This window comes from Acidovorax sp. SUPP1855 (assembly GCF_030158955.1).
Classification (GTDB): Bacteria; Pseudomonadota; Gammaproteobacteria; order Burkholderiales; family Burkholderiaceae_C; genus Paracidovorax.
Window position 1 is genome coordinate 1 of the sequence record NZ_BQXI01000027.1, and the last position, 54,703, is coordinate 54,703.

A 54,703-nucleotide genomic window follows, 5' to 3' on the forward strand; every position below is an offset into this window, starting at 1 on the left:
ACCTGATCCACCACCGCCAGCTTAAAGGCCAGTGTGTAGTCCTTCTGCGTTCTCTTAACCCATTGATCCACTTGACTTTCCTTTCTGATGAACAGAAAGGTGTCAACCTCATTCAGGACGGGTCATGGAGATCGAAAAAGCCCTGCGGGATTTCGCTGAAGAAAAACGGCGAGCTGAGCGATTTCTGCCCAATGCCGCTTCAGGCCTGGCCGCCCTGATCGCCGGCATCAAGAAAGAGCGGCCATGACGCTGCCAGGAGGGGTCACGCCCCGTACCTACGCGCCGCAGGACACGCTCTGCGTCTGGACCCTGGTCAACCCGGCCGCCCCCGTGCTGACGGGCTCCGTGGCCCTGTCGCCGCTGGTGCCCAACTGTGCCACCTTCACCTACGCCGCGGACTGGTGGGAATTCGCGCTGAGCGAAGACCTGCCGCTCATCGCGGGCCAGACCTTCAGCGCAGGGCACAAGGACACCGCCCCCGGCGCCATCGACGATGCGCGGCCCGACCGGTGGGGCGAGCGCATCATCCGCCACATCGACCGGCCCGCGCGCCTGTCGATTTTGGAGATGCTGCTGTTCGCCGGGGACGACCGTTTCGGTGCCTTGGGCATCTCCACCTCCGCCGAGCGCTACGTGCCCCGGCGCATCGGGCCCTATCCGCAGCTGCGCGATCTGGCCTCGCTGGCGCAGGCCGTGGAAGACGTGCAGACGCAAGCACCCATCACGCCGGACATCCAGCGCCTGGTGCAGCCCGGCGTCACGCTGGGCGGCGCACGGCCCAAGGCACTGCTACAGACCGACAAAGGCTCCTGCGTGGTCAAGTTCAGCGAATGGGACGACGCCGTGGACACGCCGCTGATCGAACACGCCACCATGACGCTGGCGGCACGCGCACGGCAAGCGGCGCCATGCGCTGACCATCGAGCGCTTCGACCGGCTCGACATCGGCGGGCAGACCCTGCGGCTGCATTGCCTCTCGGCCCGGACGGCGCTGGCGGCGGCGGGCCTTGCGGAAAGCTACGGGGCGCTGGCCACCGTGCTGCGGCGCCAGGCCCATCCGGACCGGCAGAAAGCCCAGCGCGAAGAGCTGTTCCAGCGCATGGTGTTCAACATCCTCATGGACAACACGGACGACCACGAGCGCAACCACTGCCTGCGGCTGGGCTGGGACGGGTACTACGAGCTGTCGCCCGCGTTCGACGTGGTGCCCACGCTGCAGAACATGGGCTACCAGGCCATGGTGGTCGGCCGGCACGGCGCCGAATCCACGTTGGACAACGCGCTGACGGACCTGAGCGAGTTCGGCATCCCGCGCGCCCGGGCCATCGAACTCATCCAGGCCGTGGCACGCACCGTGGACCGGTGGCCGCAGCACTTTGCCGGCCACGGCGTGGACGCGAACGACATGGCACTGCTGCACGCCAGCATCGACCGCGATGCGCTCAAGGCGCAGCGCCAGGCGTTCTGCTGAGTCGGCGCCGGCGCCTGCGATTCAAGCGGCCGGCACCGGCATGAAAAATGCCACCAGCGCAAATTCCACTAGGGCATATAGCTATCAAAAATATAGCAAATCAATCCACGCTGGCACCGGACTCCTTCACGACCTTGCCCCACTTGGCACTTTCGGCCTGGATGAAGGCGGCGAACTGCTCGGGCGTCTCGCTCACCGGCTCGGCGCCCTGGTCGGCCAGCTTCTTCTTCGTCTCAGGCTGCGACAGCACCTTGACCAGCGCCTTGTTCAATTGCGCCACGATAGGCGCGGGCGTGCCGGCGGGCGCGAACATGCCGAACCACGACGTGGCCTCGTAGCCCGACACGCCGGCTTCGGCGATGGTGGGCACGTCGGGCAGCTCGGGCGAGCGCTTGGCCGTGGTCACGGCGATGGGGCGCAGCTTGCCCGAGCGCACGTGCTGGATGGCCGAGGGCATGTTGTCGAACATGATGCCGATCTGGTTGCCCAGCAGGTCGGTCACGGCCGGTGCGCTGCCCTTGTACGGCACGTGCTGCATGTCCACCTTGGCCATGCTCTTGAACAGCTCGCCCGACAGGTGGATGGAGCTGCCGCTGCCGGACGAGCCGAAGTTCACCTTGCCGGGGTTGGCCTTGGCATAGGCGATCAGTTCCTGCACCGTCTTGTAGGGCTGGTTGGGGTTGGCCACCAGCAGGTTGGGCACGTTGGCCACGCGCGTGAGCGGCGCGAAGTCCTTCACCGGATCGAACGGCATCTTCTTGTAGAGCGCGGCGTTGATGGCGTGCGTGCCCACCGTGCCCATGAAGAGCGTGTAGCCGTCGGCCGGCGCACGCGCGGCCATCTGGCCGCCGATGTTGCCGCCGGCGCCGGCGCGGTTGTCCACCACCACCGACTGGCCCAGCTCCGCGGACAGGCCCTGGCCGATCACGCGCGCCAGGATGTCGGTGGTGCCGCCGGCTGCGAAGGGCACGATGATGGTGATGGGCTTGTTGGGGAACGCCTGCGCGAACGCGGTGGGCACCGCAGCGGTGGCGGCCACGGTCAGGGCGGCGGCCAGCAGGGTGCGGCGATGGGCGGCGAAGCGAAGGCTTGGGCGGACGGAAGTCATGTTGTTTCCTCGGATCTCTTTATGGGGATGAAAAGCGGGGCGCGTGGCGGGTGCGGCGCCCGCCAGCGGGGCGCAGCGGCCAACGCCGTTATTCCTGCACGATGGACGACGGGTGATTGGCCAGCGGCGTCACCTTGATCTGCATGTAGGGGAACAGCGGCATGCCGCTCAGGATCGTGTGCAGCTCGTCATTGTTGGCGACGTCGAAGATGCTCACGTTGGCGTATTCGCCGACGACGCGCCACAGGTGGCGCCACTTCCCGCCCTGCTGCAGCTGCTGCGAATATTCCTTCTCCTTGCGCTTGATCTCGTCGGCCACTTCGGGGGCCAGCGTGGACGGGATGTTCACCGTCATTTCAGCCATGAACAGCATCGGTTGCTCCTTGAAAACGAAAAGGGATGGAAAGGGAAGAAAAGAGAGGCGCCTGCGGTCACAGGTGCGGCCAGACCAGCATGGTCACGGCATAGATCGCGCCGACCAGCAGCATGGAGACCACCGTGTAGCCCATGATGTCTTTCAGCTTGAGCTTGGACAGCGCCAGCGCCGGCAGGATCCAGAACGGCTGCACCAGATCGTTCCAGCCGTTGCCCAGCATCACCGACATGGCGGTCTGCGCCTGCGAGGCGCCCAGCGTGGTGGCCGCGTTGATCATGAACGGGCCCTGCAGCACCCAGTGCCCGCCGCCCGAAGGCGCGAAGAAGTTGATGACGAACGAACTCACCAGGCCCCACAGCGGCAGCGTGTCGGCGGTGGAGACGCTCACGAACACGTGCGCGATGGACTCCACCAGGCCCGAGCCGTGCATGATGGCCATGATGCCGGCGTAGAACGGGAACTGCAGGATGATCCCGCCGATGGTCTTCACGCCTTCGTTGACCTTCTCCACATACTTCATCGGCGTGCCCAGCAGCAGCACCCCGAGGAACAGGATGAAGAAGTTGATCATGTTCAGGTCGAGGTTGCCGCCCTGGATGAAGTGCATGGCCACGTACGCCATGCCGCACAGGCCGATCAGCAGGCTCAGCACGCGGCTGTTGTTCAGGCGCCAGGCCAGCGTCTTCTCGTCGCCCAGCAGGTGTTCGGCACTGGCGGGCTTGGTGTCGGCCACGGTGGCCGGGTCCAGTTCCACGACCGGCTCGCCCTTCTTGGGGTGCATGGTGGCGTTGAGCAGCGGCAGCGCGATCAGCACGGCCAGGCTGGTCAGCAGGATGGGCGCGGAGAAGATCGTCTGCGTGAGCGGGATCAGCCCCATGGTGCTTTCGAACGCGTGGCCCTTGGTGGAGATGAGCACAGGGATGGTGGCCGAGAAACCCAGGCTGTACATGGTGAAGCCCGTGTATGCCGCCGCGATGATGAGCGGGTAGTGCACGCCCTTGACCTTGAGTGCCAGCTTGCGCGCCATGATGCCGCCGATCACCAGGCCGAAGCCCCAGTTGAGGTAGCTGCCCACGCAGCCCACGATGGTGGCGACGATGATGGCCTGGCGCGGCGTGTGCACGTGCGAGGCGATGCGGTCGAGAAAGCGGTCCACGATGGGCGCGGCCGCCAGCACGTAGCCCATCACCAGGATCACCGCCATCTGCGTGGTGAAGGCCAGCAGGCTCCAGAAGCCCTTGCCCCAGTCCTGCACCACGGCGTTGATGGGGCGGTTTTCCACCCCGAAGGCAAGCGCCATGGTCAGCAGCGTGAGCATGATCGCGAAGACGAACGGATCGGGCAGGTAGCGCCGCATCAGTTCGGTGAAGAAGGCGGTGATTTTCGACATGGAAATTGTCTCTTTGGTGTTGTGAGGTTTTGAGAAAACGCGGGAGGCAAGCGCTAGACCCCGGCCACGCCCACGGTCATGCCACCGCAGACGTACAAGACCTGGCCGGTGACGAAGCCGCTGCGCGCGTCGAGCAGATACGACACGGCATGCGCCACGTCGTCCGGCGTGCCCACGCGCTTGACGGGCACCGAGTCGATGATGGCTTTGGTGCGCGGCGCATCGGGCGGGTTGGCGCGGTCGAACAGCTCGGTGCGGATGGGGCCCGGGCCGATGGCGTTGGCCGTCACGCCGTGGCGGCCCAGCTCCAGCGCCCACACGCGCGTCATGCCGATCAGGCCGGCCTTGGTGGCCGAATACGCGGTGCGCAGTTCCTTGCCCAATGCGGCGCGCGAGGACATGTTCACGATGCGCCCGAAGCCCGCCGCCTGCATGCCCGGCAGCAGCGCCTGCATGCACTGCAGCGCGCAGCGCAGGTTCAGCGCCACGGCGAGGTCGAATTGCTCCAGCGTCTGATCCGCGGCTTCGGCAGGCACCACGATGCCCACGTTGTTGACCAGGCGCGTGATGGGCCCGCCCGCCAGCGCTTGCTGCAGGGCCCGCGCGGTGTCGGCGGTGTCGGACAGGTCGGCCTGGATGCCGCCGGGCACGTGGGCGACTGAGCGGTCGATGATGACGGGCTCGTAGCCGTCGGCGCGGCAGCGCTCGGCCGTGGCCGCGCCGATGCCGGCGCCACCGCCGGTGATGAGAACGCGCTCGCGTGCGGGTGCAGTGGTCATGGAAGGTCTTTCTTCTTCAGGGAGTGCGGGGGCGCGTGGGGGCTACAGGTAGCTCTGGCCGTCGACGTAGGCCTTGCGCCAGCGCGTGAGCGTGACGCGCTCGAACAGGCCGGCGGCATGGAACGGGTCGGATTCGATGAAGCGCTGGGCCTCTTCGCGCGAGTCGATCGCCACCACGTAGAGGCCGCCTCCCAGATCCTTGCCGTCGTCGGCCAGCTTGGCGCCGCAGGCCAGCAGCAGGGCCTTGTGCTGGTCGAGGAACGCCAGGTGCGCGGCCCGCGTGGCCTGGCGCACGTGCTGGTGATCGGGCTTGTCGAAGGTCTCGATGATGAAAGGCACAACAGTCTCCGTGTGCACGGCGGTCCGGCACATTGCAAACGCCGGTCAACCGGCTTCAGGGGATGGATTTCCGCGCAGTGCGCACTGCGCGGAACGGGGTGACGGTCAGGGCTTCAGACGGTGGCGACCGGCGTCACGGGCGAGGCGATGGCCCCGGGCAAATTCAACGGCGGCGCCGTCAGCAGGAATCGCGAGCGGTGGCGCGCGCGCAGCCACGCGGTCAGCGGCGTCAGGTGCCACAGCTCGCCCAGGTGCACGCCCAGCTTGAACAGGCAGTGCTCGTGCAGCGGCAGCGCGGCGCAGCAGGCCGGGCCCGCCTTGGCGGGGAAGGCCTCCACGGCGTAGTTGTCGGCGGCGATGGCGGCGAGCTGGCTGTCGGTGATCCACTGCAGCAGCCTGTCGTCGCGCCCGTCCAGCACGGCGCAGCGGTCCGCCAGCACGGCCGGATCGGGGTGCCGGCGCATGCCCAGCACCACGTCGGCAAAGCCCGTGTGCAGGCACACGATGTCGCCCGGCTCCACCGCCACGCGGTCGGCCTCCAGCACGCGCATCAGTGTGTCGTAGCCGACCACGGTGCGGGCATCGCCCAGGTGCGCGCGCAGATCGATCATCACGCCGCGCCCCTGCACGCCCGTGCGGGCCATGCCCTCGATGCCCAGCGCATGCGCGGCCGAGGTGCTGGTGGCCGCGCCCGGCGCGGCGGGCACGCCGGCATCGCGCACGTCATCCGGCCCCACGATGTCGCGGCCGGCGGCGTAGCCGTTGTAGTACAGCGCTTCGGGCAGTCCGTCGCCATTGGCGTCGAACATCGAGCCCGCGTGCGCCAGGCCATCCCACTGCGTGGAGTACTGCAGGTGCAGGATGGCCAGGTCGTCCGACAGCACGTCGGTGCGGCCCGGCTCCAGCGCACCCAGCAGGCAGTTGAAGTTGACCAGCCCCTTGCGCAGCAACGGCCGCAGCACGGGCGGCTGGCGATTGGGATTGAGGGCGTTGCCGCCGGGATAGTCCAGCGGCAGGCTCAGCGCGAAGGCCAGGCCCTCTTGCACTTCGGCCACGCCCTGGCGCACCTTTTCGGGCGTGAGCAGGTTCAGGCGGCCCAGCTGGTCATGCGGGCCGAAGTCGCCCCAGGTGGAGCCGGCGGGCCGATGCTGCCAGCGGGGGTTGGTGGGCTGCGGGTCCATGCGGTCTCCTTGATTGCGCCCAGGACCTCAGCGCGCCAGGAACGCGGCCAGCGCGGCGTCGAACGCGGCCGGCGCTTCCAGGTTGGACAGGTGCGATGCCGGCACTTCGGCCAACTGCGCGCCCGCGATGACGGCCTGCATGGCCTGCGCATCGGCCACCGTGGTCACGGGGTCGGCGCTGCCGGCGATCAGCAGCGTGGACACGCTGATGGCACGGATGGCGCTGCGCAGGTCGGCCTGGGCCAGGGCCTCGCAGCAGGCGGCATAGCCCTCGGGGGCCATGCCGGCGATCCAGCCCTGGGCGCGCTGCACCAAGGCGGGCTGCGCAGCCACGAAGGCATCGGTGAACCAGCGGCTGGGCGACGATGCGGCCAGTTCGGCCATGGCCGCCGTGCCCTTCTCGCGGACCAGCGCGGCGCGCGATGTCCAGCCCTCGGCCGTGCCGATCTTCGCGGCGCTGTTGGCCACCACCAGGTGGTTCAGCCGCGCGGGGGCATTCACGCCCAGCCACAGGCCGGTGAGGCCGCCCATCGAGATGCCGCAGAAGCTGGCGCGCTCGATGGCCAGCGCATCGAGCAGCGCCAGCACGTCGCTGCCCAGCTGGTCGACCGTGTACGGGCCGGGTGAGGCCACGCTCGCGCCGTGGCCGCGCGTGTCGTAGCGCAGCACGCGGTGCGTGGTGGCGAAGCGCGCGGCTTGCGCGTCCCACATCTCCAGGGTGGTGCCCAGGGAGTTGGACAGCACCAGCACGGGTGCGCCTTCGGGACCGTCGAGGCGCACGCGGAAGGCGCCGGCGGGGGTATGGAGGGTGGCGGTGGACACGGGCTTGATTTACTGGGGTTTGGCAGCGGGCCGATCAGACGCGTTCAAGCACCACGGCGATGCCCTGCCCCACGCCGATGCACATGGTGGCCAGCGCGTAGCGCCCCCCCGTGGCATGCAGGCGGTTCACGGCCGTGGTGGCCAGGCGCGCGCCACTGGCGCCTAGCGGATGGCCCAGCGCGATGGCGCCGCCCCAGGCGTTCACGCGCGCGTCGTCGTCCTGCAGGCCCAGTTGGCGCAGCACGGCGATGCCTTGCGCGGCGAAGGCCTCGTTGAGTTCGATCACATCGAGCTGATCGAGCGTGAGGCCCGTCAGCTGCAACACCTTCTGCGTGGCCGGTGCGGGACCGATGCCCATCACGCGCGGGGCCACGCCGGCCGTGGCCATGCCGACCACGCGGGCCTTCGGCGTGAGGCCGTGCCGGGCGGCGCTCGCCTCATCGGCCAGCAGCAGCGCGCAGGCGCCGTCGTTCACGCCGCTGGCGTTGCCGGCCGTCACCGTGCCGCCTTCGCGCACCACGGGCTTGAGCTTGGCCAGCGCTTCCAGGCTGGTCTCGCGCGGGTGCTCGTCCTGGTCCACGGTGACGGGCTCGCCCTTCTTCTGCGGCACCTGCACGGGCGTGATCTCGCGTGCCAGATGGCCGGCCTGCTGGGCGGCCACGGCCTTGCGCTGGCTGGCGAGGGCCATGCGGTCCTGTGCTTCGCGCTCGATGCCGTAGTCGTCGGCCACGTTCTCGGCCGTCTCGGGCATCGAATCCACACCGTACTGCGCCTTCATGAGCTTGTTGACGAAGCGCCAGCCGATGGTGGTGTCATACACCGCATTGGCGCGGCTGAAAGCGGTTTCGGCCTTCGGCATCACGAAGGGGGCGCGGCTCATGCTCTCCACGCCGCCGGCGATCATGAGGCCCGCCTCGCCGGACTTGATGGCGCGCGCGGCCGTGCCCACGGCGTCCAGGCCCGAGCCGCACAGGCGGTTGATGGTGGCGCCGGGCACGTCGATCGGCAGGCCGGCCAGCAGCGCGGACATGCGGGCGACGTTGCGGTTGTCTTCGCCGGCCTGGTTGGCGCATCCGTAGAGCACGTCCACCACGGCGGCCCAGTCCACGGTCGGGTTGCGGGCCATCAGCGCCTTGAGCGGGATGGCGCCCAGGTCGTCGGTGCGCACGCTGGACAGGGCACCGCCGTAACGGCCGAAAGGCGTGCGGATGGCGTCGCAGATGAAGGCTTGCGTCATGGTCTTTGTCTCCAGGGTGTGTGTCGGTAAAGGCGCCGCGGCAGCCGGGGTCAGGCGTGCGATGGCCGGATGGGCAGGCCCACGAGGCGTTCGAGTTCGGCAGGGTCGAGGCCCGGCACGGCATCGATCAGCACCAGCCCCTCGGGCGTGCAGGCCAGCGTGGCCAGGTCGCTGTAGATGCGCTTGACGCAGCCGATGCCGGTCAGCGGGTAGGTGCATTGGGGCACGACCTTGGACTGGCCCTGCTTGGTGAGCAGGTCCATCATCACCCAGGTCTGCTTGGCACCGATGGCCAGGTCCATGGCGCCGCCCACGGCGGGGATGGCGCCGGGCTCGCCCGTGCTCCAGTTGGCCAGATCGCCCGTGGCGCTGACCTGGAAAGCGCCCAGCACGCAGATGTCCAGGTGGCCGCCGCGCATCATGGCGAAGCTGTCGGCATGGTGGAAGTACGCACCGCCCGCCAGCAGCGTGACGGGTTGCTTTCCGGCGTTGATGAGGTCGTAGTCCTCGTCGCCCGCGGCCGGCGCCGGGCCCATGCCCAGGATGCCGTTCTCGCTTTGCAGGATGACTTCGCGGCCCGGCGGAATGTGATTGGCCACCAGCGTGGGCTGGCCGATGCCCAGGTTGACGTAGGCACCGTCGTGGATGTCCTGCGCCACGCGGGCGGCCAGTTCGTCTTTGCTTCTTTTTTGATAGCTGCTCACGCTAGCTCCTGTTGCGCTGGGGGCCATTTTCATGCTGACTTCTTGAAGCCGCCGGCCTGGGTGGCCACGCGGTCGATCCGCACCACGTGGCTCACGTAGATGCCAGGCGTGACGACGGCCTCGGGGTCGAGCGCACCCAACTCCACCACCTCGTGCACCGTGGCCACGGTGCGCCGCGCGGCGGTGGCCATGACGGGGCCGAAGTTGCGGGCAGACATGCGGTAGGTGAGGTTGCCCCAGCGGTCGCCCCGCTCGGCCTTGATCAGCGCCACGTCGCCCTGGATGGGGTACTCCAGCACGTACTGCTTGCCGCCGATCTCGCGCGTCTCCTTGCCTTTGGCCAGCTCCGTGCCGTAGCCCGTGGGACAGAAGAAGGCGCCGATGCCGGCCCCGGCCGCCCGCAGGCGCTCGGCCAGATTGCCCTGGGGGACCAGTTCCAGCTCCAGCTGGCCGGAGCGGTACAGGCCGTCGAATACGTGGCTGTCTACCTGGCGGGGAAAGCTGCAGATGATCTTGCGCACCCGCCCGGCCTTGAGCAGCGCGGCCAGGCCCACGTCGGCATTGCCGGCGTTGTTGTTGACCACGGTGAGGTCGCGCGCGCCCTGCTCGATCAGCCCGTCGATCAATTCGCCGGGAATGCCGGCGGTGCCGAAGCCGCCGATCAGCACGGTGGTGCCATCCTGAATGCCCGACAGGGCCTGGGCCACGGAATCCGCAATCTTGTTGATCATGGGGAAAGGAGAAGCCTAAAGGTGAGAATTCGGGTCCCGCCAGAGCGGCCGGGTTTTTGTTCGCATATAGAACAAATGTTCGTATAATGAATTTTAGGACCAAATGCTTATGAGCGATACCCCCGCGGAGACTGGTGATAACCCTAGGCCGGGCGACAGCTATGTGCAGTCGTTCGCCCGTGGGCTGGAGGTGATCCGCTCGTTCAGCGCCACCGCGCCGCAGCAGACGCTGAGCGAAGTGGCCGCCCGCACGGGCCTCACGCGCGCCGGGGCGCGGCGCATCCTGCTCACCTTGCAGACGCTGGGGTATGTGGAAAGCGATGGGCGGCTGTTCCGGCTGACCCCGCGCATCCTGGACCTGGGCTTTGCCTACCTGTCGTCCATGCCGATCTGGGATCTGGCCGAGCCGACGATGGAAGCGCTGGTGGATCAGGTGCACGAATCCTGCTCGGCCGCCGTGCTGGACGGCAGCGACATCGTCTACGTGCTGCGCGTGCACACCCACAAGATCATGAGCACCAACCTGGGCGTGGGCTCGCGCCTGCCCGCCTTCTGGACGTCGATGGGCCGCGTGCTGCTGGCCGGCCAGCCCGACGCCGACGTGGCCGCCCTGCTGCCGAGGGTGCCGCGCCAGCGGCTCACGCCCCACACCCTGCTGGACGACGACGCCCTGCTCGCTGCCGTGCGACAGGCCCGTGCGCAGGGCTGGTGCCTGATCAACCAGGAGCTGGAAGAGGGCCTGATCTCGGTCGCCGCGCCGCTGCGCAACCGGGCCGGGGAGACGGTGGCGGCGCTCAACATCAGCGGGCAGGCCAACCGGACCAGCGCCGAGATGATGCAGGCCGAACTGCTGCCGGCCCTGCTCAAGGCGGCCGAAGCCATTTCGCGCACGCTGGGCACGCGCCGCTGACCGGCGGGCCGCTGTGGAATTTTTCCCACAGCCCGCCCGCGAAGCCCCCAAAAAAGAAACCGCGCCCCGGGCCACTCGCAATTAGTGGTTACGATTAATGACAAATAGGCAGACTGCTGTCGCCACTCCCCCCTCTGTCGTTTCCAGGAAGTCCCTTCCATGAAAAATCTCAAACTGGGCGTGCGCCTGGGCCTCGGCTTCGGCGTGGTGCTCCTGCTCATGGCCATCATCACCGGCATGAGCCTGTACCGGCTGGCTGACCAGGACGAAGCCTCGCAGCAACTCATCAACGACCTTTATCCGAAAGCGGCGGCCAGCCAGCAGCTTTCGTACCTCACGATGGATACGGCACGCCTGGTGCGCAACCTGATCATCCTGGCGGATGAAAAGGCCATGGCGCCCAACAAGGCGGCACTGGACAAGAACGTGGCCTCGATCGGCACGTTGATCGGCACGCTGGAGAAGCTGGCCGAAACCGCGGAAGAGCGGGCGCTCATCCAGGACATCAAGACCCAGAGCGCGACTTACATCGCTTTCAGTCAGGACGTGGCGGCGCTCGGCATCCAGAACAAGAACGAGGAGGGCCAGCAACTGCTGTTCGGCCCGCGCTATGCCATCCAGGGCACGTACCTGGCCACCTTGAAGAAGATGGTGGAACTGGAAGAAAAGAACATGCGGGACGGCGGCGCGGCAGCCCACGCAGCGTATCTCAGCGCCCGCATGATCGTCTGGGCCGTGGCACTCATCGCCGCGCTGATCGGCGCGGTCTTCGCCTTCTTCATCACCCGCTCCGTCACGGCCCCCTTGCAGGACGCCGTGGACGCCGCCGACCGCGTGGCCGACGGCAACCTGAGCGTCCCGATCGTGGCGCAATCCCGGGACGAAACCGGCGCCCTGCTGACCGCCTTGCAGCGCATGCAGAGCAACCTGGTGCAGACCGTGGGCACCGTGCGCGGCAATGCCGAGAGCGTGGCCACCGCCAGCGCGGAGATCGCCCAGGGCAACAACGACCTGAGCCAGCGCACCGAGCAGCAGGCCTCGGCCCTGGAAGAGACCGCCGCCTCGATGGAGCAGCTGGGCAGCACCGTGCGCCAGAACGCCGACAACGCCCGCCAGGCCAACCAGCTCGCGCAGGACGCGAGCGACGTCGCGGTGAAGGGCGGCGAGGTGGTCAACCAGGTGGTGGACACCATGAAGGGCATCAACGACAGCTCGCGCAAGATCTCGGACATCATCTCCGTGATCGACGGCATTGCCTTCCAGACCAACATCCTGGCGCTCAACGCCGCCGTGGAAGCCGCCCGCGCGGGCGAGCAGGGCCGCGGCTTTGCCGTGGTGGCCAGCGAGGTGCGCAGCCTGGCCGGACGCTCGGCCGATGCCGCCAAGGAAATCAAGAACCTCATCAGCGCCAGCGTGGAGCGCGTGGAACAGGGCACGGCCCTGGTGGACCAGGCCGGTGCCACCATGCAGGAGGTGGTGACCTCCATCCGCCGAGTGACCGCCATCGTGGGCGAGATCAGCGCGGCCAGCCGCGAGCAGAGCGATGGCGTCGCCCAGGTCGGCGAAGCCGTGGTGCAGATGGACCAGGCCACCCAGCAGAACGCCGCCCTGGTCGAGCAAAGCGCGGCCGCAGCCTCGGGCTTGCGCGTGCAGGCGGACCAACTGGTGCAGGCCGTGGCCGTATTCAAGCTGGCCCCCGGCAGCGGCATGGCAGCGCCGCGCCCTGCGGTAATGGCCCCGCCTGCCTCGGCGCCGGTTCGCCCGACGGCCGCCTTGCCCGCACAGGCGGCCACAGCAGCCCGGCCCACGCCCAAGACCGCGCCCTCCCGGCTGTCGGCTCCCGCCGCCAAAGCGCCGGCGGGCAAGGCCCCCGCGGCCCCCGCGGCCCCCACGGCCCCCGCCCCGAAGCCCCGCGCCATCGCCGCGCCCCCCGCCGCCGCCGCCGCAGCAACGCCCGCAGCAGGCGGCAAGCACAACTCCGACGACTGGGAGACCTTCTGACAGCTTGCGGCCGGCCGCGCCGGCGATGCGGGGCGCAGCGGCGCACCGCATGCCGGAATGCACGGTTTCCTCCCGTGCAACCCCTGCCTGAAACCCGCTTTGCCCGTGCTACGCTGGCTGCCATGTTCAATCCGTCCCAAGCCGATGTGCGGCGCTTTTTCTGCGCCGTGTACGCCAAATCCCAGGCCGGCCAGCCCATGGAAGCCATCGAGACCCTGGCCAGCCTGTGGATCGCAGAGCACCCCGAATACCACGCCGATCTGGCCGATGTCGATGCAGCCCTGGCCCGCAACTACGACGAGACGCCGGACCGCACCAACCCCTTCCTGCATCTGTCCATGCACCTGTCGATCAGCGAGCAGTGCAGCATCGACCAGCCCCGCGGCATCCGCCAGGCGGTCGAACTGCTGGCCGCCCGCAAGGACTCGCTGCTCGATGCGCACCATGCCGCCATGGAATGCCTGGGACAGATGCTGTGGGAAAGCCAGCGTTCCGGCCGCCCGCCCGATGGCGATGCATATGTCGCCTGCGTGCAGCGGCGCGCCACCCGGGACTGAGGGCTCACCGCCTGCCGCACGCCGCCATGTCCAGAACCGCCCTCCAGATCGCTGACCGGCTGGCAGCGTCGCCCGCCGCCGCGGCAGCTCCTCGGGCCAGGCCGCACCGTGCACGGTGCCCACGCACCCGCGGTGCCCTCGCACCCGACCAGGGGGCCTGACATGCGCCGGTGGCAGATTTCGCTGCGCACCGCAATTGCCGTCCCGTTCGCCGTGCTGTTCGCGGCTACCGTGGCATTGCATGCCTTCACGCAGCAGCGGCAGATCGGCCACCTGATCGACCAGGAAAGCGTGCGGCTGCTGGACGCCGTGACGCTCACCGCCCGGGACCGGCTGTCGCGCTTTCTCTCCCGGCCCTTCGAGATCCAGCGCGACATCGCCGATGCGATCGGCCGCCACGGCCTGTACCAGCCGGGCGACATGCGGCCCATCCACGAACACCTGCGCGCCGTGTTCGACGCCCTGTACCGCGACGAGCGGCAGATCAGCCTGCTGAGCTTCGGCAGCCGCGACGGCGAATACACCGGCATGCGCCGCGAAGCGGACGGCTTTCGGCTCATCCTCAAGGACCGCTCCACCGAGGGCCTGATGCACGTGTACCAGAGCGGCACGCCCGACGCGGTGTCTGCCTCGTTCCGCGGCTACGACCCGCGCATCCGGCCCTGGTATGTGCCCGTGGCCCGGTCCGGGCGCGCGGGCTGGTCGCCGATCTACACCACGGCAGGAGAGCGCGCCGATGTGACCATCTCGGCCGCCTCCGCCGTGATCGCCAGCGGCCAGATGGTGGGCGTGATGGAGGCCGATGTGCGCCTGGACACGCTCAACCAGTTCCTGCGGGACGACCCCTTGCGCGGGAACGGCCACATCTTCATCCTGGACACGGAGCAGCGGCTGGTGGCGCAGTCCGAGGGCGGCTCGGTGCTGTCGGAGCAGCCCGCCCCGCGCGGCGGAGAGCGGGAGCGGCTCACCGCCGGCCGGAGCGCCAGCGCGCCCATTCGCGCCGCCGCCGCCGCCCTGCCCCACGCCCGCTCCGATGCGGGCATCGACTTTCAGTTCGCGCACAACGGCGAACGCTACTTCGCCCGCGTGACCCCGTTCACGCAGCAGCCCGGCATCGACTGGCGCATCGTCGTGCTGCTCCCAGAATCCGACCTGCTGGGCGACACGCGCGTCATCAGCCGCCGCTCCATTCTGGCGGCGAGCGGCATCGCCCTGCTCGGGCTGCTGCTGGGGCTGTGGGCGGTGCAGCGCGTGGCGCGCCCCATCCTGCTCACGGCCGACGCCGCCAACCGCCTGTCGCGCGGCGACTGGGAACCGGGCCTGCTGCCGCACACCAGCGCACTGCGCGAGACCACGACGCTCATCCAGGCCTTCAACCAGATGGCCGACCGGCTGCGCCAGTCCTTCCAGCAGATGCGCGAGCAGTTGCTGAGCGACCCCCTCACCCGCCTGCTCACCCGGCGCGGCCTGCTGGAGAAAGCCGACTGGAAATCCCCGCGCTGGGCCGTGCTGAGCCTGGTGGGGCTGGATGCGTTTCGCGCCATCAACGACAGCGTGGGCTTCGGCACCGGCGACCGGCTGATGCAGGCCATCGCGGAGCGCATGCGCCAGCACCTGCCAGCCACCGTGCTGATGGCCCGGCTGGGCGGCGACGAATTCGCGCTGCTGCACCTGGACGGGCACGCGGTGGCGGAAGACACCATCGGCAAGGCCGTGCTGGGCCTGTTCTCCACCCCGTTTTCCGTGGGGGCGGACGAGGTCATGCTCAATGCCTCGGTGGGCGTGGTCGCGGGCTCGCTGGCGGGCGAGCATCTGGCGGAATGGCTGCGCAACGGCAGCATCGCGCTGGGCGAGGCCAAGCGGCGCGGCCGCAACCAGTGCGTGGTGTTCGAGCCCTGCATGGTCGAGCAGTCGATGGAGCGCACGCGGCTCGCCATCGAACTGCGCCAGGCGCTGGAAAAAGGCCAGTTCCTCGTGCACTACCAGCCCGTGATCGACCTGGCCAGCGGGCGCGTCACAGGGGCGGAAGCCCTGGTGCGATGGAACAGCCCCACGCGCGGGCTGGTGCCGCCCGGCACGTTCATTCCCATCGCCGAGGAATCCGACCTCATCCTGGCCCTGGGCGACTGGGTGCTGCGCGCGGCCACGCAGGCCATCGCGGACCAGTTGCCCCGTCTGCCGGAGGGATTCGACATCCATGTGAACGTGTCCGCGCGCCAGCTCATCCAGTCGGACTTTCCCGCCACGCTGCAGCAGGTGCTGCGCGACAGCAGACTTCCGCCGGACCACCTCACGCTGGAGCTGACCGAATCGGTGCTGATCGAAGACGACGGCGTGACGCAGGCGCGCCTGGCCGCCATCCGCGCGCTGGGCGTGAAGATCGCCATCGATGATTTCGGTACGGGGTATTCCTCGCTGGCGTATCTGAGCCGGCTGCCGTTCGACTGCCTGAAGATCGACCAGCGCTTCGTGCGCAACCTGCTGCACTCGCCCCAGGACGCGGCCATCGTGACCGCCGTGCTCCACATCGCCAAGGGGTTCGGCGTGGCCGTGGTGGCCGAGGGCGTGGAAACCGAGGGCGAGGCCCGCCAATTGCGCGCCATGGGCTGCGCCCAGGCCCAGGGCTACCACTTCGGCCGGCCGGCACCGCTGGAACTTCTGGACCTGTCCCCGCGCGAGTGAGGGGCCGCCAGGCGCCGGACGGGCCTGCAGCGCCGGCTATGCGGCGGCGCCCAGGCGCTTCAGAGAAACAAGGCCTGCGCTGGACACCTGCAGTTCAATCTGCGCGTTCTCGGACCCGGCCGGGACGGTCATCGTCGCCCCGTCCTGGCCCAGCCGCGCCGACCGCAGGTCATTCGCGGCCAGCACCGCCATCGCCTGCTGAAGGGCCGTGTCGACGATCCGCGCGGCCGCCGCGCCGGTCTCACCCCGGTACTTGGTGCCCTCGACAATGCACCGAACGCCCTCGGACGGCCGGGAAAAGCCGATGCGCCTGCCCATTGCCAGCCAGCTGTGCACCGCCATCCGCACCTCCGCCGGCGCCGTCGGCACCGCACTCAGCACCGGACCATCGAGCGCGCCGAGAAGTGCCGGCAGCAAGGCGTACAGCGCCGCTTGCGCCACCTCGCTGCGTTGTGCCGCGGACGCCTGCGCAAGTTCGGGCAGATGGGCCGCCAGGTGCAAATAGACGCGGTAGTAGTCGGCGAACTCGCGGGGCGTGCGCGCCTGATCCACGCCGAATGTCGCGGCCTCCGACTGCAGCGGCTGCGAGGGCGCGGGCCCGCCAAAGGATCCGCCCGGCAATTCGCACAGCGCCACCCAGTCCATGAAATCGATGCACTGGAACACCGGGGCCCCCGCCACGCCCAGCGAGGCCAGGAACGCCTGCGCATTGCGCAGGTCCGCGGCGGTGAGCAGCCGATGCTCTTGCAGGACGCGCTGGACCTGCGCGACCACTGCAGGGCTGGCATCGCCGGCTTCGGCAAGCGCCAGGGTGCGAAGGTCGCTCAATCCCAGCGTCATCAGCTTGACCGGGCTGACCGCCAGCCCCAAGCGGGGCAGCAGCGCCATGGGAGACCCGTGCAGGCCTTTCTGCGTGCCATCCAGCAGGGCGGTCTCATCGGGGAAGTGGTAATGGGCCCCGGGCGAAGCGATGGCCCAGTCCAGCCATTGCAGCCCGCCATCCACGAAAGCCAGGGCCAGCCGGCCCGACTCCGACAGGGCAGAGGAATTCTGTATTGGGCGATTGGCGACGGAAATGCTCATGCGTTGGCCTCATGGAGATGCGTTGATGGGATGGAACGAAAGACAGGGCACACCAAAATATAACGCCCCTCCACGCCGATCCGGACCTCCATCGGCCCTGCTGCGCACCCGCCCCGGGGCATGGCCTGAGCCATCTTCCAGCCAAAGAAAAACCCGCCAGAAGGCGGGTTGGGATGGACAGCCGCGGGGCGAGGCCCCGACGCGCGACGGTCAGCGAAAACGCGACTGCGGCACCACCTGCAGCTCGCCGTCGAGCGAACCGATGTAGCCCGCCAGCGCCTTCAGCTCGGCATTCGTGAACTGCTTGGCAATGCCCGCCATGATGGCGTTGGAGCGGCCCAGGTGCGCGTTGTTCGGGTCGGCCTTGTAGGCCTTGAGCGCCACGAACAGATAGTCCGCATGCTGGCCTGAAATCTTGGGATACGACGGATCGATGGGCTTGGCGAAGTTATCGCCGTGGCAGGACACGCACGCGCCCTTTTGCAGCAGCTGCGCCACCTGCACGCTCGGCTCGCGCGTGGGCTTGGCCGGCAGGTTGGCGCCCTCGCGCACCTGGGCCGCGTAGTACGCGGACACATCGGCGATGTCCTGGTCGGTGAGCGAGTCGGCAATGCCGCGCATCGTCGGGTGCTTGCGGTCGCCCTTCTTGTAGGCGTTCAGGGCCGCAGCGATGTAGCGCTCGCCCTGCCCCGAAATCATGGGCACCTTGTGCACTTCGGGAAAGCTGGCCTGGTAGCCCGGAATGCCGTGGCAACCGATGCACATGGCGACCTTGCCCTGGCCCGCCTTGGCATCGCCCTTGGTCTCCTGGGCCTGCGAAACCGCGGTCACGCAAGCGACAGCCAGGGCAAATATCGTGGTCAACTTCTTGTTCATTTTGCGCGCACAATCTCGTGGAAGTTTGTCGGTGCTCGGGCAGAAAACGATTATAGCCAGCGCCTTTCCAGGCCTTTTATCAACGATTACCCTATTTACGGCCCATGAAATTCCAAGGCTCACAGAGTTACGTTGCCACCCAGGACCTGATGCTCGCAGTGAATGCGGCCATCACCTTGCAGCGCCCGCTGCTCGTCAAGGGCGAGCCCGGCACCGGCAAGACCATGCTGGCCGAAGAGGTCTCGCGCGAGCTGGGCATGCCGCTCCTGCAGTGGCACATCAAGTCCACCACCAAGGCGCAGCAGGGGCTGTACGAATACGACGCCGTGAGCCGCCTGCGCGACAGCCAGTTGGGCGATGCCGACAGCAGCGAGCGCGTGAAGGACATCCGCAACTACATCGTGCAGGGCGTGCTGTGGCAGGCCTTCACCGCGGACCAGCCTGTGGCGCTGCTGATCGACGAGATCGACAAGGCCGACATCGAATTCCCGAACGACCTGCTGCGCGAGATCGATCGCATGGAGTTCTACTGCTACGAGACGCGCGAACTCATCCGCGCCAAGCACCGGCCGCTGGTCTTCATCACGTCCAACAACGAAAAAGAGCTGCCCGACGCGTTCCTGCGCCGCTGCTTCTTCCACTACATCAAGTTCCCCGAAGCCGAGACGATGCGCAAGATCGTCGACGTGCACTTTCCCACGCTCAAGGCCGAACTGCTCGCCGTGGCGATGAAGACGTTCTACGACGTGCGCGGCCTGCCGGGCCTCAAGAAGAAGCCGTCCACCAGCGAACTCATCGACTGGCTCAAGCTGCTCGTGGCCGAAGACATTCCGCTCGAAGCCCTGCAAAGCGCCGACCAAAAGGTCTCCGTGCCGCCGCTGGTGGGTGCCCTGCTCAAGAACGAACAGGACGTGGGCCTGTTCGAGAAGCTGGTCTTCATGAACCAGCGCAACCGATGAAGGGCCCGAGATGAGCAGCGCACGCCGCCTGCTGATGGAAGGCCTGTCCGACGCCGTGGGCTTCGTGGGCGGAGCGCTCGCGGGCTACTGGATCGGCCGCCTGCTGGGCTTCGACATCTTCACCTCGGGCTACGGCCCGTCCAGCCTCGCGGGCATCGCCCTCGTGGGCCTGGGCGGCGGCTTCGGCCTGCAGGCGGCACGGCGCTGGCGCGCCAGCCGCGCACCCAGCGACAAGGAGTGATTCTTTCCATGGCTTTCGTCGAACCCGTCACCCTGCGCGATCGCGGCATCCGCCTGGAGCCCCTCGCGCTGTCGCATGAAGAGGGCCTGCGCGCCGCGGCCACCGATGGCGCGCTTTGGACGCTGCGCATCACCTCCGTCCCCGAGCCGCAGGACGTGCGCGCCTACATCGAGGCCGCCCTGGCCGGCCGCGAGCAAGGCCACCGCTTCGCCTTCGCCGTGGTGCAGGAAGACACCGGCAAAGTGCTGGGCACCAGCAGCTACCACGACATCGTGCCGGCTGTGAAGCGCGTGGAGATCGGCTTCACCTGGTATGCCAAGAGTGTGCAGCGCACGCATGTCAACACCACGTGCAAGCTGCTGCTGCTGGGCCACGCCTTCGACACGCTGGGCTGCCACGTGGTGGGCTGGCGCACCGACAACTACAACTTCGCCTCGCAGCGCGCCATCGAGCGCCTGGGCGCAAAAAAAGACGGCGTGCTGCGCGGCCACGCGCTGCGCCGCGACGGCACCATCCGCGACACGGTGATGTACAGCATGCGCTCGGGCGAATGGCCGGAAGCCAAAGCCCAGTTGCTATACCTTTTGCAGCAGCACGCCCTAGTGGAATAAGCGCCAGAGGGCTAAAAGGCTTCAACCCATGCTGATCGACTTCTTCTACACCCTGCGCGCCGGCCAGTTGCCGGTGTCGGTGAAGGAATACCTCACCCTTCTGGAGGCCCTGCAGGCCGGCGTGGTGGGCCCGAACTCGGACGACGCCTGGAGCCTGGACGACTTCTACCACCTCGCGCGCACCGTGCTCGTGAAGGACGAGAAGCACTTCGACAAGTTCGACCGGGCTTTCGGCGCCTACTTCAAGGGCGTGGAGATGGTGGCCGACTTCCGCAAGGACATCCCTGCCGACTGGCTGCGCAAGATCCTGGAGCGCGAGCTCACGCCCGAGCAGAAGGCCGCCATCGAGAAGATGGGCTGGGACGAGCTGATGGAGATGCTCAAGAAGCGCCTGGAAGAGCAGAAGGAGCGCCACGAGGGCGGCAACAAGTGGATCGGCACGGGCGGCACCAGCCCGTTCGGCCACGGCGGCTACAACCCGCAGGGCGTGCGCATCGGCGGCGCCGGCAAGAACAAGAGCGCCGTGAAGGTGTGGGACCAGCGTGCCTACAAGGACTACGACGACACGCAGGAACTGGGCACGCGCAACATCAAGGTGGCGCTGCGGCGGCTGCGCAAGTTCGCTCGCGAAGGGCACGAGATGGAGCTGGATCTGCCGGACACCATCCGCAGCACGGCGGCGAATGCGGGCTACCTGGACATCAAGATGGTCCCCGAGCGCCACAACAACGTGAAGGTGCTGCTGCTCATGGACGTGGGCGGCACCATGGACGAGCACGTGCAGCGCGTGGAAGAGCTCTTTTCCGCGGTGAAGACGGAGTTCAAGCACCTGGAGTTCTATTACTTCCACAACTGCGTATACGACTTCATGTGGAAGAACAACCGCCGCCGCTTCGCCGAGAAGTTTCCGACCTGGGACATCATCCGCAAGTACAACAAGGACTACAAGCTCATCTTCGTGGGCGATGCCACCATGAGCCCCTATGAGATCCTGCAGCCCGGCGGCAGCGTGGAATACGACAACGAAGAGGCCGGCGCCGAGTGGCTGCAGCGCCTGATCCATGCCTTTCCTCGGTTCGCCTGGATCAACCCCGAGCCGCAGGGTGTGTGGCAGTACCGGCAAAGCATCGGCATCATCCAGCAGATCGTGGGCCAGCGCATGTACCCGCTGTCGCTCAAGGGCCTGGAAGAAACCATGCGGCTGCTGTCCAAGTGACCGCCTGACCGCCGGGACCACCCAGCGCGCGCCGCTGTCTGACAGCGGCGGTGCGTTTTTCAGGCCATAGTGCCCCCAATTGCCGTTGCGCACCCCGGATGCGACGGCCTGGCAGCACTCCCTTCCAGCCCCACAAAGCCCTCTTCTACGTGTCCCTCCCCGCAACGCATTCTTCGAGACGATTTCCGACGCCGGCCTTGTGGCCGGCGTTGCTGCTTTCGAGCCTGGTGGCCCTGCAGGGCTGCAGCCTGCTGCCGGGCGCCAAGGAAGGCACGGTGGACAACAACACCATCCAGTCCGATGCCGGTGCCGGCACCGGGCCCGATGCGTTCTCGCTCGAAGTGCGCGCACCCGATGCCGTGCGCGAATACCTCACGCGGCACATGGAGCTGCAGCGCTTTCGCCAGCTGCCCGACCTGCAGTCGAGCGAGATCACCCGCCTGCTGGGCGCGGCCGAGTCCAACGCGCGAGAGTTGCTCGGCACCCTGGGCTATTTCAGCCCCACGCTCACCATCACGATGCAGGAGACGCCCGGCGCCACCGGCGCGCCGCGCACCATCACCGTGGAGGTGGAGCCCGGCCCGCAGACCCGCGTGGCCCGCGCCGACATCGATTTCACCGGCGCCGAGGCCGATTCGCCCCAGTTCGCCAACCGACGCGCGCGCGTGCAGCGCAGCTGGTCGCTCGCACCCGGCCAGCCCTTCACGCAGGACGCCTGGGACGGCGCCAAATCCCAGGGCCTGCGCCAATTGCAGGCCACCCGCTATCCCACCGCCAGCATCGCCAAGAGCCGCGCGGAAATCGACGCCGACCGCAACGAAGCCCAGCTGGGCGTGACCTACGACCCCGGACCGCCCTACCGCTTCGGCGCGCTGCGCGTGCAGGGCGGCGAGCGCTACAGCGCCGACGGTGCGCGCCGCATCGCCCGGCTGCCCACGGGCGCCGACTACAGCGAAGCCCAGTTGCTCGATGCGCAGATGCGGCTGGCCAGCAGCGGCTACTACGACGCCGTGTTCCTCTCGCTGGAAACCGACGGCACCGACCCGCAGGCCGCGCCCGTGGTGGCCCAGGTGCGCGAGGCACCCCTGCAGAAGGTGGTGTTCGGCGTGGGCCTGTCGACCGACAGCGGCCCGCGGCTGAGCGTGGACCACATCCACAACCAGTTGCCCGGCATCGGCTGGCGCGCCGTCAGCAAGGTCTCGGTGGACCGCAAGAACAAGCTGCTGTCCACCGACTGGACCGACCTGCCCGGCGAGGACGGCTGGCGCTGGTTCACCGGCGCGCAGGTGCAGCGCGAGACCACGGGCGACTACGAGGTCAACAGCAGCCGCCTGCGGGGCGGCCGCAGCAAGAGCACCGACCACATCGACCGCAGCTATTTCCTGCAGCACGACACCGCCAAGAGCCAGGGCACGGACGCGCCCCCCTCCAGCGCGGCCATCAGTGCCAACTACGGCTGGACGGGCCGCTACTTCAACAACACCACCAATCCCACGCGGGGCTTCGGCCTGGCCGCGGAGTTGGGCGTGGGCACCACGCTGCGGCCCGAGCGCGACCCGTTCGTGCGGGCCTACCTGCGGTGGCAGTCGTTCTACCCCATGGGCCGCGTGGACATGGGCGAAGGCGTCACCCGCACCAGCCGGCTGGCCCTGCGCGCCGAAGGCGGCGCAGTGCTTGCGCGCCGCGCGGCCGAGATCCCGGTGACCACGCTGTTCCTGACCGGGGGCGACACCACGGTGCGCGGCTACGGCTACCGCGAGATCGGGGCGCGCACCTCCAACGGCCAGCTGTATGGCGGCCGCTACCTGACCGTGGCCAGCGCCGAATGGCAGCGGCCGATCGAGTTCCGCGGCAACCGCACCGATTTCGAAACCGCCATGTTCATCGATGCCGGCGCCGTGGCCGACCGCGCGGGCGACCTGGACCCGCGCGTGGGCGTGGGCGCCGGCCTGCGCTGGCGCAGCCCCGTGGGGCCGCTGCAGGCCGACGTGGCCTATGGCGTGCAGGCCAAGCAACTGCGGCTGCACCTGCGGCTGGGCTTCAGCTTCTGACCGCCATCTGAAAGACCCATGGCAACGCGCGCTCCCCGCAACCCCTACGCCGCCGCGGCGGCCCCCGTTCCCGCACCCCGGCGCCGGCGCGGCTGGCGCATCGCCGCCTGGACCCTCGCCGCGCTGCTGGCCCTGGTCGCCCTCGTCCTCGGTGCGGCCTGGTGGTGGGCCGGCGGCCAGGCCTCGCTGGCCACCACGCTGGACCGCGCGGCACGCTACCTTCCCGCCGACCAGCAACTCGAAACCCGCGACGTGACCGGCTCGCTGCGCGCCGGCGGCCACATCGGCTGGCTGCGCTGGAGCAGCCCCACGCTGGCGGTGGAAGTCAACGATGCACGCATTGCCTGGCAGCTGGCGCCCTTGCTGCAGCGCCAGCTCACGCTGGGCGAAGTGCATGCGGCCGAGGTCAAGATCATCCCGCAGGGCCCGCCCCGCACCGAACCCGACACGCCGCCACAGCCGCTGCAATCGCTGGAACTGCCGCTGCGCATCGACCTGCCGTTCCGCGTGGACAGCATCACCTGGGCCGCGCCCAGCCCTGTCTCCGCGCAGGGGCTGGCGGGCCACTACCGCTACGACGGCACCCACCACCGGCTGGCGCTGGACAGCGTGGCCTTCGCTCAGGGCCACTATTCCGGCCAGGCCACCGTGCAGGCCCAGGCGCCGATGGCGCTGGAGCTGAAGGCCGACGGCACCGTGCGCACGGCATCGCCGGGCGGCGGCGACGACATCGAAGCCAAGGCCCATGCCGAGGCCAGAGGCACGTTGGCCACCGCAGCCGCACGGCTGCAGATCACCGCCCAATTGCAGGCACAGGCCGCCGAGCCATTGACAGCGGCTCCGCCCGCAGCGGGAGCTTCCCGCCCCGGCCCTGCCCCATCCGCCAAACCCGCAAAACCCAACAAGCCCGCAGCCCGCCCCGCGGCGCCCGCCGAACCGATGCGTGCCGACGTGCAGGCCGAGATCGCACCCTGGGCTGCGCAGCCGGTGCTGCAGGCGCGCGCCGACGTCGAATCCCTGGATCTGGCCGCGCTGTGGCCGCAAGCTCCCGTGACCTCGCTGAGCGGGCAGTTGCGCGTGGACCCGGCCGCTGCTGCCGCACCCGGTGCCACCGCCGCGGGCTGGGCCATCGGTGCCCAATTGCGCAACGCCGTGCCGGGACCGTGGGACCAGCGCCGGCTGCCCCTGGAAAGCATCGATGCCCAGGCCGCCTTCGACGGCACGCAGTGGACCGTGCCCGACGCCACCGCGCGCATCGGCAACGGCAGCGTGGCGCTGCAGGGCCGCTTCACTCCCGCCACGCGCGCCATGGAAGGCCGTGCCGAAGTGCGAGGCCTGCGCCCCAGCGCCCTCTACAGCACCCTGGACTCCACCCCCGTCGCCGGGCAGGCGCAGGCCCGCAGCGAAGGCGGCGACGGCGAACCGCTGGTGCGCTTTTCCGCCGACCTGCGTGCCACCGGTGCCGCGGCACCCCGGCGTGCCGGCGTGCCGGCAGCTCTGCGCGTCGAGCGCCTGGCCACCGAAGGCACCTGGCAAGGCAGCCGGCTGGCGCTCGCCCGCCTGCAGCTCGATGCCCTGCAGGCGCAGGTGAATGCGCGGCAGTTGCAGATCGGCACGGCCGACCTGTCGGTCAAAGGACAGTTGCAGGCCACCGTGCCGGGTGCCACGGCCCAGATGGATGGCCAGATCGCTCCCCGGGCGGGCAACGGCCAATTGGAGTTGCGGGTGGCCGATGCGCAGCGCGTGCAGCGCTGGATCGAGTCCTTGCCCGGCCTGGCCACCGCCCTGCGCGGCGCATCCATGCAGGGCGACGCCCAGCTCACCACCCGCTGGAACGGCGGCTGGCAGACCCTGCAGCGTCAATTGCAGGCGGCGGGCCTGCTGGCCCCGGCCGCCGCAGGCACGGCCCGCGCCGCTGCCGGCGAGCGGTTCGAATGGCAGGCCCGGCTGGCCGCGCCGCGCTTCGACGTCTCCCTGCCCGCCAGCGGCTCGGCCGCGCCCATAGCCGTGCGGCTCACGGCGGTGCGCGCCGAACTTGCCGGCGGATTGCCCCAGTCCACGCTGTCGCTGGACGGCGAGGCACGCGTGGACCGACGCCGACTGGACCTGCGCCTGCGCGGCACCGCGGGCACGGCCGCCCCCGGGCAATGGAACGCGCAGATCACCGAGTTGCGTGCGCAGGCCCGCGACGAACAACTGCCCGGCCCCTGGACGGTGCAGTTCAACCAGCCGCTGTCCGTTGCTCTGCGCCAGTCGCCCAGCCTGCAGGTGGAGACCTCGGGCGGCCAGGCCACCGTCTCCGGCCCGGCGCCGGGGCAGGTCACGCTGCACTGGGAGCCCGTGCGCTTTGCCCAGGCCGCCAATGGCGCCATCGCCTTGCGCACGCAGGGTCGCCTGCAGGGGTTGCCCATGGCCTGGACCGAAGCGTTCGGCCCCCAAGGCCAGGAAGCCCTGCAGCGGCTGGGCCTGGCGGGCAACCTCGTGTTCGACGGCGACTGGGACGTGGATGCGGGCGACACCCTGCGCGCCAGTGCCAGCGTGCGGCGCGCCAGCGGCGACATCCGCGTGCTGGCCGGCAGCGCCGCGCCCGCCACGACGGTGGTGCACAGCAGCGGCCAGGGCCAGGGCGCCGGCCGCGCGCAGACGAGCGAAGGGCCCGGCACGCCAGCGGGCGTGCGGCAGGCCGAAGTGCAGCTGCAGGCCGAGGGCGACACCGTGCGTGCCCGTGTGCAGTGGGACAGCGAACGCGCCGGCCGCGTGCAGGCCGAGGGCAGCACCCGCCTGGCCCGTGCCGATGGCGGCTGGCAATGGCCTGCCGATGCACCGCTGGCCGCCACCGTGCGCGCCCAGCTGCCGGACGTGGGCGTGTGGTCCGCCCTGGCACCGCCGGGCTGGCGCGTGAAAGGCACGCTGGACGCCAATGTCGCCCTCGCCGGCAACCGCGCCGCGCCCCGCTGGAGCGGCACGCTCGGCGCCGACCAGCTGTCGGTGCGCTCGCTCATCGACGGCGTGGACCTGCAGGACGGGCGCCTGCGCGCCACGCTGAACGGCGACCGGCTCGACATCACCGAATTCCGCGTGAACGGCGGCCAGGGCAGCAACGCCCGCATCGCCGGCTTCAGCGGCAACCGCACGGCGGCCCCGCGCGACGGCGGCACGCTCACCGGCAAAGGCAGCGTGTCGTGGACCACGGGCGGCAGCGGCGCCACCGGCTCCGGCATCGCCATGGACTTCGACGCCGAGGCGCGCGCCCTGCAGGTGCTGGTGCGCGCCGACCGCCAGGTCAGCGTGTCCGGCAATCTGCAGGCGCGGCTGCGCCAGGGCCAGTTCACGCTGCGCGGCAAGCTCACCACCGACCGCGCCACCATCATCCTGCCCGAGGCCGGCGCACCCAGCCTGGGCACCGACGTGGTCGTGCGCTCCGCCGCCAAGGACCGCGAAACCGTCAAGCAAGCCGAACGCGCGGGCCAGGCCGCCGGCCGCGTGGAAGCCGCCAAGCCGCCGGACATCGCCGTCACCCTCAACCTGGGCGACGACTTCGCGCTGCAGGGCCACGGCATCACCACCCGCCTGGCGGGCGAGCTGGAAATCCGCGGCGCCACCGTCGCCGGGGCGCCGCCGCGCGTCACCGGCGAGGTGCGCACCGTGGAAGGCCGCTACCGCGCCTGGGGCCAGTCGCTCGATGTGGAGACGGGCCTGGCACGCTTCAACGGCCCGTACGACAACCCCGCGCTGGACATCCTGGCCATCCGGCCGAACATCAGCGTGCGCGCCGGCGTGCAGGTCACCGGCTCGGCCAAGGCGCCGCGCGTGCGACTCTATTCCGACCCCGATCTGCCCGATGCCGAAAAGCTCTCCTGGGTGGTGCTGGGCCGCAGCGGCGCCGCCGGCGGCGCCGAGGCCGCGCTGCTGCAGCAGGCGGCGCTGGCGCTGCTCGGGGGCAACGGCAATGCCGGTGCCGGCAACTTCGCCAAGCGCGTGGGGCTCGACGAGATCGGGTTCAAGGGCCCCGGCTCGGGCGAGGATGCCTCGGCGGCCGCGCTCACCTTCGGCAAACGCCTGTCCAAGGACCTGTACGTGACCTACGAGCGCAGCCTCTCGGGCGCCCTGGGCACGCTGTACATCTTCTACGACCTGACCAAGAGCCTCACGCTGCGCGGCCAGACCGGCGCGCAAAGCGCGGTGGACCTGATCTACACGGTGCGGTACGACTGACGGGGCCCATCAGCCCGCCGCGGCGCGGGCGAACTGGGGCGCATTCTGCACCCGGCCATCCCCGTGCGGCAGATAGGGATAGAGCAGGCTCCCCGCGGCCTGCAGCAATTCGAACTGGGCGGACGCCAGCCCCTGCTCCACCAGATCGAAATGGCACAGCGTGCCGTACAGGCCGCCGCGGTGATCGGTCACCGGCATGCCGTGGTAGGCCACCACCACCCCGCGGAACGAGCTGGCCAGCAGCCGCTCGTCGTGCATCGAGTTGTCCACCAGCAGCGAGCCATCGCGCAGCACGAACTGGCAAAAGCTGTTGTCCAGCGCCACCACGGCCAGCGCCTCGGGCCGGATCTGGTGCTGCTTGTCGTAGAGGAAGACGTTGATGAGCTGCGACTCGATCACCTGGAAGATGCCGGTGTACCGATGCGGCACACCGCGGTTGAGGGCCTCCATGGCGGGAGAGAGTCCCTCCGCCTGGAGCATGGCGTGGAACTGTGGAGGCGTCATCGGTGAAATCATTGCGGAGGCATTTTAGAGCGGCGCACCGCCCGGGGCGCGTTGCCGCTGCGGAAATGCGGCACTCCCATGGCCTGTGGCCCCGCGCCGGGCGCGATCTTCTTTTGCGGAGGTCTCAGCACAGCGGGGAAAAGCTGCCACGGCCACGCCTTTACAATCGCCCGTCCTCCTCGTAGTTCAATGGATAGAACGAGTGCCTCCTAAGCCATTCCGGGGGGTGCAGCGCGACACCTAAGTGGTTGATTTTATTGAGAATCACACCTCTGGAATCCCTCCAAATCCCCCCTGTTCCAACCCACTCTTGGAACAAATTTGGAACGTGGATCAGGAGCAACAGCAGGCGGGTAGGCAGCCAGGCAAGGTGCTGAAAAGCGTGACCCAGAAACAAAAACAGGTAGCGCATGGCTACCTATTTTTTGCCTGAAAGATAGCTTGGTGCTATCTAAAGAGTGGAACCCATAGGGCGCCTGGATGGTGCCCCCGACACGAATCGAACGTGTGACCCTCTTCTTAGGAGGAAGATGCTCTATCCACTGAGCTACGGGGGCCAGCGCGCTATTATAGCAGGACGAGAAGACCTTAGACAAGAATGAGCTAGAAGATGGTAGACCAACAACTTATTGATTATTTGAGAGTAAAGACAAAGGGCAAGTTGTTGATGTCACCTGAACAATTGGCAGAAGAAATTGGGATCCCGGCCAAGCAACAATCAAAGTTGCGAAAGGAAGGCCGATTTCCTATCCCGTTCAAGAACATAGGACGGCTGGTCTACTACTCTATCTATGATGTAGCCAACTTCTTGCTGAATGGCGAAACAGTACCTTCCAAGGAAGTTCCGCAGGAAGTGCCCGCGTCGATTGTGATTCAGAAGAAGGCCGTCAAGCCCAAGGCAACTGTTCAGGATTTGTCGCACATCTTCATGCTGCGTGCCTTCGCACAGTCTTTGGAAGAACGTGCTACCGCCATGCTTTCCCTGGCAGAGAATTTGAAGGACTATGCCAACAAGAAGGAAATGATGAATACCTTCAATCGAAAATTCCCAATGAAGTATTAGTTTTACCAAATATGCGTTGCAAAGTGGGCACCTAGGGTGCCCTTTTTTGTTGACGTCGCCACCTTATACAGCTACCATCATGTCATCTATGTAACATCACATAAGGCACATGATGGCCATTGGAGAATCCGGGAGAATCGTCCTGGAGATAGACCCTGATCTTAAGAAGAGGCTTTATGCATGCCTCGCTCTAGAGCAAATCACACTAAAAGACTGGTTTATCAAAACAGCCGAAGAGTCAATGAAGCGCAAACACCCAGAAATCTTCATTGCGAAGAATGAAAAATAATGAACTTCATTGAAAACGAATCAGAGCAAAAGCTGCGCGGGGGTTATTACACCCCAGAAGATTTGGCAACCTATATTGCCAAATGGATTTCAAAGAATGCTCCAAAAGACGTGTTAGAACCTAGCTGCGGCGATGGTATCTTTGTGAAGGCATTTCACAATATTGGCAACACGGAAAATCTTCATTTCCACGGCTTTGAATTGTTCGAGGACGAGGTTGCCATCGCAAAAAAGCGAGCCTCGCAATACAAGATCAATAGCACCATTAAGTGCGCTGACTTTCTGGATCATGCCATCAGGCTTATGAATACAGAGAGAGCTGAATATGATGCGGTAGTTGGCAATCCGCCTTTTATTCGCTATCAGTACCTTCCAGCAGAGTCTCAAGAAAAGTCGGAGATTATCTTCAAGAGCGAGCATCTTAAATTTACCAAGCACACAAATGCTTGGGTTCCATTTGTCATTGCGGCAATAAAGACCTTAAAACCGGGCGGCAGGCTTGGAATGATTTTGCCCGCCGAAATCATTCATGTAATGCATGCTCAATCACTAAGAACCTATCTTGGCGAGCAATGCAGCAAGTTGCTGATCATTGATCCAGAGGAAATCTGGTTCGAAGGCACACTTCAAGGCGCAATCATTCTTTTTGCCGAAAAAAAGCAAAAAGCGGCAGACCACTCTTATGGGCTTGGCATCTATAAAGTGGTCGGAAAGTATTTTCTAAATGAAGATCCAGAAGAGATCTTCGAAAATACACCACGCATCAACGGTGAAACCGTTGAAGGCAAGTGGACACAAGCACTCTTGACCAATGAAGAAAGAACACTCTACAAGTCGCTATTGAAACTTGATGAAGTTCATAAATTCCATGATATTGCGAGAGTGGACGTTGGCATCGTCACCGGTGCGAACAAGTTCTTCTTAGTCCCCAATGAAGTAGTTCATGAATATGGATTGGCAAAGTTCGCTCATCCAATGTTTGGACGAAGCGAGCATTGTCCCGGCCTTATCTATGATGAGAAGCAGCATCAAGCGAATGCTGAAAAAGGCAACCCTACCAACTTCATTCTTATCAAAGATGAATTGAGCAAGCTTCCTAAGAAAGTGAAGGAATACATTGCGCTTGGTGAGTCCGAGAAGCTACATACTCGTTATAAGTGCAGGATCAGAAAGCCTTGGTATACAGTTCCTTCTGTGTATTCAACGAAGATTGGCATGCTCAAACGCAGCCACGACATCCCTAAGCTGATTCTCAATAATGCTGAGGCTTATACGACTGATACAGCATATCGGATTACGGCCAATGAAAACATTGCTGCCGACAAGCTTGTTTTCTGCTTCCTAACAGCATTGACTGCTTTGAGTGCAGAACTTGAAGGACGCCACTATGGGGGTGGAGTTCTTGAGCTTGTTCCTTCTGAGATTGAAGAACTAGCCATTGCCTACCCCAAAAAGCTTACCGAAGTTGATCTAAAAGCTTTGAACGAAACCTATAAAAATGAAAGTGCCCCCAAGATTCTTGAGCAACAATCAAGAATCGTCCTTGGGGCACTTGGGGTTACTTCCGAGCAGCAGGCAACTCTATTGAATGCTTGGAGGCGCCTGAAGAATAGACGACAGCGAATCAGCGATTAGTCAATCTCAATCATATACTCTGGCGGGGTGGAGTCTTTTCTATGCAAAGTCATAATCCGCTCTAGCAGATCATTTTTTGCAATGAGGCTCTTTGCATCGCCCCAGCTAATATTGGTCATTGCATTATTCTGTAGATATGACTTGGACGTCGTATCCGTATTATGCGAAATCTTCAAGTCAAAGGTTCCTCTATATTCACCTTTAGTGAAAATATGAACCTTGATTTGAGCCCTCTCATAATGAGGCTTGGATGCATCAACGGCCCAACCTACATCAACAAAAACTTCATCACGGAAGTAGTGCCGCTGATCTATGCCCTCCATAGCACCTTTCTTCCATAGCATAGAGCCAGTTGGATTAGTGTTCCCTCCAGTAGGAATGTTCAGATCCCGCTCTTTTAGCTCTTTGCTCTGCCATACCAAGTAGTAATCTTGGGTGTTGGGTTTCGCGATGCTAGGGCGACGGGTAATTTCTTCTTTTCCATCTTTTTTGACGATGATTTCGTCAATAAATTCTTTACCAGCCTTCTTTTTGGTGACTGGGAGTGGAAACTTCTTGAATAGCTTCATCAAAGGCGTGGCATCACCTTTTACCTTTGATGAGCTTGAACTCTTTTGCTTTACTACTACAGTTTCATCAACAACTCTACCACTCTCAAAGATTTCTCTAATATCCTTCTTGCTCTTGACATTTAGAACATGTTCAGGATAAGCCGCGGCAAGGTGATTAAATATTGCCTCAGTCTGATCAACAAAACTCTTGTCGTCAACAGTGCTCAAATCAAGATCAAGAATAGAACTAGCTTCAATATTGTTGTGTAGGCCGCCAAACGTCAGATTGGCACTACCTATGATTGCTGTTGCTGATTTTTTGAATTTGGCGAGGTATATCTTGGGGTGAAAGATAGTAGTGCGTGACCCTGTATCAACCACATAGAGGTTCGCACCAGTCTCCAAAATCACTTCCAAGGCCTGGTAGGAAGTGATGTCGTTTCGGATGCCAACGAAGACAGCACACTTCGTCTTGTGCTTCTCCAACGCTGTTTTGATGACGTCAGCACCTTGGCTCTTAGCAAATGCAACACTGATCAGTAGTTTATCAAGATCTCTACCAAGGGCCTCTTTGATAATCGTTGAGTGATCTTCCTCAGTCACTGCTTGCAACAGGAAACGTGCCTTCGCCATGTATGTCCTCCAAGATGTTACGCAATGATATCAAGGAGACTTGCATCTGACCAGATCCTAAGATGCAGGTGGCGCACGTGACTTTCATCAAGAAGGAAGAGCTACGCTAATTCGAACTAGCGTTCATCATTTTTTCAGATCCGCTGCCTCTTCAATAAATATCTTCGCTAAAAACTTTGAAACAGTTGACGCTTTTAGTTCTTGCTCATAGAGTACAACCACCAACAAGCCAAGGCACTGTAGTAGCTTGTTGAACACAGCAAGCAACTACCGTCTTAACCACACTATTGGAGTATTTATATGGCAGAAGCCAAGAAGCTGTCTCTCGCTGACATCCTTGCCAAGCGCAAGGAATTTGAGGACCTGGTGAAGGCTCAGATGGAAGCTGAACGTCCTGATGCTCTCAAAGCCGTTCAGGAACAGATCAAGCTTTTCAACTTTACGGCTGAAGAACTGGGCGTGAAGGCTCCTGCTGCTGGCCGAACCTCTGCGGCCCCCAAAGGCTACACTGGTGGCACCCGCGTCATGAGCAAGCCCCTCAAGTCCACCAAAGGTGATGAAACCGGCGTGTGGCTGAACTACCCTCCAAAGTTCTTGGAGGCCGAAGGCTGCTTTGACACCTATAAGAGTGGCAAGTCCGTTGATGGATGGTTGGTCACTCGTGCCGATAGCAAAGCCAAGGCCAAATTCCTCAAGAAGCTGTCTAGCCGTGTTGGCACCCCGCCGAACAAGGTACAACTGGGTGAAGTGACTGAAGCTGAATTTCAAGCAGCCTAAGTTCTGCACTCTTACAGAAAGCACCTACGGGTGCTTTTTCATTTCCGAATTCCAAATCTTAATCAATTTGACTTTCTCAATTAAATTTCGTAAAACAAAAGCAGAAATGAAAAATGCCCAAGCAGCAAACTTGAGCATTTTAGAAATTCAGGAATAAGAAGAAGCTGTGACCGGCTTTGACCTGATGTAAATATTAAAACGTATTTAATATCAATTGTCAAGAGCCCAACCTATTAATTCCTGTCTTTCGCAAGAAAACAAGGAATTGATATGTATGCGAGTTTTATACAGGCTTTGCCTGACAAGGTTAGAAGTGCAGAGTTCAAAGACGAGGGCACCAAGTTCAGAAAACGTGAAAAGGCTCTTGGCTATCGCTATGTAGAGTTAAATCAGCTCTACAAGAAGTTCATTGCGTTGGACATTGATGAGCCAGGATCTGCCTACCTCTGGGATGAACACGGTCTGCCTCCGCCAACCATAGTCGTAGTCAACCCAGAGAACACGCACTGCCACTACCTCTACGAGCTCAACACGCCCGTCTACTACACGGAGGAAGCTCGCAGAGCGCCGCAGAAGTTCTACGAGGCCACGGACATTGCCTTGACCCGCAAGCTGGGTGCCGACGCTGCCTTCACCGGCCACTTGGTCAAGAATCCACTTCACCCAAGCTGGCGCACCATCTGCAACCATCACAGCTACGACCTAGAAGACTTCCAAGAGTACGGGATCGATCTCACGCCCCAGCGCCGCAGAGAAGTTCTGCGCGACTCTGGCATTGGCCGAAACACCACCTTGTTTGACACGTTGAGGCACTGGGCCTACGCCGAGGTCAAGCAACACGCCTCTCACACCATTTTCCAACTCGCTGTGGACTCCAAGGCACTGTCCATCAACAACCACTTTATAGCCCACGAAAACGGCATTCTTCCAGCAAAAGAAGTGCTTTCTACTGCCAAGTCAGTCGGCAAATGGACATGGAAGCACAGGGCCAGCATTGGCACGCAGAAGAACAGGGGGGTCTTGGAGCTACCCGCAGACATGCCTATCAAAGAAAAACAGGCCCAAGGTGCAGCATACACCAATGTAATTCGTACAGAAGCAGTGGACGACAAGATTAAAACGGCAATCCACACCTGCAAACAAAGAAGGCTAGATGTCACCCCAGCAAACTTGGAAAAATGTGGATTAGCAGGCAGCACTTTTCGCAAGCATAGAGAAGCCACCTTCAACTGGATAAGACTTCTTTCTTGACATTAGCTCATGTCTACATAACTAGTTATCTTGTGCCATTACGGTGTATATCAGATAGTTACCCCATCCTTGGGGTCATCTGCAACCAGAATTCCGAAGGACTTAAAACCTGAATTTATGCTCCCGACAGGGCATCATAAAAAAATCGAATGTCCGCAGAACTAAAGCAAAGAAGAGAAAGAAAAATTGGCGGCTTCAAATATTTGACAAAGCAAATCCAATTGTTAGCATAGAAAAAAAGGAGAATATCATGCCAAGAATAAGAAAAAGTTTGACTCTAGCCATTCTAAGCTGCCTGCAAGTTGCCTCACACGCGGAAGATAGCCAGTACGTTCCAATTCACAACCTCACTATTATCAGCTACAACCCATTGACTACAAACTACAACCCTGACTATGACTACTATCCAGGATTGATGGCAAAACAAAGTCAAGGAAGCGATCAAGGTGTATCTGGGTCCACAGCTTCAGTAGCTAATGCAAGGTCATCTCAAATAGCCGAGTTGCAAGAAAAGCTTGAACAGCTCAAGCAGCAACGAAACGAGAATACCAAAAAATTAATGAACTCTTCTATTGGAGAAATGATGACCAGATCAGTACAAGGAAATCAACTCAATACTGAGATTCAAAACCTTGAGGATAGGATGACAACGTTGATGACGGGTCAAGCACCTGTGAGAGTAGTAAATCAAGCAGCACCAAGAAGGTCAATAAATTGCTACACATATGGGCTTGGCAATGCATTCACGAGTTGCAATTAAAAAAGCACCCGAAGGTGCCTTTCCAGATCAACTCAAATTTTTTGAGCTGGATTTCTTAGGAGCAGCCTGTTTGACTTTCTCGTCCATGATCTCAACGATCTCCCCATACTCGGCAATTAGCCTTGCCCATTCATCAATCAGCACTTCTGAATAGGCGTCACCCAACGCTGTTGATAGCTCATTGTCTAAAGAAGCATTGTAGGCATAGGTATACCAAACCCCATCAATCTTGACCGCAATAGCCACCTTAGTGCCATCAGAGGTCTTCAAAACATAGGCTTGAGTCAGCCTACCCGTATCAATCCTCTTGGTCTTCTCGTCACGAGGAATAAAGCTCAGATCAGACATACTCTTACGAAACCTTCCAATGATTTTGTTAAATAAATTTCTCCACCACATCATAGATTAATCTCCTTTTGAGATCAATCTATGAAAAATTGACAGCAAGTCAACGTCGATCACACCAGTGAAGAATGGTCCGCTGCGACGGGTCCTTTCAAAAACTCCAAGAAGACCGCATAGTCCAATACAAAAGCACCCGTAGGTGCTCTTTCTATTTTTTCATCCACTCTTCAAACATTTCCCTCAAACCCGCGTGTTGGAGAATCATTGACTCGCAGAACTCAGGGTTCTCTTCCAAGAACTGATAAAGTGGATATTTATCAGGCTCAATCAACAAGCCTTCTTTCTTCACATCAATGATCAGGTCCGCAAACTGGGGCGGCGGTCCGATAAGAATCAAGTTAGGGTAGGCCAAAGCGATCAGCGTGTCGCCAATCGTCTTGTTGGTGTCCTTGCGAAAAATTGGATCAATGTGGGCTTCAAAAAATGCCAGATAGATGGTCATGATGTCCATGTGTGGTGCTACTACGTATTCGCACCCCAACAAGGTTCTGGCAGAAGCTTTTTTGCAGCATCTATTTTCCTCAATAAGTTGCCCCCATTCTATGGGGGCGTCTTGATCAGCTCAAGAAGGTGTGCCCGCAGCGGTGGCAGAAGAAGCCGCTGTCATACAGAGCCTTCCACTTGGGGAACTCCACTTTGTAGACTGCCGACTTCTTGCGATAGCTCCAGACAGCATGCGCGAACACAGCCCAGAGGGCCAAGTTCATGTAGCGGAAGATCGCGTCAGGACCGCTGGCCGCGAGCCAAGGCGAACTCACCAGAGGCAGCACACCCAGAGCAAACACAGCCCAGAGCGCCGGTTTCTTCGGAGGGCTGAAACGCTGCGCAAGGCTGGTCTGGCTCACACCGTTCATGGTGCCCACGTAACCTGTAGCACCACTCCCCACACCCACCCCTGTCACCGTGCCAGAACTGAGGGAGGTGCCGCTATCCAGAATGACACGGACCGACTGCACATGGTCGCTGCCGCACTTGGGACATTGGATACCCATTTCTATCTCGCTTTCTTGGTTGGCTTGTCTAGATGAATCGGCAGTTACTTGGCTGCACGCTTCACAGCTAGATTGCTAGCCACGGTGGATTGCGGGTTGCCGTACAAGGTAGCCAGAACGTCCCAGAAGGCAGTAGAGCTAGCTGGGCCATCACCGCCGAAGCCGTCAAAGTGGTAGGCAAGGCCAAGAGCATGGCCGAACTCGTGGGTCACGATGTCTTGGGTCACATCGCACCGGCCATTGCCCAGATTCACATAGACAGGGTTGGAGGCAATGCCGTTCTGTTTGTCTGGCTGGATTGGGTTGCCGACATTGGGGCCGGTAGCCACATTGGCACAGAAGCCTGCATAGTTGGTGGAACCCGCTGGCACATACGAGGTGCCATAGCTCACACGAATGAAGTTGCCGCTTGCAGGCAGGGTGTCGGTGGCCTCCATGACCAAAGAGCCAGAGAGCTTGGTGTTGATCTGGGCAATGGAGGTGCGAACCTTGGCCGCGTAGTCTTGCTCAGTGGCCGTCGCGGGAGCGGGCACATACACCGCAACCTTTTGGGCAGGGGTGCCAGACCAGCGCCATGTGCCAGCAGGCCGGTTACTCGGCAAGAAGTCAATGTTGCTGGACTTCACGTTGGCGACGACTTGCGCATCGGAGGCCGTCACGTTGTCCTCCCCAGCAGGTTGCGGACTCGTGGGACTTCCTCCGGTGGGTGGTGCAGATCCTGCGCTGCTGTCACCTCCTCCCCCACCACATGCCACCAGGCTCATCGCCAAGATGTTGACTGCTGCCAGCTTCAGACTGAGATGCATCTTTGCTACTTTCATTAGAGAACTTTGGGTACCAACCAGACTTTTCAGGTTGATACACAACTCTAACGCATGTTCATCTTTCGGCGTTGACTCACAACCATTGAAGTTGTCTAACGAAGATGGAACCAGTAGCATGCCCCCACAGAACACACCACACCTGGAGCTATTCAAGAGCATTGGGCGCACGCTGGCCCAGCGCCGAGAGGCCAAGGGCCTGACACAAGACCAAGTGTCTGAAGCCCTTCATATCGGCACGGAGGCTGTCTCCCGCATGGAGCGAGGGATCACCATGCCGACCGTGCAGCGGCTGGCCGAGTTGGCAGAGGTGTATGGGTGCGGGATCGATGAGCTACTGATTGCCAGCAGCACACGGAGCAATGACCAGGCCGAACTGATCGCTCAAGTGCTCCAGACCCTGCCGGATGCAGACAGAGCCATGATTGTGGAGGTGGTACAGAAGATAGCCGCCAGATTGAAGGATAGGCTGTAAATTAATCAACTAGCATTCAAATAATTCAGAGAAAATCTCCAAATGCAAAATTCCTTCCACTATCAATCCGACGAATATGACCGACAATCCCAGAGGTTTGTCATTCCGTTGTATTTAAAAGATGAATTAGAGAATTTTCATTTCTCATCTACTGGCACATTGGCAAAATACCAAAACCATCATTACATTTTATTTGCAGCACACGCACTTAGTACCGAGGAAGATTTTCAAAAAATCCACATGATGCTAGCAAATGGAGAATTCCTTCCAATACACGATCTATCAATCGGGCATAAAGTTTTTGAAAAAGAAGATGTGGTCATTGTTGATTGCTTCAACCGAAGGCTTGATAGCAAAAACTACTTTGACCTTGAGCAAAAAAGCCTTCTTGGCTTTGACAAGAGACACTTCACGTGGATCGGCTTCCCCGCCAGCCTCTCAAAAATAAAAAAGATTGGCAAAACCATTACTCCCGCCGCGCTAGTCAACAGGTACTTTCACAGTGATTCCACAGGAGCTTATCTAACCAGCGCAGAGTACTACAAAATAACTTCCAAGTTGATAACCAACAATGCGATTGAAATCACAGGAAAGTATTCGCGCAAGAACGCTTCATTGAAATACAAAGGAACGGTCAGCACAGCCTACCATCCGAAAGGAATGAGCGGCGGAGCCATGTTCTTCTTTACAAAAAACCAAATATTAAAGCCCAGTCTTGAGGATACATTTCGATTCGCAGGAATCGGATTAGAATATTTAAAAGATGAAACTATTCGCGGTGTACCTGCGCGAAGAATTGTTGAGCTTTTAGATGAATTTGACCTAGCCAATCCGTTACAGTTTCATTTATCAGAAGACACTCACCAACCAAGTTGAGCACTTATACCTACGGTTAGATAATCATCATTACAGCTTAGATCCACCTTGTTTTTTTACGTAGAAGCTACGCTTTGCATGTCACTTCAGTTATAGTGAACAGAGCAAATGGGCTTCAAGCAACCTACGCAATTCATGGACCAACGCACACAACTTAGCGAAACTGCGGAGGATATCTTGTCGCAGTGGATCAAGAATCAGCCGTTCTACCAAGAACAAGTCAGCCCAAGCAAAGATGGGCTGTCACCAGATCAGATAGATGTCATCATCGCTTTCCGAAAGCGAATCTCCGCACAGACAATTCATTAAGAAGCACCTTCGGGTGCTTTTTTCATGCCTATCAAATTCGGCTTATGGAAAATCGCCACACTCATACATGCCAAGAGACAAATTCATCATCAAATCGAGCAAGAAGCTGAAAGCACTTCATCACATACACAAGTATTGTCGTCACATCAAAGACCAGCAAGAGCGAGATGAATTGCAATCCAAAGTCATGTTTGAAATCAAACTAACAATATTTCTGCTTGATCAATACTTGGGCATCGACAACATAGACAAGTGGAAAGCACCCAAGAATTCTTAAGTGCCCTTCTCCCTTGGCATTACGCCAGTGGAAGGCTTGACCTTCCTTCGGACAGTTATGAAGCAGGGGACAAGCACTTCACCACCTGATCTTGATTCCCGACGCTCCATCGCTGTTGAGGTATTTTTCTCTCAGCGACAAGATGTCCCGCTTAACCGCATGCTTGGACTTTTGAGGTGCGGTTTTAAGTATTGCCTTGATACCATGCGCCGCGTTGAACTCTTCTTCAGATAGCTTGATGGCACGCAAGTACCACTCCCTGGTCCCGTCAGCACCTTCTACAGCAGGCCCATCATCGCGGTGTAGTTGCCCCCGCTGGTACCAAGCCGCAGCACCGCTGGCCGCTTCTATCGCCGGCCCGTCAACACGGTGCAGCCTTCCCTTCAGATACCAGCGACAACTACCGTCTGCATTCATGACGGCAGGGCCATCTGTGCGGTGTCGCACACCAAATTGCCACCATTCTTCGCCGCCCTCTCCCCAAATGACAGCAGGGCCGTCTACACGGTGCAGTTTGCCGTGCAAGTACCAGGATTGCGTTCCGTCCTCCTCAATACAGGCAGGGCCATCTTCACGATGAAGTTCATCGTTGAAATACCAAAGCTCTAAATCATCCTCATGGTAAAGGCCATTTTTCATTTACTGACTCCTTCACCCTCCATGAAAACAAGCTAGCAAAAAAATCTTAAACGATCAAGAGCAATCGGTTATCGACTTAAGCACCTTTGGGTGCTTTTTTACGACCCTACGTTTTCCTTGGGCTCCCCAAGAACGCATTCATAGATCTTAGAAGACGACAAGCGTACAGTTCGTTTTGTTGATTGCCGCAAACGACATTCAACATACAGCGATCAAATTGGAGTTCCCAGCGGTCACCCGCTTCACACCTACTTTCATACTGAAAGGAGGATTAAACATGACTTAAAAAAGGAGTTCATCATGAACAAAACAAAAGAAGACTATTTTTCCGTTAATTATTTTGCGCACACCGACAGCCAAAGGGGCCTCAAAAAGATTCCGAGCGATTCTGTCGATCTGGTTCTCACCGATCCGCCCTATGGCATTGCTGACACAACCAAGCTCACCAAGAAGGGCTCCCAAATCGTTAGCACCCAGGAAGCATGGGGCAACGACTTCAATGACAGTTGGGACAACGTTGAAGATTACTATGAGTGGATCAAACCTTTCATTGCTGAATTCAGCCGCGTTTTGAAAGACGATGGTTCTCTTATTCTCTTCTTGGATAGGAAGTACACCGGCTTCATCATTCGCTGCCTTGAAAAAGACTTCAGCTTGAACTTCAAGAATAAAATTTACTTTAGGAAGAAAAATCCCGTTCCCAGCATTCGCAAGAAGAACTACCGCAGCACAGTTGAAGAGGCCGTCTGGTTCACCAAGGGCAAGCAATTCACTTTCAACTTTGGAGAGCAGGCTGACATGGTGCAGTGGTACGAGGGCTCTATTGGCAAGAAAAAGACTCACCACCCTACAGAGAAGTATTCCTGGATGGTGGAGCCTCTTATCAGGAACCACAGCAAGCCAGGAGATGTGGTGCTCGACGCCTTCGCGGGATCAGCAACTACTTTGGTGCTTGCCAAGCAGCATGGCCGCAATGCCATCGGCTTTGAAAGTGAGCCTTGGTTCTATGAGATGGCCAGGAACAGGATCTGCAAAGAGCAGCTTGAGCTTGCATTCCACGCCCCCTTTGACGATGAAGCCATTGTGCGCGAGTTGAACCGCGTCATGGACAACGAAATTGCTGCATTGGCTTAAGGAGGACAGAACATGAAAAGCACTACCTGCCTCCAATATTGCGTCAATGGTATGAGTGACCGCATCTTCAGCTTCGCTAAGTCCAAAGACGGTAAAGCATTGCTTCACTTCTACAAAAAGAACTTCACCAGCCGGGAAGTCCAGATCAGGGAACTCTTGATTGCCTACAACAGCTACTTCATGGTTCAAGCGGCCATGCAGCTCAAGGGCATGCCCAAAACCCGTACATCTGTGATTAAGTTTATGACCTCCGAGGACTTTAGCCAACTTCATGATGAGTTGGTGAAGGCAGTGGAAGGCAATCTCACAATGCTTTTGTCATGCCTTAGCAGCAAGCAAAAACAAAAGCTTGACGAACTCTTTCAATAAATAAAGCACCCAATCGGGTGCTTTTTATAGAGAACTTTCTCTGTTATAGTCAAAATCATATGAATTTAACTAAACAAGACGCACCATGAGCCGCCAACTACAACTCAGACACCTCGTAGGTCAACGCATTGCCAAAAAGCGCAAAGAGACAAAGCTTTTTCAAAAGGATGTAGCGAAACATTTAAACCTATGCACAGAAGGCTACGCCAGGTACGAACGAGGTGACAGCTCTCCAGACATCGAGTTGCTTGATCAATTGGCCAAGGTATTTCAGTGTTCAATTACAGAATTGATTGTTGAAACAAGTGTCGGGTTATCTGCTCAGGCTCAACATATCGCCAATCTACTGGAGGGAGTGTCCAGCAGTGATCGGGGTGAGATCGTCAAGATTGTGGAGAGCATTTGTGCTCTTTCACACAAGAAACAGAAGAAGCTTCCACCTCCTTTGTAAAACTATCCCTGCCGGGAGCACCTACTTCATTTCCGAGTCTGGATCAGCCTCAAAAATAAAGTAGGTCGATGGAAATAGCGAAGCACCCGCACTGGTTGCTTTTTCATTCTGCAAGCTGAGCACGCAAGTGAGAACGCTCCGTCGTTCCTTGACCATGTGAGGCCGGGGCCGCCACAAGGCGTGTGCGCTACAGGTGGATCACTTCACACTTAAAGAGTCAGTAGGCAGCTTGTTCTTTCTCACGACAGAAGCAAGCACCACCTGAATCTCTTGGAGCCTTTGGGCCTCATCTGGGATGGTGAAGGCTTGAACCAGATCTCGCAAATCTGCCAACGAAACCAGTAGTTCATATTGAGCGGTCAATGTGTTTCTGTCGTAGTGAAATTCAATGTCTTTCATTTTCAATTGCCAAGGTCACTTTTTTCTAAAGGTGCCAAGCCTTTGAACCATTCCTTCTTCAAGGACTGTTTCACATCTTCCTTGAGCAAGTGCTCTATTCTTGATTCCATAGAAACACCCATTTCTTTACAGGCAAGCTTAAACAAAAAGTGGAGTTGAAAATCTACTTTTGCAGTCACTCGAATTTTTCTAGTTGGATCTACCTTTCTTGGACTGCCCATCATTCATCTCCGCTTACGTTGTTTGAATCGAAATCGCTTCCATCAACAGGGAAAGCACCATCGCGTGCTTCACCAACTGCCTTTCTCAGCTTTTCAAAATACTGCCCTTCTTTGCCAGAGGTGTAGTTCAGGAACCACTTCTGCTTCATCTGATAGTCCAGATCTTTTTCCACTAGCTCTTCTAGCTGATCTTCAAAGTTGACACGTTTCGCGCCATAAACGTACTTCGCAAGCTGATAAAGTCCTCTGGACATGCGAGGCCCGATCCTTACGGTTGTGCTTTCATTCCTTGTGCTTTTCTTGGTCATGATTATTTTTCTCCATATCTCTCATGACTCATTCAAGCGTATTTTTTTGTGAAGTCAACCCATATGGCGGATTGAGTTCATGTCGCATAGCTACATAGATGATGAATTTGTCTTATGTCGCATGGACACATACATGATGATCTTGCCCTATGTCTCATGGCGACATCAATGTTGAATTGGTCTTATGTCTCATGGCGACATCATCCTCCATTTATTTTATTCACAATGACACAGTCCGCGTTTTATCCATAGAAACTCTCAGTCATAGAAAAATCTGCGTATACTGCTGATGATCGTTGACTTCGATTTTGATCCTGCTAGGATTAAATAAAGCACCGTTACTTTAACCCCCTACAAATTCAAAAAAAACGGGAAAAAGAGGATCAAGCAAGGTCAATCAATCCTACGTACACCCTTTTAGGGTTGTTCTCGGTTTGAATATCGTGGGTTTCACCCACACCCGCTGCTGCGCGAGGCTTGATAAAAATAACAATAAAGGAGGCCCTAATGGCACACCCCGTAAAAGAAAAAGACCCGACCCTCAAAAGAAGGGCGGGCCAAGTTGGCGTAGAAGCCAACAAAAAAATCCGCAACAAGCGATTTGAAATCAGGTTCACACCTGAAGAATGGGTGGCACTCCAACAACGTGCCATAGATGCAGGCGCATCCTCAACAGCGATCTACGCTCGTTCTGTCTTGCTTCCTGCACACACACAAGCTGATCAAGAAACCAAAGAAGAGCACAAATTGCGTGTTCAGCTTTTGGCTTCACTTGGGAAGATCGGCAGCAACATAAATCAAATCGCTCGATCCCTCAACCGCATGAAGATGTGGAACGACACCACCAAAGGCATGTTCCAAGAACTCACCAAAATTCAGGAAGGAGTGAGCACCATAAGCCAATTATTCAAGGAGAAGAAATGAGCACAACAAATGGAATACCAGATGATTATTCAGGAGTAGTGAAATTCACATTTACTGAGACTGACTTTGCTACTGGCGCGGAAAGATCCGCCATCTACACAAAACACTACCGCAATGGCGAACTTCATAAAGATGATGGGCCTGCTGTGCTTCTTGAAGGCAAACCACATCAATGGTGGGTTCATGGCCGTCAATACTCTGAAGAAGAGTACGACCACTTCTTGGCGAAGAAGGCTCTCAAAGAGAAGCTTGAGTCCAACCTTGGTGAGAAAGGAAGCACTAGCAGAGGGAAGATATGAATGTCACGATCTTTCCTACTGGAAAAGGAGGTTCTGAATCAGCCGTTAGATACCTACTCAGCGACACTGACCATGCTGGCAAGAAGCGCGCTGTCATGCCTGAGATCCTGTTTGGCGATCCAGACACCTTCACAGCAATCGCCAACGCCACCAAAAGGCAGCACAAGTACACCTCTGGGGTCATAGCTTTTCGTGACCAGGAAACGATCACAGCCGACCAGGTCACCACCCTCATCGAGACATTCCGTGCGACGTTTCTGCCTGGCCTGAAGGTGGATGAGAACTTCGCAGACTTTTGGGTGATGCACCGCGAAAAAGGAAACGTTGAACTGCATTTCCTTGTCGCCAACACTGAGTTGGTCAGCACTCAGCAACTAAATATTCATCCACCGGGTGAGAAGAACATCCAGTTCTTCAATGCGTTCAGCGCCGTCATGAACGACACCTTCGGATTCGCGCAAGTGGTGCCCGATCCTCTCAAGATCAGCCTCAAGCCCTTTGAAGCAAAGTCTCCCAATGGGAAGAAGGACAAGAAGGCCAAGGACGACTTCGCCAAGGTGTTGCACACCGAGATCGTGGGTGGCTTCATCCAGGATCGCAGCCAACTCATTGGCTACCTGAAACACCACGGCGTGGACGTGCCCACCGTAGGCACAGACTTCATCACGGTGCGCCTACCAGGTGCGAAGAAGAACACCCGCCTCAAGGGGGCACTGTTTGCCAAGGGAAGCGACTACGCAGCACTCGTAGCCGAACACCACCAGTCCAAGATCCCGAAGTTCTTGACCCCTGCCGAGGCACAGGAGCAGAAGGACAAGCTGATCGCCGGCATCGAGGCTAGGACTGCCTTCCATCAGCGCCGCTACCTCACCCACAAACCTGGTGCGAAACGAAGCCACAGAGCCAGCAAGAAGCTACCTACAACCGACCCTCCACACCACGTAGCACGCCGTCAGGACGAGCACGATCAGAAGGTCAAGCCGGTTCCTACCAAAGCAATACGCGAAGAGCTGCAGGCCCACTTGGACACGCTGAAAGAGCAAGCTGCCCCAGCAGCCAAAAGCGCTGCCTCCCACCTTCCGCACCACACTGCCCGCAGCAATGACGACCATGAGATCGCAGCGAATGTGCCCGGTGGCGCTGGTGGTGCTGTCGGTGGCCTAGAAGCACAGATCGGCAGCTTGTCCATGCAGTACCACAGCCTTCTTCTCATGCTGGCTGGTGCCAAAGGAAGAAGAGCCTCTTTGCTCAGATCCCAAATCATGGCCTTGGAGCAAAAGCTATCAGCCTTAAATCTTGAGCTTGAAAAGCAAAAGCTTCAAGACAAGAGCACACCGCAGCCAAAAATCATATAAGTACCTTTGGGTGCTTTTATTTTTGACATACAGTTAAATTCATATGAATTTAACTTGACAACAGAAATTATTCTGCTAGATGTACAGCAGGAGATTTTCAATGATTAAAAAGAAGAACAACGCTTATAGGCTGATCAAAGCCAATACACCAAAGCTGGCGCTCATACATCACGCAACAGGCTTTTCACCCAATCGCCTAGCCTCGCTGTTTTTGAAAGTCACTGCGCAAGAAGATCTAGTTATACAGAAGAAAACCAAGGATGGCTTTTGGGATTGGAAGCTGGCAGACGACACAGCCTACAAATATCTCAAGAAAGAGATCACGGCGTATCTCAAGAAGAATGTTGACAACCAAAAGTTTCAGATCATGCTGGAGAATTTCAACAGGAACTACCTGACCAAAGGGTATTTCGGTGAAGACTACCAATCTTTGGTGAACACCTACCAAATCCAAGAGGGCCCGTTGAAAGACTTCGTGCGCGAAGCCTTCATAGCCGTGAATCCGATGACTGCCGAAATGTCCCCCCAAGAGAGAGCCATGCGCAACCAGAGGCTTGGAAAGATTTCTGTGAAGCACTGGATCGGTGACATCACCAACTACGACTACTTCAGTCAGGCACCTGGATTCATGATGAGCAATGTTCAGCAGGCACTCCAATACATTGACCTGTACATCATGAACCTACTCCATGAAAAGCAGCTTGATAGCGAACTTAGCAATCTTTCAGTCAATCAAAGGCTAGAGCAAAAGCTTATTCCGAAAGAACCCGCTACCAAAATCAAGAAACTAAAAATCTAACAACCACAGGAGACAAGCATGAGATCACTCAAAGAAATAGAAGAAGAAATGGGCAGAAATGTGCCACCAGGAAGTATTGGCAAGGTCATGGATCTTGTCGATGAACACGGCAACACTATGGAAGAAATGTTCAATGCGATCATCGATGGTGATTTGGATCGCATTTACTATCTAGAACAGTTCGGCATTGACATAACCGGAGAGTCATTCGTTGTAGCAGCCGTGCGCAACGATCAACTTATGGTAGTTGCCAATCAAGTCCGCAGGGGTTTAGACGTAGATCTACTCATCAACATAGCCGAACGCGAACGCAATCAACTTGTCTGGAACTGGGCCAAGTGCTGGAAGTCAGTTGAGGCACGAAACGCCAACAAAACAAGCAAATAAAAAAGCACCCAATAGGGTGCTTTCTTCATTGGTTCAGTAAAATTCTTATGAATTTAACTAGAACTACTTCTTATTCAGTCCGCCTTTTTCAATCTGATAGCTCATCGTGTCAAACAAGAAATCTGCAAGGGTTTTGGCAGCGTTGACGGCCAGCTTCGCATGATGACGACTTGGCTTGTAAGTGACACCATGCGCATCAGACATCTTGTTGCGCATTGCCGCTAGGCCATTGATGATGTTTGAGAGCCCAGAAAGAACCTGCTTCAAGGACTCGTTGATGTCTTGCCTACTTGGGTCAAGGTTTAACAGCTTTCGCACCCGATTAAATAGCTTCACCAAGTCACCATCGTTGCCTAAAGCATTGGGATCAAGGTCGGCTTCAATCTTAGTGCAGACAGCTTCAATCAAACTTCTGGCGTTTGTGATCGCTCCAGAGTAGTCCCCACTTTCAATCTTTTCGCGGCATTTCTGGATCTGCTCTTCAATGAGAAGTTCGCTCAACTCTTCAGACTCTGCAAATCGGTTCTCAACCTCAATGACAGCGCCTGAAAGCTCACGGACCTTGTAAAAATTTCCGTCCCGAATTACTTCGTAGCCGTCATAACGAAGGATCTCATTGACCTGTTCGGCACACCCTTCAACGGTGCCATTGCTGACTTCAAGCCACAGCCTTGGATCGAGCAACTCCCGCAATGCATCTTTTAGCTTAGGCTTGCCGTTGAGCTCTGCGACTTTTTCTTTGGCGAAAGTGGCTCGACTCGGAAACCCCTGTCCATAGACTTCACGAAAGCCAAGCTTGTTGAAGTAAGCGACCAGCTTTGGGCCACTTCTGTAGGGCCAGCCATCGGCATCACCAGCAATGAACTCACCGACCCTCTGCGTCGAATAATCAGATAGCTTCATTCATCCCCCCGCGTCACCGCGCATACCCTGAAATGCAGCCACCACACATCCACTCCCCATCGTCATAGATAGCACCAGCCAGATCGGTTCGCTGGTGGCACCAACCACACATTCCATAGTGGTTCGTGTCCTCGTAGGCATACCGTTCGGGCTCTCTATAACCCTTCTGGTTAGACGGCAGAAGCTTCGGATCTGGAGGCGTGGCAAACCTGCCGCAGTTGCTGCACCAGTGCCCACCATGATGCTGAATCGTGCTGGCCTTCTTGCAGAACGGACACATCACCTGGTCATGCGCCACCAACGGCACCACATTGACTGGCACGAGTTCTGCAATGCTCTCTACCCTGCGGCAGCTCATGCCGTTGCTGTTCAGGTGGTTCAGCAACGGATCAAAGCCCTTGTCGCCACTGAGCACGAAGCACTGGGTATCTGGTGCTGTCTCAAAGGTCCGGCCAAGCTCAAAGGCTATGTGGAAGTCCAAGGCGTTCTTCCCAGCGCCTGAGATCTTCAGGAAGTCCACACGGCTGAACCTGTGGGCCGTGGCAGGCTTCTTGGAAGCCTTGGGAGGGTTCTGGTTCGCCCCCACGAAGATGATGGCTCTGAAGCTCTCATCCAATGGAGACAGGTCTACCTTGTGCTTGTTCTCCAGATCAACCAGCAACAGTTTCTTGTTCTTCATTTTTCTTGCTTTCAACAGCGGCATTAGCCCACAGCTTCACACCGATGTCACTATGCCTCAAGGTGGCATACCGCTTCAAGGTTTCAAGCTCAATGTGGCCTGAAATCTTGCTGATCTCAATGTCCGTCAAGCTGGTGTTGATGAAGTACCAACTGACAGCACAGTGCCTCAAATCGTGGATCTTGAAGTTCTCAACATTGGCATTTTTACAGATAACTTTAAACCTGTTGCCCAATGTTGAACTGCTAGTCCAATAATCCCCAAAGACAAGCTTTTGCCGTTCCTTTTTTAAATTCATCAACCTATCTTTGATGAAGTGGAAGAATTCGGGCCTCAAAGGGACCTTACGGTCTTCCGCATTTTTCTTGTCTGCGATCTTCGTATTCTCTTTGGGAACGAAGATATAGGAGAGTTGCGGCTTTTCTTCATTGAGGTGGACATCGCTCCACTTCATGAGCAAGCTTTCCCCGGCCCGCATGCACGAGTAATACTGCCAAAGGATGAAGCATTTCCATTCTTCCTGCTTGACATACATCTTGTCTGTGGCAGCAAGCAGCTTTTCAAGCTCACCTTCTCCAAGAATGCGATCACGCGGCTTCCAAGCTTTGGGCGGTGGATTGTCATCAAAAGGCTTGCTGTCAAACGTGTAATCCATATGCTTTGAATGCCACTCCAAAGCATTCTTGATCACATAGTAGATTTTCCGAATGGTGCCTTCTGCATAGGTCTTCTTGACCATCTCCCCGGAAGCTTCATCCTTGACCATGTTCCCTTTGAACAAGGGATGGGCCTTTTTCTTTTTCTTCTGATCTGGAATGGGCTCTTCCAGCTTGGTCTTCAAGTAGAGAGCAAAGGTCCCGGCTTTGAAGCTTTGGAGAGGCACGGCGCCGATCTCCAGTTTGAGCTTGTTCAAGGTGTAAAGCTTCCCCTTCGCCAAGGTGTTGTGCTTGATGTAGGCGTCAAAGATAGTTCCAAGAGTCATCTTCTTGACCTTGGCAATGTCTACCGACTCACCCCTATCCAACTTGGTCTTGACCTCACGAATGAACTTCTCAGCTTCCTTCTTGGCTTTGAAGGTCTTGCTGACCGCTACCCCAGCCTCACGGATGCGCACTAGGAACGAGATGTCGCCATTGACACCCACACGTTCTGTGATCAACTTACCTGCCATCGCTACCTCTCCTGTGCAATCCATTCCAGTCGCCTGATTGGCACTTGGAACAAATTTGGAACATTTGAGATAGGATAGCGTACCGATCATCCTTAAGTGCAAGTCACAAAAGGGATTTTTAAACTTATGTTGGTTCCCTCCTAAGCGCTAGATACAGGTTCGATTCCTGTCGAGGGGACCACTGTATGGAGCCTGATGGAAATAGCGGCCGTCTCATAGAGGGGAAAGCGATTCACGTCACGGAAGGGTTACATTAGCTCCCCGCACACCCCCCGCACACCGGCCCGCACATGGCATCAATCCGCAAATACCGCGACAAATGGCGCGCAGAAGTTCAACGGCACGGCATCCGGAAATCGCACCTAGCGGCGACTAAGCGGGAGGCCCAGGCCTGGGCTTTGGCCGCAGAAGCTGAGCTGGATGCACTCAAGTCCAGCGGCGGCCGGACTCTTGGCGATGCGGTGGCGGAGTATGTGCGAACGGTCAGCGCGCGTAAATCCAAACCAAAATGGGAAGAACGCCGCTTCGATTTCTTCATGGAGCACTTCGGAGCGAACACTCCGCTCGCCCAGATCACCACCGCAGAGGTAGGCAAATGGCGCGACGCGCGGCTTGCCTGTGTAGTCGGCGCCACCGTGCAGCGTGAAGCCAATCTGCTGCGCAACCTATTTACTGTTGCCAGGGAGGAATGGCGCTGGATCGACCACAACCCATTCCGTGGCGTCCGCATGCCAGAGCAGGCAGAATCCCGCCGTCAGGTTTGGGGTTGGAGGGATATTAGGCGCGTTTTGCGGGCGGATCGAGACAAGAAAATGGGAGAGGTTGTCAAAGCTTTCCACATCGCTTTGCACACCGGCATGCGCCTCTCCGAGGTTCTCGAAGGTGTTTACGACACAAAGCGTCGGGTGTACCAACTGCAGCGGACAAAAACGACCGGATACGTGGAGGTTCCGATCACCAGGCGCGCGGCCCGGCTTCTGCCTGCACAATTCTCCGTTGAAGCGAACGAGGCAAGTACGCTATTCAGCCGCTTGACGCGTCAATTGCTTATAAAGGACCTGACGTTCCACGACACGCGGGCCACTGCGCTAACGCTGCTATCTAGGAAAGTGGACGTGATGACCCTGGCGCGGATCAGCAGGCACAAGGATCTAAAGATCCTGCTCAACACCTACTATCGGGAAACGGCCGAGCAGATATCAGCGCGAATTTAGCCGCCCGCAATCTTGGAGTCGCTCTTGCGCTGGCTGGAGAAACTCGTCCCCAGCCAGTAAGCCCCCACCACACCCAGCAGCGCCAGGATGGCAGTAACGATCTGGATGCGCAGGGTGTCGTTGTACACGTCGGGGTGAACAAACAGCATGTCTAGCAAAATCATGAGCGGCATCAGCAGGAAGCCAGCCGACACCCAGAACGCGGGGTTGAGCCAGAACCCTGGCGCATTGGGCTGCAGATAGACCGCATTGGCCTCGCGCGCTGCCGCGATCCCCCCGCCGACCTCTTCCAGCCGGAACCACTGCGCTTCGATTGCCGCCTTAGCCGCGGCGGCGGCTTCTGGATCGGCCTTGATGGCTTCCATCAGCTCTTGCTCGTTCCGGGCTCCGATAGCCTCCTTGGCCGCAGACACGACGATCTCGGCGGCTTTGATGTTGCGCTCCGAGGTTTCAGAGCCGCTGGAGAAAAGCTTGCCCAGCTTGGGCACTAGGTCGATGAGAGATGGAAGGACGGCGGCAATAAATGGGGTCACAGGAACCTCCTTGGGTTGATCGGGGTTGATTGGTTGGCTAATGAGGCCCAGCGGGGCTGGAATAGTCTCAGCAGGCGCATAGGTGCCCCCGTATTCCTCATATTCCTGCTTGGCGCGCGCCATGGTCACCACTGGCTGGCCATATGGGCTACCTGGCAGACTCGCCCATTCGCGATTGCACTTGCGCACAGCGTCTTCAAACCTGCCGGCGATCACGTCATCCAGTGCTTTCCGCCCCTTGATGAGCGCGACCGCGCCCAGGTCTTGGTTTTTTGGGCTGAAATCGGCGAACCCGTACTGCTTTACCAACCCGTCCCAGGTGCGAGATAGGAACTGATATGCGCCGGCTGCGGTGCTGGTGATGGGGTTTCCACCTAGCTTGCGCGTGATGGCCTGACGCGGGTGGTCGGCGAAGCTGTCAAACAGGCCGCCGCCAAACATGACCCGATAGCCATCATCGCCTGATGTTCCCTCGCCGTGACGCAGCATGCGAAGGAATGCCTGCATGTTGGCCTGTGACAGTGCATCGACCAGCTCAATAGGATCTTGGGTGGGCATGATTATTTCGTCTTCCTCGGAAGCTCGTACTGTTTCAGCACACGGATATCAGATTCAGCAGTTTCGACCCGGAAAGACAGCAGGGCCATTGCCCCGGCAATCGTGTTCGTTGTGCTGTCCTTGGCTTTCAGCTCCGCGCGCAACTCGCGTATATCGCCGCGCAGGGCCACAATCTCTTCTGCCGCCTTTTCCCCTTTGAAATACATGGTCACGATCAGCATGGCAAGCGTGCCCATGATCGTCAGTAGGTAGGGGAGCGGCAGCTTCAATTCGATGATTCGCTGCGGCGATCCGACACTTTGCAAATTACTCATAGGAGCTTTGACCTTGGAATTCACGGATTACATGCTTTGGAAGCTGATCGTTCTGGCGGCGCTGGCGTTCATTGGCGGGTTGTTTGGTTGGCTGAAATAGCAACCGGGATGCTTGAGAGAAGCCCCCTGCTAAGCAGCAGAGTCTCGGGGTCTACGCCCAGCAGCCCTCCGCCTCGTGATGCCATGCCGCTTGCCTTGTTGGACAACAAGCCGAGGCCATAAGCGGCCTCGCCCATAGCACGCGGGCTTGCGAACGGTGCGGCCATAATCGCTGCAGGGTTTGCATACGCACCGAGCCCAAGGCCGCCCATCTGGACCGCCCCAGATAGACCGCGTGGCGTCCATGTATTGAGGGCCTGCCCGGCAATTGCGGGGGTCAATTCCACCCCGCCCTGCTGCTCAAGCTGCTGGGCCAGTGATAGCCGATTGCCGTAATTAGACTGTGCGTTGTTGCGCATCAGGCTCTGCAGCTTGCGGATTGATGTGTCCTTTGCGGCCTTGTCTCCAAGCGACAGGGCCCGCTCAATCTGCGACAGGTCGTCGCTGGCCTTGGCATAGTCGCCCATCACCTTGCTGTATGTGGGCGCCTGTTTGGATATTTCACCCTTGACAGAGTTGTAGACGCTATCGGCGGCCTTGCGGGCAGGCGTGCCGAACTGCGTTGCATCGCGGATATCGCCAATAGCGCGTTTGAGCGCATCGAGCCCCTCTGGGGTGTGATATTCAGCGGGATTCAGGCCGCGCCATTCGCCGACCTTGCCGGCCAATTCATCAACGACACCTGCTGCGTTTTTGTTCGTCTGTACGCCTTTGTAAGACCCCATATCCCGCACACTTTGCAGAGCCCGGTCAATCGGAGCGAAATCCAGAACCTTTTTGTCAGCAGAGATGTCAGTCATCCCGTTGCGGTATTGCGCGCCTCGCTCCCTGCGCATCTGGTCAAGGCCTGTCCTGGCAGCGTCTACCACGTCGCTGAATTCTGCTTGGCCTCTCATGTTCTGCAGGAAAGTCTGATTTCCCGTTTGTCCCGCAGCAAAGGCTGCGCTGAGTGTTTCAGGGCTTGTGCCAGTGGTGCGGCCGATGAGGTTTTTTGCTGCGCCCTTGCCGAGGCTGCCAATCGCTTGCGCGACTCTGAGCGTTGGCGGGAGTGCGGCACCTATGGCCGCCCCGGTACCCGCGCTGTTCGGGTCGATCAGTCCAGCAGACACGCCACCAGAGATCCCGCCGCCAGCTATCCGTGCAGCCATATTGGCTGCTGGATTGAGCAGGTTGCCCGTAGTCATGCCGCCTGTTGCTATGGAGTTGCCCAGCGATGCGACAGTAGGAGCAGCAGCACCCATCATCGGAGCAGCGGCGCGCATGCCGTATCCAAGCACGCCGCCAGCCGGCAGTGTCGCGGCCACGTTGCCGCCGATGCGGCCAATCGATGCGGCAGTGCTGTCTCCGTACTTTGCATCGAATTCCGCCTTGCCGGCATCGTTCATCGCACGCACGCGCGCCGCCTCGCCAGTGGGTTGGCCGGTGATTAGTGACGACATGCTGCGGTCGCCACCTGTCACCTTGTCGTAGAGCGACGCAAGGCCGAGTGCGCCCGTGTCGATCACGTCCTTAGCGCCGCGCAAAAGGCCCATACCGGCGCCTTCGAGCATGCCGACTTGTGGCTTCGGCTGCGCTGGTGCCTGTTGACTGCCACCCATCTGCGAAGTGATGAAGGAGCCCAACTGTTCAGCGGTAGCGCCCTCCGGGCCCTCGACGCTGTACACGCGGCCATCTGGCCCCTCGAGTTTGTAGACCGGCATTACTGCACTCCGATGATGCGGAAACCGCCTGCGCTGGGCTTGGATGGGGCGTCCCATGAGCCCTCGGCGCCGCCCTGGTTGCTCGTGCCACCATTGAGCGGTGCGTATTTGGATTGCAAGCGCTCAACTTCGTCCATAGCGGCCAAGCGGACGTTCGCGGGCAAAGACCGATCAGCAGCTCGCCCTGCTTGCAACTTGTACTCAAGCCGGTCACCGTCAGACTGTGGGCCTTCCATCCGAGGGACGTTGCTCACCAGATCGCCTGCAACGATGTCCAGTTTGGCCGAGACCTCTCCGCCTTTCGTGCTTCTTCCGAAAAACGCGGCCCCCTTGTCAACCATCTCTCCGATTCCGCTGCCGGTCGGCCCTTGCAGGAGCAGCTCCCTGGCGCGCTTCGTCGCAGCAATCATTTCCCCGGCAGACTTCGTCTTTTTCTGTGCCGCCGTATCCCGATCCACATCAGCCTCTGCCGTCTTGGTTGCACGGGTGCGCGCGGCCGCCGCCGCCGCGTCCTCTGCAGCGCTTGGGCTAACTGAGAAATTGCCGGACTGCCCCGATCCTGCCTGATCCCGTGGCCCCATGCCTTGCAGCCTGGCGATCTCGCGGCTCAGGGCTGGACGGTCCGGGTGGTTTGCAGGGAGCTTGCTCAGCTCGTTTTGCACCATCAGGATCTGTTCTTGCGTGGCCGCATCGCGCGATCCTCCTGCGTATCCAGATGGGATGCCGGCAGGCGTAGACGACGGACGCATTCCGCCCACTGCCACTGCGCGTGGAATGATTTCTTTGCGCCCGGTTGTCGGGTTGAATACCTCGACAGTGTCCAAAGATGCGGCCAGGTTCTGGCGCGCCGCATCAGCGCCCACTGCAAACGGGTACTTGGCCGCCTCTACTGCGCCAGCCTCTTGGCCCTTGATTGCAGCGTTGGCCTGGGCATAGCCTGGCGCCTGCACCACCTGGCCGTTCGAGATGGCCATGCCACGATCCAACTGCGGGAAGAAGCGCTGACCGCCGTTGACATCTTCATAGTAGGCCCCTGCGTCGCGTTTGAAGCCTTCCTTGGACGTCTTCCAGATGCTTTCCAGGTCGATGC

At 59.9% G+C, this 54,703-nt stretch carries 57 protein-coding genes, 1 tRNA gene and 1 pseudogene (1 of these 59 cut by a window edge); 29 read left to right on the forward strand and 30 right to left on the reverse strand.

Annotated elements, in window-relative coordinates; genetic code table 11:
• Window positions 1–124: 124 nt before the first annotated feature.
• From AVMA1855_RS19890 to AVMA1855_RS19900, 3 genes and pseudogenes are all read left to right on the forward strand, one after another.
• Complete coding sequence (locus tag AVMA1855_RS19890) at window positions 125–247, forward strand: hypothetical protein (protein WP_284427022.1); 123 nt, start codon at window positions 125–127, stop codon at window positions 245–247.
• Window positions 244–552: pseudogene (locus AVMA1855_RS19895) on the forward strand (type II toxin-antitoxin system HipA family toxin); the annotation flags it as partial. The gene AVMA1855_RS19890 and the pseudogene AVMA1855_RS19895, both read left to right, overlap by 4 nt.
• Before the next feature lie 406 nt (window positions 553–958).
• A complete protein-coding gene (locus tag AVMA1855_RS19900; RefSeq protein WP_349817124.1) occupies window positions 959–1,471 on the forward strand; it encodes a HipA domain-containing protein in 513 nt (170 codons plus the stop codon).
• A gap of 100 nt (window positions 1,472–1,571) precedes the next feature.
• Here AVMA1855_RS19900 and AVMA1855_RS19905 read toward each other — a convergent pair whose 3' ends face one another.
• The 10 genes from AVMA1855_RS19905 to AVMA1855_RS19950 all read right to left on the reverse strand — a co-directional run bounded on the left by AVMA1855_RS19905 (window position 1,572) and on the right by AVMA1855_RS19950 (window position 10,138).
• Window positions 1,572–2,579 carry a tripartite tricarboxylate transporter substrate binding protein gene (locus AVMA1855_RS19905; RefSeq protein WP_284427023.1) on the reverse strand — a complete coding sequence of 336 codons (1,008 nt, stop codon included), beginning with the start codon at window positions 2,577–2,579 and terminating at the stop codon, window positions 1,572–1,574.
• Window positions 2,580–2,667: 88 nt separating this feature from the next.
• Complete coding sequence (gene catC, locus AVMA1855_RS19910; RefSeq protein WP_284427024.1) at window positions 2,668–2,952, reverse strand: muconolactone Delta-isomerase; 285 nt, start codon at window positions 2,950–2,952, stop codon at window positions 2,668–2,670.
• A 58-nt stretch (window positions 2,953–3,010) separates the two neighbouring features.
• Entirely contained in the window at window positions 3,011–4,345 is a 1,335-nt protein-coding gene (locus AVMA1855_RS19915; RefSeq protein WP_272565053.1) for a short-chain fatty acid transporter, read from the reverse strand.
• 53 nt (window positions 4,346–4,398) lie between these two features.
• Window positions 4,399–5,124 carry an SDR family oxidoreductase gene (locus AVMA1855_RS19920; protein ID WP_284427025.1) on the reverse strand — a complete coding sequence of 242 codons (726 nt, stop codon included), beginning with the start codon at window positions 5,122–5,124 and terminating at the stop codon, window positions 4,399–4,401.
• Between the two features lie 42 nt (window positions 5,125–5,166).
• Window positions 5,167–5,463, reverse strand: a complete 297-nt coding sequence (locus tag AVMA1855_RS19925) for a YciI family protein (protein WP_284405379.1) — start codon at window positions 5,461–5,463, stop codon at window positions 5,167–5,169.
• Between the two features lie 113 nt (window positions 5,464–5,576).
• Window positions 5,577–6,644, reverse strand: coding sequence for a cyclase family protein (locus tag AVMA1855_RS19930; RefSeq protein ID WP_284427026.1), 1,068 nt, complete (start codon window positions 6,642–6,644; stop codon window positions 5,577–5,579).
• 27 nt (window positions 6,645–6,671) lie between these two features.
• Window positions 6,672–7,466, reverse strand: a complete 795-nt coding sequence (gene pcaD, locus AVMA1855_RS19935; RefSeq protein ID WP_284427027.1) for a 3-oxoadipate enol-lactonase — start codon at window positions 7,464–7,466, stop codon at window positions 6,672–6,674.
• A gap of 34 nt (window positions 7,467–7,500) precedes the next feature.
• Window positions 7,501–8,703, reverse strand: a complete 1,203-nt coding sequence (gene pcaF / locus AVMA1855_RS19940) for a 3-oxoadipyl-CoA thiolase (protein ID WP_284427028.1) — start codon at window positions 8,701–8,703, stop codon at window positions 7,501–7,503.
• A 50-nt stretch (window positions 8,704–8,753) separates the two neighbouring features.
• On the reverse strand, window positions 8,754–9,407 hold the full coding sequence (locus tag AVMA1855_RS19945) for a 3-oxoacid CoA-transferase subunit B (protein ID WP_284427029.1): 654 nt from the start codon (window positions 9,405–9,407) through the stop codon (window positions 8,754–8,756).
• Window positions 9,408–9,436: 29 nt separating this feature from the next.
• Window positions 9,437–10,138 (reverse strand): 3-oxoacid CoA-transferase subunit A, encoded by a 702-nt coding sequence (locus AVMA1855_RS19950; RefSeq protein ID WP_284427030.1) that lies wholly within the window; start codon window positions 10,136–10,138, stop codon window positions 9,437–9,439.
• A gap of 109 nt (window positions 10,139–10,247) precedes the next feature.
• On the opposite strand from AVMA1855_RS19950, the gene AVMA1855_RS19955 reads away from it, so the two are divergent.
• From AVMA1855_RS19955 to AVMA1855_RS19970, 4 genes are all read left to right on the forward strand, one after another.
• Window positions 10,248–11,048 (forward strand): IclR family transcriptional regulator domain-containing protein, encoded by an 801-nt coding sequence (locus AVMA1855_RS19955; RefSeq protein ID WP_284427031.1) that lies wholly within the window; start codon window positions 10,248–10,250, stop codon window positions 11,046–11,048.
• Between the two features lie 159 nt (window positions 11,049–11,207).
• Window positions 11,208–13,049 carry a methyl-accepting chemotaxis protein gene (locus AVMA1855_RS19960; protein ID WP_284427032.1) on the forward strand — a complete coding sequence of 614 codons (1,842 nt, stop codon included), beginning with the start codon at window positions 11,208–11,210 and terminating at the stop codon, window positions 13,047–13,049.
• 122 nt (window positions 13,050–13,171) lie between these two features.
• Window positions 13,172–13,606, forward strand: a complete 435-nt coding sequence (locus AVMA1855_RS19965) for a DUF1841 family protein (RefSeq protein ID WP_284393307.1) — start codon at window positions 13,172–13,174, stop codon at window positions 13,604–13,606.
• A 162-nt stretch (window positions 13,607–13,768) separates the two neighbouring features.
• A complete protein-coding gene (locus tag AVMA1855_RS19970; protein WP_284427033.1) occupies window positions 13,769–16,288 on the forward strand; it encodes a bifunctional diguanylate cyclase/phosphodiesterase in 2,520 nt (839 codons plus the stop codon).
• A 36-nt stretch (window positions 16,289–16,324) separates the two neighbouring features.
• Here the strand turns inward: AVMA1855_RS19970 and AVMA1855_RS19975 are convergent, their stop codons facing one another.
• Together AVMA1855_RS19975 and AVMA1855_RS19980 are read right to left on the reverse strand one after the other, a co-directional pair.
• Window positions 16,325–17,371 (reverse strand): hypothetical protein, encoded by a 1,047-nt coding sequence (locus tag AVMA1855_RS19975; protein ID WP_284427034.1) that lies wholly within the window; start codon window positions 17,369–17,371, stop codon window positions 16,325–16,327.
• A gap of 210 nt (window positions 17,372–17,581) precedes the next feature.
• Window positions 17,582–18,247, reverse strand: coding sequence for a c-type cytochrome (locus AVMA1855_RS19980; RefSeq protein WP_284427035.1), 666 nt, complete (start codon window positions 18,245–18,247; stop codon window positions 17,582–17,584).
• Between the two features lie 104 nt (window positions 18,248–18,351).
• Here AVMA1855_RS19980 and AVMA1855_RS19985 point away from each other — a divergent pair, with 104 nt between their 5' ends.
• From AVMA1855_RS19985 to AVMA1855_RS20010, 6 genes are all read left to right on the forward strand, one after another.
• Window positions 18,352–19,206: an AAA family ATPase gene (locus AVMA1855_RS19985; RefSeq protein WP_284427036.1), complete on the forward strand. Its 855-nt coding sequence runs from the start codon at window positions 18,352–18,354 to the stop codon at window positions 19,204–19,206.
• A 10-nt stretch (window positions 19,207–19,216) separates the two neighbouring features.
• Window positions 19,217–19,447 (forward strand): hypothetical protein, encoded by a 231-nt coding sequence (locus tag AVMA1855_RS19990; protein ID WP_284427037.1) that lies wholly within the window; start codon window positions 19,217–19,219, stop codon window positions 19,445–19,447.
• Window positions 19,448–19,455: 8 nt separating this feature from the next.
• Window positions 19,456–20,058 (forward strand): GNAT family N-acetyltransferase, encoded by a 603-nt coding sequence (locus AVMA1855_RS19995; RefSeq protein ID WP_284427038.1) that lies wholly within the window; start codon window positions 19,456–19,458, stop codon window positions 20,056–20,058.
• Between the two features lie 28 nt (window positions 20,059–20,086).
• Window positions 20,087–21,274 (forward strand): vWA domain-containing protein, encoded by a 1,188-nt coding sequence (locus AVMA1855_RS20000; protein WP_284427039.1) that lies wholly within the window; start codon window positions 20,087–20,089, stop codon window positions 21,272–21,274.
• Between the two features lie 98 nt (window positions 21,275–21,372).
• Window positions 21,373–23,325, forward strand: coding sequence for an autotransporter assembly complex protein TamA (locus tag AVMA1855_RS20005; RefSeq protein ID WP_502870354.1), 1,953 nt, complete (start codon window positions 21,373–21,375; stop codon window positions 23,323–23,325).
• 18 nt (window positions 23,326–23,343) lie between these two features.
• Window positions 23,344–27,540 carry a translocation/assembly module TamB domain-containing protein gene (locus tag AVMA1855_RS20010; RefSeq protein WP_284427041.1) on the forward strand — a complete coding sequence of 1,399 codons (4,197 nt, stop codon included), beginning with the start codon at window positions 23,344–23,346 and terminating at the stop codon, window positions 27,538–27,540.
• A gap of 9 nt (window positions 27,541–27,549) precedes the next feature.
• Here AVMA1855_RS20010 and AVMA1855_RS20015 read toward each other — a convergent pair whose 3' ends face one another.
• Both AVMA1855_RS20015 and AVMA1855_RS20020 read right to left on the reverse strand, forming a co-directional pair.
• A complete protein-coding gene (locus tag AVMA1855_RS20015) occupies window positions 27,550–28,044 on the reverse strand; it encodes a guanylate cyclase (RefSeq protein ID WP_284427042.1) in 495 nt (164 codons plus the stop codon).
• 481 nt (window positions 28,045–28,525) lie between these two features.
• Window positions 28,526–28,601: transfer RNA gene (locus tag AVMA1855_RS20020), tRNA-Arg, on the reverse strand.
• Window positions 28,602–28,654: 53 nt separating this feature from the next.
• Here AVMA1855_RS20020 and AVMA1855_RS20025 point away from each other — a divergent pair.
• Both AVMA1855_RS20025 and AVMA1855_RS20030 read left to right on the forward strand, forming a co-directional pair.
• Window positions 28,655–29,107 carry a hypothetical protein gene (locus AVMA1855_RS20025; RefSeq protein WP_284427043.1) on the forward strand — a complete coding sequence of 151 codons (453 nt, stop codon included), beginning with the start codon at window positions 28,655–28,657 and terminating at the stop codon, window positions 29,105–29,107.
• Between the two features lie 288 nt (window positions 29,108–29,395).
• A complete protein-coding gene (locus AVMA1855_RS20030; protein ID WP_284427044.1) occupies window positions 29,396–31,030 on the forward strand; it encodes an N-6 DNA methylase in 1,635 nt (544 codons plus the stop codon).
• Here the strand turns inward: AVMA1855_RS20030 and AVMA1855_RS20035 are convergent.
• On the reverse strand, window positions 31,027–32,214 hold the full coding sequence (locus AVMA1855_RS20035) for a phospholipase D-like domain-containing protein (RefSeq protein ID WP_284427045.1): 1,188 nt from the start codon (window positions 32,212–32,214) through the stop codon (window positions 31,027–31,029). The genes AVMA1855_RS20030 and AVMA1855_RS20035 overlap by 4 nt on opposite strands.
• Before the next feature lie 300 nt (window positions 32,215–32,514).
• On the opposite strand from AVMA1855_RS20035, the gene AVMA1855_RS20040 reads away from it, so the two are divergent.
• The 3 genes from AVMA1855_RS20040 (at window position 32,515) to AVMA1855_RS20050 (ending at window position 35,002) form a co-directional block, all read left to right on the forward strand.
• Entirely contained in the window at window positions 32,515–32,991 is a 477-nt protein-coding gene (locus tag AVMA1855_RS20040; RefSeq protein WP_284427046.1) for a hypothetical protein, read from the forward strand.
• Window positions 32,992–33,261: 270 nt separating this feature from the next.
• The gene (locus AVMA1855_RS20045; RefSeq protein ID WP_284427047.1) at window positions 33,262–34,242 is read left to right on the forward strand and encodes a replication initiation protein; all 981 of its coding nucleotides are present in this window, start codon (window positions 33,262–33,264) and stop codon (window positions 34,240–34,242) included.
• 250 nt (window positions 34,243–34,492) lie between these two features.
• A complete protein-coding gene (locus AVMA1855_RS20050; protein ID WP_284427048.1) occupies window positions 34,493–35,002 on the forward strand; it encodes a hypothetical protein in 510 nt (169 codons plus the stop codon).
• A gap of 27 nt (window positions 35,003–35,029) precedes the next feature.
• On the opposite strand, the gene AVMA1855_RS20055 is transcribed toward AVMA1855_RS20050, so the two are convergent.
• The 4 genes from AVMA1855_RS20055 to AVMA1855_RS20070 all read right to left on the reverse strand — a co-directional run bounded on the left by AVMA1855_RS20055 (window position 35,030) and on the right by AVMA1855_RS20070 (window position 37,058).
• A complete protein-coding gene (locus tag AVMA1855_RS20055; protein ID WP_284427049.1) occupies window positions 35,030–35,350 on the reverse strand; it encodes a hypothetical protein in 321 nt (106 codons plus the stop codon).
• 205 nt (window positions 35,351–35,555) lie between these two features.
• Window positions 35,556–35,849: a hypothetical protein gene (locus AVMA1855_RS20060; protein ID WP_284427050.1), complete on the reverse strand. Its 294-nt coding sequence runs from the start codon at window positions 35,847–35,849 to the stop codon at window positions 35,556–35,558.
• Between the two features lie 115 nt (window positions 35,850–35,964).
• Window positions 35,965–36,261, reverse strand: a complete 297-nt coding sequence (locus tag AVMA1855_RS20065; RefSeq protein WP_271466931.1) for a hypothetical protein — start codon at window positions 36,259–36,261, stop codon at window positions 35,965–35,967.
• Between the two features lie 182 nt (window positions 36,262–36,443).
• Window positions 36,444–37,058, reverse strand: coding sequence for a zinc metalloprotease (locus tag AVMA1855_RS20070; protein ID WP_284427051.1), 615 nt, complete (start codon window positions 37,056–37,058; stop codon window positions 36,444–36,446).
• A 280-nt stretch (window positions 37,059–37,338) separates the two neighbouring features.
• On the opposite strand from AVMA1855_RS20070, the gene AVMA1855_RS20075 reads away from it, so the two are divergent.
• Both AVMA1855_RS20075 and AVMA1855_RS20080 read left to right on the forward strand, forming a co-directional pair.
• The gene (locus AVMA1855_RS20075; RefSeq protein ID WP_284427052.1) at window positions 37,339–37,695 is read left to right on the forward strand and encodes a helix-turn-helix domain-containing protein; all 357 of its coding nucleotides are present in this window, start codon (window positions 37,339–37,341) and stop codon (window positions 37,693–37,695) included.
• Between the two features lie 42 nt (window positions 37,696–37,737).
• Window positions 37,738–38,571, forward strand: coding sequence for a hypothetical protein (locus tag AVMA1855_RS20080; protein WP_284427053.1), 834 nt, complete (start codon window positions 37,738–37,740; stop codon window positions 38,569–38,571).
• A gap of 664 nt (window positions 38,572–39,235) precedes the next feature.
• Here AVMA1855_RS20080 and AVMA1855_RS20085 read toward each other — a convergent pair.
• Window positions 39,236–39,796 (reverse strand): hypothetical protein, encoded by a 561-nt coding sequence (locus tag AVMA1855_RS20085; protein ID WP_284427054.1) that lies wholly within the window; start codon window positions 39,794–39,796, stop codon window positions 39,236–39,238.
• Window positions 39,797–40,096: 300 nt separating this feature from the next.
• Here AVMA1855_RS20085 and AVMA1855_RS20090 point away from each other — a divergent pair, with 300 nt between their 5' ends.
• The 3 genes from AVMA1855_RS20090 (at window position 40,097) to AVMA1855_RS20100 (ending at window position 41,750) form a co-directional block, all read left to right on the forward strand.
• A complete protein-coding gene (locus AVMA1855_RS20090; RefSeq protein WP_284427055.1) occupies window positions 40,097–40,930 on the forward strand; it encodes a DNA-methyltransferase in 834 nt (277 codons plus the stop codon).
• Between the two features lie 12 nt (window positions 40,931–40,942).
• Window positions 40,943–41,299, forward strand: coding sequence for a hypothetical protein (locus tag AVMA1855_RS20095; protein WP_284427056.1), 357 nt, complete (start codon window positions 40,943–40,945; stop codon window positions 41,297–41,299).
• Between the two features lie 85 nt (window positions 41,300–41,384).
• A complete protein-coding gene (locus AVMA1855_RS20100; protein WP_284427057.1) occupies window positions 41,385–41,750 on the forward strand; it encodes a helix-turn-helix domain-containing protein in 366 nt (121 codons plus the stop codon).
• Between the two features lie 198 nt (window positions 41,751–41,948).
• On the opposite strand, the gene AVMA1855_RS20105 is transcribed toward AVMA1855_RS20100, so the two are convergent.
• The 3 genes from AVMA1855_RS20105 to AVMA1855_RS20115 are packed head-to-tail and all read right to left on the reverse strand — an operon-like array spanning window position 41,949 to window position 42,678.
• Window positions 41,949–42,149, reverse strand: coding sequence for a hypothetical protein (locus AVMA1855_RS20105; protein WP_284427058.1), 201 nt, complete (start codon window positions 42,147–42,149; stop codon window positions 41,949–41,951).
• Between the two features lie 2 nt (window positions 42,150–42,151).
• Entirely contained in the window at window positions 42,152–42,373 is a 222-nt protein-coding gene (locus AVMA1855_RS20110) for a hypothetical protein (protein ID WP_284427059.1), read from the reverse strand.
• Complete coding sequence (locus tag AVMA1855_RS20115; RefSeq protein ID WP_284427060.1) at window positions 42,370–42,678, reverse strand: hypothetical protein; 309 nt, start codon at window positions 42,676–42,678, stop codon at window positions 42,370–42,372. The genes AVMA1855_RS20110 and AVMA1855_RS20115 overlap by 4 nt, the downstream gene beginning before the upstream one ends.
• Window positions 42,679–43,185: 507 nt before the next feature.
• On the opposite strand from AVMA1855_RS20115, the gene AVMA1855_RS20120 reads away from it, so the two are divergent.
• From AVMA1855_RS20120 to AVMA1855_RS20140, 5 genes are all read left to right on the forward strand, one after another.
• Window positions 43,186–43,602 carry a plasmid mobilization protein gene (locus AVMA1855_RS20120; RefSeq protein ID WP_284427061.1) on the forward strand — a complete coding sequence of 139 codons (417 nt, stop codon included), beginning with the start codon at window positions 43,186–43,188 and terminating at the stop codon, window positions 43,600–43,602.
• Window positions 43,599–43,901 carry a hypothetical protein gene (locus tag AVMA1855_RS20125; RefSeq protein WP_284427062.1) on the forward strand — a complete coding sequence of 101 codons (303 nt, stop codon included), beginning with the start codon at window positions 43,599–43,601 and terminating at the stop codon, window positions 43,899–43,901. Before AVMA1855_RS20120 ends, AVMA1855_RS20125 begins: the two co-directional genes overlap by 4 nt.
• 95 nt (window positions 43,902–43,996) lie before the next feature.
• Window positions 43,997–45,256 (forward strand): hypothetical protein, encoded by a 1,260-nt coding sequence (locus AVMA1855_RS20130; protein ID WP_284427063.1) that lies wholly within the window; start codon window positions 43,997–43,999, stop codon window positions 45,254–45,256.
• 100 nt (window positions 45,257–45,356) lie between these two features.
• A complete protein-coding gene (locus tag AVMA1855_RS20135; RefSeq protein ID WP_284427064.1) occupies window positions 45,357–46,055 on the forward strand; it encodes a hypothetical protein in 699 nt (232 codons plus the stop codon).
• Window positions 46,056–46,073: 18 nt separating this feature from the next.
• A complete protein-coding gene (locus tag AVMA1855_RS20140) occupies window positions 46,074–46,442 on the forward strand; it encodes a hypothetical protein (RefSeq protein ID WP_284427065.1) in 369 nt (122 codons plus the stop codon).
• A 63-nt stretch (window positions 46,443–46,505) separates the two neighbouring features.
• Here the strand turns inward: AVMA1855_RS20140 and AVMA1855_RS20145 are convergent, their stop codons facing one another.
• The 3 genes from AVMA1855_RS20145 to AVMA1855_RS20155 are packed head-to-tail and all read right to left on the reverse strand — an operon-like array spanning window position 46,506 to window position 49,195.
• A complete protein-coding gene (locus AVMA1855_RS20145; protein WP_284427066.1) occupies window positions 46,506–47,345 on the reverse strand; it encodes an abortive infection family protein in 840 nt (279 codons plus the stop codon).
• A 13-nt stretch (window positions 47,346–47,358) separates the two neighbouring features.
• Window positions 47,359–48,024: a PIN domain-containing protein gene (locus tag AVMA1855_RS20150; protein ID WP_284427067.1), complete on the reverse strand. Its 666-nt coding sequence runs from the start codon at window positions 48,022–48,024 to the stop codon at window positions 47,359–47,361.
• Window positions 47,996–49,195 (reverse strand): site-specific integrase, encoded by a 1,200-nt coding sequence (locus tag AVMA1855_RS20155; RefSeq protein ID WP_284427068.1) that lies wholly within the window; start codon window positions 49,193–49,195, stop codon window positions 47,996–47,998. The genes AVMA1855_RS20150 and AVMA1855_RS20155 overlap by 29 nt, the downstream gene beginning before the upstream one ends.
• Window positions 49,196–49,485: 290 nt before the next feature.
• On the opposite strand from AVMA1855_RS20155, the gene AVMA1855_RS20160 reads away from it, so the two are divergent.
• Entirely contained in the window at window positions 49,486–50,409 is a 924-nt protein-coding gene (locus AVMA1855_RS20160) for a tyrosine-type recombinase/integrase (RefSeq protein ID WP_284427069.1), read from the forward strand.
• On the opposite strand, the gene AVMA1855_RS20165 is transcribed toward AVMA1855_RS20160, so the two are convergent.
• The 4 genes in view from AVMA1855_RS20165 to AVMA1855_RS20180 are tightly spaced (at most 44 nt apart) and all read right to left on the reverse strand, a layout consistent with a single transcriptional unit that may run on beyond the window.
• Window positions 50,406–51,500, reverse strand: coding sequence for a glycoside hydrolase family 24 protein (locus AVMA1855_RS20165; RefSeq protein WP_284427070.1), 1,095 nt, complete (start codon window positions 51,498–51,500; stop codon window positions 50,406–50,408). The two genes, AVMA1855_RS20160 and AVMA1855_RS20165, sit on opposite strands and share 4 nt — an antisense overlap.
• 2 nt (window positions 51,501–51,502) lie before the next feature.
• Window positions 51,503–51,838 carry a hypothetical protein gene (locus tag AVMA1855_RS20170; protein ID WP_284427071.1) on the reverse strand — a complete coding sequence of 112 codons (336 nt, stop codon included), beginning with the start codon at window positions 51,836–51,838 and terminating at the stop codon, window positions 51,503–51,505.
• A 44-nt stretch (window positions 51,839–51,882) separates the two neighbouring features.
• Window positions 51,883–53,613, reverse strand: coding sequence for a hypothetical protein (locus AVMA1855_RS20175; protein WP_284427072.1), 1,731 nt, complete (start codon window positions 53,611–53,613; stop codon window positions 51,883–51,885).
• Window positions 53,613–54,703, reverse strand: partial view of a hypothetical protein gene (locus AVMA1855_RS20180; protein ID WP_284427073.1) — the 3' portion only. The gene runs 373 nt beyond the window's last position; only the last 1,091 of its 1,464 coding nucleotides appear in the window; its start codon lies off the right edge, out of view — the gene reads right to left on this strand; its stop codon occupies window positions 53,613–53,615. The genes AVMA1855_RS20175 and AVMA1855_RS20180 overlap by 1 nt, the downstream gene beginning before the upstream one ends.

Bases quoted from the DNA above. Each gene is read 5' to 3' on its own strand.
- AVMA1855_RS20130 (WP_284427063.1), top strand. From the start codon at position 43,997: ATGCCTGAGATCCTGTTTGGCGATCCAGACACCTTCACAGCAATCGCC.
- AVMA1855_RS19905 (WP_284427023.1), bottom strand. From the start codon at position 2,579: ATGACTTCCGTCCGCCCAAGCCTTCGCTTCGCCGCCCATCGCCGCACC.
- AVMA1855_RS20035 (WP_284427045.1), bottom strand. From the start codon at position 32,214: ATGGCGAAGGCACGTTTCCTGTTGCAAGCAGTGACTGAGGAAGATCAC.
- AVMA1855_RS19920 (WP_284427025.1), bottom strand. From the start codon at position 5,124: ATGACCACTGCACCCGCACGCGAGCGCGTTCTCATCACCGGCGGTGGC.
- AVMA1855_RS19960 (WP_284427032.1), top strand. From the start codon at position 11,208: ATGAAAAATCTCAAACTGGGCGTGCGCCTGGGCCTCGGCTTCGGCGTG.
- AVMA1855_RS20165 (WP_284427070.1), bottom strand. From the start codon at position 51,500: ATGCCCACCCAAGATCCTATTGAGCTGGTCGATGCACTGTCACAGGCC.
- pcaF (WP_284427028.1), bottom strand. From the start codon at position 8,703: ATGACGCAAGCCTTCATCTGCGACGCCATCCGCACGCCTTTCGGCCGT.
- AVMA1855_RS19955 (WP_284427031.1), top strand. From the start codon at position 10,248: ATGAGCGATACCCCCGCGGAGACTGGTGATAACCCTAGGCCGGGCGAC.
- catC (WP_284427024.1), bottom strand. From the start codon at position 2,952: ATGCTGTTCATGGCTGAAATGACGGTGAACATCCCGTCCACGCTGGCC.
- AVMA1855_RS19930 (WP_284427026.1), bottom strand. From the start codon at position 6,644: ATGGACCCGCAGCCCACCAACCCCCGCTGGCAGCATCGGCCCGCCGGC.
- AVMA1855_RS19950 (WP_284427030.1), bottom strand. From the start codon at position 10,138: ATGATCAACAAGATTGCGGATTCCGTGGCCCAGGCCCTGTCGGGCATT.
- AVMA1855_RS20065 (WP_271466931.1), bottom strand. From the start codon at position 36,261: ATGAACGGTGTGAGCCAGACCAGCCTTGCGCAGCGTTTCAGCCCTCCG.
- AVMA1855_RS20095 (WP_284427056.1), top strand. From the start codon at position 40,943: ATGAAAAGCACTACCTGCCTCCAATATTGCGTCAATGGTATGAGTGAC.
- AVMA1855_RS20060 (WP_284427050.1), bottom strand. From the start codon at position 35,849: ATGACCATCTATCTGGCATTTTTTGAAGCCCACATTGATCCAATTTTT.
- AVMA1855_RS20010 (WP_284427041.1), top strand. From the start codon at position 23,344: ATGGCAACGCGCGCTCCCCGCAACCCCTACGCCGCCGCGGCGGCCCCC.
- AVMA1855_RS19890 (WP_284427022.1), top strand. From the start codon at position 125: ATGGAGATCGAAAAAGCCCTGCGGGATTTCGCTGAAGAAAAACGGCGA.
- AVMA1855_RS20090 (WP_284427055.1), top strand. From the start codon at position 40,097: ATGAACAAAACAAAAGAAGACTATTTTTCCGTTAATTATTTTGCGCAC.
- AVMA1855_RS20115 (WP_284427060.1), bottom strand. From the start codon at position 42,678: ATGACCAAGAAAAGCACAAGGAATGAAAGCACAACCGTAAGGATCGGG.
- AVMA1855_RS20025 (WP_284427043.1), top strand. From the start codon at position 28,655: ATGGTAGACCAACAACTTATTGATTATTTGAGAGTAAAGACAAAGGGC.
- AVMA1855_RS20175 (WP_284427072.1), bottom strand. From the start codon at position 53,613: ATGCCGGTCTACAAACTCGAGGGGCCAGATGGCCGCGTGTACAGCGTC.
- AVMA1855_RS19985 (WP_284427036.1), top strand. From the start codon at position 18,352: ATGAAATTCCAAGGCTCACAGAGTTACGTTGCCACCCAGGACCTGATG.
- AVMA1855_RS20140 (WP_284427065.1), top strand. From the start codon at position 46,074: ATGAGATCACTCAAAGAAATAGAAGAAGAAATGGGCAGAAATGTGCCA.
- AVMA1855_RS20160 (WP_284427069.1), top strand. From the start codon at position 49,486: ATGGCATCAATCCGCAAATACCGCGACAAATGGCGCGCAGAAGTTCAA.
- AVMA1855_RS20125 (WP_284427062.1), top strand. From the start codon at position 43,599: ATGAGCACAACAAATGGAATACCAGATGATTATTCAGGAGTAGTGAAA.
- AVMA1855_RS20105 (WP_284427058.1), bottom strand. From the start codon at position 42,149: ATGAAAGACATTGAATTTCACTACGACAGAAACACATTGACCGCTCAA.
- AVMA1855_RS20135 (WP_284427064.1), top strand. From the start codon at position 45,357: ATGATTAAAAAGAAGAACAACGCTTATAGGCTGATCAAAGCCAATACA.
- AVMA1855_RS20015 (WP_284427042.1), bottom strand. From the start codon at position 28,044: ATGACGCCTCCACAGTTCCACGCCATGCTCCAGGCGGAGGGACTCTCT.
- AVMA1855_RS20155 (WP_284427068.1), bottom strand. From the start codon at position 49,195: ATGGCAGGTAAGTTGATCACAGAACGTGTGGGTGTCAATGGCGACATC.
- AVMA1855_RS20045 (WP_284427047.1), top strand. From the start codon at position 33,262: ATGTATGCGAGTTTTATACAGGCTTTGCCTGACAAGGTTAGAAGTGCA.
- AVMA1855_RS20100 (WP_284427057.1), top strand. From the start codon at position 41,385: ATGAGCCGCCAACTACAACTCAGACACCTCGTAGGTCAACGCATTGCC.
- AVMA1855_RS20040 (WP_284427046.1), top strand. From the start codon at position 32,515: ATGGCAGAAGCCAAGAAGCTGTCTCTCGCTGACATCCTTGCCAAGCGC.
- AVMA1855_RS20150 (WP_284427067.1), bottom strand. From the start codon at position 48,024: ATGAAGAACAAGAAACTGTTGCTGGTTGATCTGGAGAACAAGCACAAG.
- AVMA1855_RS19915 (WP_272565053.1), bottom strand. From the start codon at position 4,345: ATGTCGAAAATCACCGCCTTCTTCACCGAACTGATGCGGCGCTACCTG.
- AVMA1855_RS19995 (WP_284427038.1), top strand. From the start codon at position 19,456: ATGGCTTTCGTCGAACCCGTCACCCTGCGCGATCGCGGCATCCGCCTG.
- AVMA1855_RS20085 (WP_284427054.1), bottom strand. From the start codon at position 39,796: ATGAAAAATGGCCTTTACCATGAGGATGATTTAGAGCTTTGGTATTTC.
- AVMA1855_RS19975 (WP_284427034.1), bottom strand. From the start codon at position 17,371: ATGAGCATTTCCGTCGCCAATCGCCCAATACAGAATTCCTCTGCCCTG.
- AVMA1855_RS20080 (WP_284427053.1), top strand. From the start codon at position 37,738: ATGCAAAATTCCTTCCACTATCAATCCGACGAATATGACCGACAATCC.
- AVMA1855_RS20005 (WP_502870354.1), top strand. From the start codon at position 21,373: ATGCGACGGCCTGGCAGCACTCCCTTCCAGCCCCACAAAGCCCTCTTC.
- AVMA1855_RS20030 (WP_284427044.1), top strand. From the start codon at position 29,396: ATGAACTTCATTGAAAACGAATCAGAGCAAAAGCTGCGCGGGGGTTAT.
- AVMA1855_RS20145 (WP_284427066.1), bottom strand. From the start codon at position 47,345: ATGAAGCTATCTGATTATTCGACGCAGAGGGTCGGTGAGTTCATTGCT.
- AVMA1855_RS19965 (WP_284393307.1), top strand. From the start codon at position 13,172: ATGTTCAATCCGTCCCAAGCCGATGTGCGGCGCTTTTTCTGCGCCGTG.
- AVMA1855_RS19990 (WP_284427037.1), top strand. From the start codon at position 19,217: ATGAGCAGCGCACGCCGCCTGCTGATGGAAGGCCTGTCCGACGCCGTG.
- AVMA1855_RS20000 (WP_284427039.1), top strand. From the start codon at position 20,087: ATGCTGATCGACTTCTTCTACACCCTGCGCGCCGGCCAGTTGCCGGTG.
- AVMA1855_RS20110 (WP_284427059.1), bottom strand. From the start codon at position 42,373: ATGATGGGCAGTCCAAGAAAGGTAGATCCAACTAGAAAAATTCGAGTG.
- AVMA1855_RS20050 (WP_284427048.1), top strand. From the start codon at position 34,493: ATGCCAAGAATAAGAAAAAGTTTGACTCTAGCCATTCTAAGCTGCCTG.
- AVMA1855_RS19980 (WP_284427035.1), bottom strand. From the start codon at position 18,247: ATGAACAAGAAGTTGACCACGATATTTGCCCTGGCTGTCGCTTGCGTG.
- AVMA1855_RS20055 (WP_284427049.1), bottom strand. From the start codon at position 35,350: ATGTCTGATCTGAGCTTTATTCCTCGTGACGAGAAGACCAAGAGGATT.
- AVMA1855_RS20120 (WP_284427061.1), top strand. From the start codon at position 43,186: ATGGCACACCCCGTAAAAGAAAAAGACCCGACCCTCAAAAGAAGGGCG.
- AVMA1855_RS19970 (WP_284427033.1), top strand. From the start codon at position 13,769: ATGCGCCGGTGGCAGATTTCGCTGCGCACCGCAATTGCCGTCCCGTTC.
- AVMA1855_RS20075 (WP_284427052.1), top strand. From the start codon at position 37,339: ATGCCCCCACAGAACACACCACACCTGGAGCTATTCAAGAGCATTGGG.